The organism is Lysinibacillus sp. FJAT-14222 (assembly GCF_001278875.1).
In the GTDB taxonomy this organism is placed as follows: Bacteria; Bacillota; Bacilli; order Bacillales_A; family Planococcaceae; genus Lysinibacillus; species Lysinibacillus agricola.
The window spans coordinates 1-57671 of record NZ_LIYL01000061.1 but is presented as its reverse complement, the minus strand read 5'-3'; the positions used below and the strand labels follow the sequence as shown (position 1 = coordinate 57671).

The 57671-nt window shown below is 37.7% G+C and carries 54 protein-coding genes and 1 riboswitch; of the genes, 36 read left to right on the top strand and 18 right to left on the bottom strand.

Annotation, left to right across the window (positions count from 1 at the left end):
* The first annotated feature begins 93 nt into the window (after positions 1 to 93).
* The 8 genes from AN161_RS25550 (at position 94) to AN161_RS25515 (ending at position 11376) form a co-directional block, all read left to right on the top strand.
* Complete coding sequence (locus AN161_RS25550; RefSeq protein ID WP_241774652.1) at positions 94 to 972, top strand: C39 family peptidase; 879 nt, start codon at positions 94 to 96, stop codon at positions 970 to 972.
* 226 nt (positions 973 to 1198) lie between these two features.
* Positions 1199 to 2428 (top strand): hypothetical protein, encoded by a 1230-nt coding sequence (locus AN161_RS25545; RefSeq protein WP_053597131.1) that lies wholly within the window; start codon positions 1199 to 1201, stop codon positions 2426 to 2428.
* On the top strand, positions 2428 to 3129 hold the full coding sequence (locus AN161_RS25540) for an amino acid racemase (protein WP_053597130.1): 702 nt from the start codon (positions 2428 to 2430) through the stop codon (positions 3127 to 3129). Before AN161_RS25545 ends, AN161_RS25540 begins: the two co-directional genes overlap by 1 nt.
* A 346-nt stretch (positions 3130 to 3475) precedes the next feature.
* A complete protein-coding gene (locus AN161_RS25535; protein ID WP_053597129.1) occupies positions 3476 to 4624 on the top strand; it encodes a DEAD/DEAH box helicase in 1149 nt (382 codons plus the stop codon).
* A gap of 1 nt (position 4625) precedes the next feature.
* On the top strand, positions 4626 to 5855 hold the full coding sequence (locus AN161_RS25530; RefSeq protein WP_053597128.1) for an aminopeptidase: 1230 nt from the start codon (positions 4626 to 4628) through the stop codon (positions 5853 to 5855).
* A 22-nt stretch (positions 5856 to 5877) separates the two neighbouring features.
* A complete protein-coding gene (locus tag AN161_RS25525; RefSeq protein WP_053597127.1) occupies positions 5878 to 6789 on the top strand; it encodes an SGNH/GDSL hydrolase family protein in 912 nt (303 codons plus the stop codon).
* A gap of 352 nt (positions 6790 to 7141) precedes the next feature.
* The gene (locus AN161_RS25520) at positions 7142 to 8299 is read left to right on the top strand and encodes an exonuclease SbcCD subunit D (RefSeq protein ID WP_053597126.1); all 1158 of its coding nucleotides are present in this window, start codon (positions 7142 to 7144) and stop codon (positions 8297 to 8299) included.
* Entirely contained in the window at positions 8296 to 11376 is a 3081-nt protein-coding gene (locus AN161_RS25515; protein WP_053597125.1) for an SMC family ATPase, read from the top strand. The genes AN161_RS25520 and AN161_RS25515 overlap by 4 nt, the downstream gene beginning before the upstream one ends.
* A 213-nt stretch (positions 11377 to 11589) precedes the next feature.
* On the opposite strand, the gene AN161_RS25510 is transcribed toward AN161_RS25515, so the two are convergent.
* Positions 11590 to 11922, bottom strand: coding sequence for a DUF4870 domain-containing protein (locus AN161_RS25510; RefSeq protein WP_053597124.1), 333 nt, complete (start codon positions 11920 to 11922; stop codon positions 11590 to 11592).
* A gap of 124 nt (positions 11923 to 12046) precedes the next feature.
* Positions 12047 to 12154, top strand: a riboswitch (TPP riboswitch).
* Positions 12155 to 12323: 169 nt separating this feature from the next.
* On the opposite strand from AN161_RS25510, the gene thiT reads away from it, so the two are divergent.
* Both thiT and map read left to right on the top strand, forming a co-directional pair.
* Complete coding sequence (thiT, locus tag AN161_RS25505) at positions 12324 to 12884, top strand: energy-coupled thiamine transporter ThiT (RefSeq protein ID WP_053597123.1); 561 nt, start codon at positions 12324 to 12326, stop codon at positions 12882 to 12884.
* 506 nt (positions 12885 to 13390) lie between these two features.
* A complete protein-coding gene (map, locus tag AN161_RS25500; RefSeq protein ID WP_053597122.1) occupies positions 13391 to 14146 on the top strand; it encodes a type I methionyl aminopeptidase in 756 nt (251 codons plus the stop codon).
* 22 nt (positions 14147 to 14168) lie between these two features.
* Here map and AN161_RS25495 read toward each other — a convergent pair whose 3' ends face one another.
* Complete coding sequence (locus AN161_RS25495) at positions 14169 to 14882, bottom strand: hypothetical protein (RefSeq protein ID WP_053597121.1); 714 nt, start codon at positions 14880 to 14882, stop codon at positions 14169 to 14171.
* Between the two features lie 205 nt (positions 14883 to 15087).
* Here AN161_RS25495 and AN161_RS25490 point away from each other — a divergent pair, with 205 nt between their 5' ends.
* Entirely contained in the window at positions 15088 to 15918 is an 831-nt protein-coding gene (locus tag AN161_RS25490; RefSeq protein WP_053597120.1) for a polyphosphate kinase, read from the top strand.
* 329 nt (positions 15919 to 16247) lie between these two features.
* Positions 16248 to 16835 (top strand): GNAT family protein, encoded by a 588-nt coding sequence (locus AN161_RS25485; RefSeq protein ID WP_053597119.1) that lies wholly within the window; start codon positions 16248 to 16250, stop codon positions 16833 to 16835.
* A 49-nt stretch (positions 16836 to 16884) separates the two neighbouring features.
* Here the strand turns inward: AN161_RS25485 and AN161_RS25480 are convergent, their stop codons facing one another.
* The 3 genes from AN161_RS25480 to AN161_RS25475 form a co-directional block, all read right to left on the bottom strand.
* Positions 16885 to 17448: a carbonic anhydrase gene (locus AN161_RS25480; protein WP_053597118.1), complete on the bottom strand. Its 564-nt coding sequence runs from the start codon at positions 17446 to 17448 to the stop codon at positions 16885 to 16887.
* A gap of 180 nt (positions 17449 to 17628) precedes the next feature.
* Complete coding sequence (locus AN161_RS31195; RefSeq protein ID WP_277815985.1) at positions 17629 to 17763, bottom strand: hypothetical protein; 135 nt, start codon at positions 17761 to 17763, stop codon at positions 17629 to 17631.
* Between the two features lie 139 nt (positions 17764 to 17902).
* Positions 17903 to 19144: an aminopeptidase gene (locus AN161_RS25475; RefSeq protein WP_053597117.1), complete on the bottom strand. Its 1242-nt coding sequence runs from the start codon at positions 19142 to 19144 to the stop codon at positions 17903 to 17905.
* A 189-nt stretch (positions 19145 to 19333) separates the two neighbouring features.
* Here AN161_RS25475 and motA point away from each other — a divergent pair, with 189 nt between their 5' ends.
* Entirely contained in the window at positions 19334 to 20137 is an 804-nt protein-coding gene (motA, locus tag AN161_RS25470) for a flagellar motor stator protein MotA (protein ID WP_053597116.1), read from the top strand.
* Positions 20121 to 20891 (top strand): flagellar motor protein MotB, encoded by a 771-nt coding sequence (gene motB / locus AN161_RS25465; protein WP_053597115.1) that lies wholly within the window; start codon positions 20121 to 20123, stop codon positions 20889 to 20891. Before motA ends, motB begins: the two co-directional genes overlap by 17 nt.
* A 108-nt stretch (positions 20892 to 20999) precedes the next feature.
* On the opposite strand, the gene AN161_RS25460 is transcribed toward motB, so the two are convergent.
* Positions 21000 to 21221 (bottom strand): DUF1128 domain-containing protein, encoded by a 222-nt coding sequence (locus AN161_RS25460; RefSeq protein ID WP_053597114.1) that lies wholly within the window; start codon positions 21219 to 21221, stop codon positions 21000 to 21002.
* A 307-nt stretch (positions 21222 to 21528) separates the two neighbouring features.
* Between AN161_RS25460 and AN161_RS25455 the strand changes: the two genes are divergently transcribed.
* Both AN161_RS25455 and AN161_RS25450 read left to right on the top strand, forming a co-directional pair.
* Entirely contained in the window at positions 21529 to 21855 is a 327-nt protein-coding gene (locus AN161_RS25455; RefSeq protein ID WP_053597113.1) for a hypothetical protein, read from the top strand.
* A gap of 23 nt (positions 21856 to 21878) precedes the next feature.
* Positions 21879 to 22817, top strand: coding sequence for a YihY/virulence factor BrkB family protein (locus AN161_RS25450; protein WP_053597112.1), 939 nt, complete (start codon positions 21879 to 21881; stop codon positions 22815 to 22817).
* 54 nt (positions 22818 to 22871) lie between these two features.
* On the opposite strand, the gene AN161_RS25445 is transcribed toward AN161_RS25450, so the two are convergent.
* Together AN161_RS25445 and AN161_RS25440 are read right to left on the bottom strand one after the other, a co-directional pair.
* Positions 22872 to 24776 carry a heavy metal translocating P-type ATPase gene (locus AN161_RS25445; protein ID WP_053597111.1) on the bottom strand — a complete coding sequence of 635 codons (1905 nt, stop codon included), beginning with the start codon at positions 24774 to 24776 and terminating at the stop codon, positions 22872 to 22874.
* Positions 24777 to 25325: 549 nt separating this feature from the next.
* Positions 25326 to 26864, bottom strand: a complete 1539-nt coding sequence (locus AN161_RS25440; protein ID WP_053597110.1) for a fumarate hydratase — start codon at positions 26862 to 26864, stop codon at positions 25326 to 25328.
* A 363-nt stretch (positions 26865 to 27227) separates the two neighbouring features.
* On the opposite strand from AN161_RS25440, the gene AN161_RS25435 reads away from it, so the two are divergent.
* On the top strand, positions 27228 to 28028 hold the full coding sequence (locus AN161_RS25435) for a YwqG family protein (RefSeq protein WP_053597109.1): 801 nt from the start codon (positions 27228 to 27230) through the stop codon (positions 28026 to 28028).
* Between the two features lie 241 nt (positions 28029 to 28269).
* Here AN161_RS25435 and AN161_RS25430 read toward each other — a convergent pair whose 3' ends face one another.
* Positions 28270 to 28455, bottom strand: a complete 186-nt coding sequence (locus AN161_RS25430; protein WP_053597108.1) for an SE1561 family protein — start codon at positions 28453 to 28455, stop codon at positions 28270 to 28272.
* Positions 28456 to 28825: 370 nt separating this feature from the next.
* On the opposite strand from AN161_RS25430, the gene AN161_RS25425 reads away from it, so the two are divergent.
* Both AN161_RS25425 and AN161_RS25420 read left to right on the top strand, forming a co-directional pair.
* Complete coding sequence (locus AN161_RS25425) at positions 28826 to 30004, top strand: MFS transporter (protein ID WP_053597107.1); 1179 nt, start codon at positions 28826 to 28828, stop codon at positions 30002 to 30004.
* A gap of 401 nt (positions 30005 to 30405) precedes the next feature.
* The gene (locus AN161_RS25420; protein ID WP_053597106.1) at positions 30406 to 31041 is read left to right on the top strand and encodes a hypothetical protein; all 636 of its coding nucleotides are present in this window, start codon (positions 30406 to 30408) and stop codon (positions 31039 to 31041) included.
* A gap of 450 nt (positions 31042 to 31491) precedes the next feature.
* Here the strand turns inward: AN161_RS25420 and rlmD are convergent, their stop codons facing one another.
* The 3 genes from rlmD to AN161_RS25405 form a co-directional block, all read right to left on the bottom strand.
* Complete coding sequence (rlmD, locus tag AN161_RS25415; RefSeq protein WP_053597138.1) at positions 31492 to 32871, bottom strand: 23S rRNA (uracil(1939)-C(5))-methyltransferase RlmD; 1380 nt, start codon at positions 32869 to 32871, stop codon at positions 31492 to 31494.
* A gap of 44 nt (positions 32872 to 32915) precedes the next feature.
* A complete protein-coding gene (locus AN161_RS25410; RefSeq protein WP_053597105.1) occupies positions 32916 to 33734 on the bottom strand; it encodes a polysaccharide deacetylase family protein in 819 nt (272 codons plus the stop codon).
* Between the two features lie 208 nt (positions 33735 to 33942).
* Positions 33943 to 34854 (bottom strand): TIGR01777 family oxidoreductase, encoded by a 912-nt coding sequence (locus tag AN161_RS25405; protein ID WP_053597104.1) that lies wholly within the window; start codon positions 34852 to 34854, stop codon positions 33943 to 33945.
* Between the two features lie 187 nt (positions 34855 to 35041).
* Between AN161_RS25405 and AN161_RS30010 the strand changes: the two genes are divergently transcribed.
* From AN161_RS30010 to AN161_RS25385, 4 genes are read left to right on the top strand one after another with little or no spacing between them, the layout of a single operon-like run.
* Entirely contained in the window at positions 35042 to 35380 is a 339-nt protein-coding gene (locus AN161_RS30010; RefSeq protein WP_158003106.1) for a hypothetical protein, read from the top strand.
* A 23-nt stretch (positions 35381 to 35403) separates the two neighbouring features.
* Positions 35404 to 36207 (top strand): recombination regulator RecX, encoded by an 804-nt coding sequence (gene recX / locus AN161_RS25395; protein WP_053597102.1) that lies wholly within the window; start codon positions 35404 to 35406, stop codon positions 36205 to 36207.
* Positions 36204 to 36533, top strand: a complete 330-nt coding sequence (locus tag AN161_RS25390; RefSeq protein WP_053597101.1) for a YfhH family protein — start codon at positions 36204 to 36206, stop codon at positions 36531 to 36533. The genes recX and AN161_RS25390 overlap by 4 nt, the downstream gene beginning before the upstream one ends.
* On the top strand, positions 36534 to 36803 hold the full coding sequence (locus AN161_RS25385) for a YfhJ family protein (protein WP_053597100.1): 270 nt from the start codon (positions 36534 to 36536) through the stop codon (positions 36801 to 36803).
* A 35-nt stretch (positions 36804 to 36838) separates the two neighbouring features.
* On the opposite strand, the gene AN161_RS25380 is transcribed toward AN161_RS25385, so the two are convergent.
* Positions 36839 to 37825 carry a metal-dependent hydrolase gene (locus tag AN161_RS25380; RefSeq protein ID WP_053597099.1) on the bottom strand — a complete coding sequence of 329 codons (987 nt, stop codon included), beginning with the start codon at positions 37823 to 37825 and terminating at the stop codon, positions 36839 to 36841.
* 417 nt (positions 37826 to 38242) lie between these two features.
* On the opposite strand from AN161_RS25380, the gene mutY reads away from it, so the two are divergent.
* The 4 genes from mutY (at position 38243) to AN161_RS25365 (ending at position 42527) form a co-directional block, all read left to right on the top strand.
* The gene (mutY, locus tag AN161_RS25375; protein WP_053597098.1) at positions 38243 to 39295 is read left to right on the top strand and encodes an A/G-specific adenine glycosylase; all 1053 of its coding nucleotides are present in this window, start codon (positions 38243 to 38245) and stop codon (positions 39293 to 39295) included.
* Between the two features lie 65 nt (positions 39296 to 39360).
* Positions 39361 to 39537 (top strand): gamma-type small acid-soluble spore protein, encoded by a 177-nt coding sequence (locus tag AN161_RS27955; RefSeq protein ID WP_075807365.1) that lies wholly within the window; start codon positions 39361 to 39363, stop codon positions 39535 to 39537.
* Positions 39538 to 39975: 438 nt separating this feature from the next.
* The gene (locus AN161_RS25370; RefSeq protein WP_053597097.1) at positions 39976 to 40524 is read left to right on the top strand and encodes a DUF402 domain-containing protein; all 549 of its coding nucleotides are present in this window, start codon (positions 39976 to 39978) and stop codon (positions 40522 to 40524) included.
* A 257-nt stretch (positions 40525 to 40781) separates the two neighbouring features.
* On the top strand, positions 40782 to 42527 hold the full coding sequence (locus AN161_RS25365) for an ABC transporter ATP-binding protein (protein WP_053597096.1): 1746 nt from the start codon (positions 40782 to 40784) through the stop codon (positions 42525 to 42527).
* Between the two features lie 35 nt (positions 42528 to 42562).
* Here AN161_RS25365 and AN161_RS31190 read toward each other — a convergent pair whose 3' ends face one another.
* Complete coding sequence (locus AN161_RS31190; protein ID WP_277815984.1) at positions 42563 to 42688, bottom strand: hypothetical protein; 126 nt, start codon at positions 42686 to 42688, stop codon at positions 42563 to 42565.
* Positions 42689 to 43063: 375 nt separating this feature from the next.
* Here AN161_RS31190 and AN161_RS25360 point away from each other — a divergent pair, with 375 nt between their 5' ends.
* From AN161_RS25360 to nikC, 5 genes are all read left to right on the top strand, one after another.
* Positions 43064 to 44077 (top strand): ABC transporter ATP-binding protein, encoded by a 1014-nt coding sequence (locus tag AN161_RS25360; protein ID WP_082340430.1) that lies wholly within the window; start codon positions 43064 to 43066, stop codon positions 44075 to 44077.
* Positions 44052 to 45041 (top strand): dipeptide ABC transporter ATP-binding protein, encoded by a 990-nt coding sequence (locus AN161_RS25355; RefSeq protein ID WP_053597095.1) that lies wholly within the window; start codon positions 44052 to 44054, stop codon positions 45039 to 45041. Before AN161_RS25360 ends, AN161_RS25355 begins: the two co-directional genes overlap by 26 nt.
* 21 nt (positions 45042 to 45062) lie before the next feature.
* Complete coding sequence (locus AN161_RS25350; RefSeq protein ID WP_053597094.1) at positions 45063 to 46679, top strand: ABC transporter substrate-binding protein; 1617 nt, start codon at positions 45063 to 45065, stop codon at positions 46677 to 46679.
* Positions 46680 to 46957: 278 nt separating this feature from the next.
* Positions 46958 to 47962 (top strand): ABC transporter permease, encoded by a 1005-nt coding sequence (locus AN161_RS25345; protein ID WP_053597093.1) that lies wholly within the window; start codon positions 46958 to 46960, stop codon positions 47960 to 47962.
* Between the two features lie 15 nt (positions 47963 to 47977).
* Positions 47978 to 48871: a nickel transporter permease gene (gene nikC, locus AN161_RS25340; RefSeq protein ID WP_053597092.1), complete on the top strand. Its 894-nt coding sequence runs from the start codon at positions 47978 to 47980 to the stop codon at positions 48869 to 48871.
* 1094 nt (positions 48872 to 49965) lie between these two features.
* Here nikC and AN161_RS25330 read toward each other — a convergent pair.
* From AN161_RS25330 to AN161_RS25320, 3 genes are all read right to left on the bottom strand, one after another.
* Positions 49966 to 50487 carry a hypothetical protein gene (locus tag AN161_RS25330; RefSeq protein WP_053597090.1) on the bottom strand — a complete coding sequence of 174 codons (522 nt, stop codon included), beginning with the start codon at positions 50485 to 50487 and terminating at the stop codon, positions 49966 to 49968.
* A gap of 583 nt (positions 50488 to 51070) precedes the next feature.
* Positions 51071 to 52159 (bottom strand): aromatic acid exporter family protein, encoded by a 1089-nt coding sequence (locus AN161_RS25325; protein WP_053597136.1) that lies wholly within the window; start codon positions 52157 to 52159, stop codon positions 51071 to 51073.
* Positions 52160 to 52413: 254 nt separating this feature from the next.
* Positions 52414 to 53700 carry a glutamate-1-semialdehyde 2,1-aminomutase gene (locus AN161_RS25320; protein ID WP_053597089.1) on the bottom strand — a complete coding sequence of 429 codons (1287 nt, stop codon included), beginning with the start codon at positions 53698 to 53700 and terminating at the stop codon, positions 52414 to 52416.
* Positions 53701 to 53831: 131 nt separating this feature from the next.
* On the opposite strand from AN161_RS25320, the gene bcp reads away from it, so the two are divergent.
* From bcp to perR, 3 genes are all read left to right on the top strand, one after another.
* Positions 53832 to 54308, top strand: coding sequence for a thioredoxin-dependent thiol peroxidase (bcp, locus tag AN161_RS25315; protein ID WP_053597088.1), 477 nt, complete (start codon positions 53832 to 53834; stop codon positions 54306 to 54308).
* Entirely contained in the window at positions 54305 to 55249 is a 945-nt protein-coding gene (locus AN161_RS25310; protein ID WP_053597087.1) for a D-2-hydroxyacid dehydrogenase, read from the top strand. The genes bcp and AN161_RS25310 overlap by 4 nt, the downstream gene beginning before the upstream one ends.
* Positions 55250 to 55408: 159 nt before the next feature.
* Positions 55409 to 55852, top strand: coding sequence for a peroxide-responsive transcriptional repressor PerR (gene perR, locus AN161_RS25305; RefSeq protein WP_053597086.1), 444 nt, complete (start codon positions 55409 to 55411; stop codon positions 55850 to 55852).
* Positions 55853 to 55876: 24 nt separating this feature from the next.
* On the opposite strand, the gene AN161_RS25300 is transcribed toward perR, so the two are convergent.
* Positions 55877 to 56227, bottom strand: a complete 351-nt coding sequence (locus AN161_RS25300; RefSeq protein WP_053597085.1) for a YgzB family protein — start codon at positions 56225 to 56227, stop codon at positions 55877 to 55879.
* A 207-nt stretch (positions 56228 to 56434) separates the two neighbouring features.
* Here AN161_RS25300 and AN161_RS25295 point away from each other — a divergent pair, with 207 nt between their 5' ends.
* Positions 56435 to 57328 carry a nucleotidyltransferase-like protein gene (locus tag AN161_RS25295; protein ID WP_053597084.1) on the top strand — a complete coding sequence of 298 codons (894 nt, stop codon included), beginning with the start codon at positions 56435 to 56437 and terminating at the stop codon, positions 57326 to 57328.
* Positions 57329 to 57671: the final 343 nt, after the last annotated feature.

Here is a 57671-nt window from a genome sequence, read left to right as displayed (position 1 = left end):
TATAAACGCCTTTTACTAATAGGTATTATGATAATCATGCTACTTTCGAGTTGCAATCAGTTTTCACAGCAAAGGCAAAAGAGTGAATTAACTGTGTTAACGGTAGAGTTTAATAGTGGTGCACCAATTCCTAACCTTTACATAACTGCCACAGATATAAAGTCAGGTGAAGTAGTGGAGGATGCGGTTGGTTCAGAAGAGGGCGAAGCAAAATTTTCGAAACTTATAGAGGGTCGGGAATATGCTATTGCTGCAACTACGCTTGAAAATAGTACGAAAAATGATGGCTATACGACAATCGAACATTTTACGTATGATGCGACGAAGCCATATTATCGATTGCAAACACATTTTTCAAGGGACGAGCAGGAGCTAGATGTACCAGTGGTTATGCAAAATCCTGAACTACCGCATGGCTGTGAAATTACATCGTTGACAGCTGTATTAAATTATTATGGTATGAATGTTACGAAGCTTGAAATGGCTGATAACTATTTACCAAAGCAAGATATACGTACGGTAGACGGACAACGTTTTGGTCCAAATCCAGCACAGGCTTTTGCAGGTAATCCTCGTGATAAAGCACACGGTATGTATGTCTTTGCAGCTCCGATTGTAAAGGCGGCAGAAGCAGTAATAGCCGATAAACAGGCAGATTTACGTGTCACAAATATGAGCAATGCCTCACAGGACGAAATTTTACAGCTTGTCCGAGAGGGAGTACCAGTTGTGACATGGGTGACATTGGATTTATCAGCATCAAAACCAAGTTCGGCTAGGGGCTGGATATATGAAGGTGAAACAGAGCCACGTGCCGCGTATATGAACTTGCATGCTGTTGTCTTAACTGGGCATTTAGGTGATAAAGTAGTTGTCATGGACCCATTAAAAGGCTTTGTTACTTATAATGTGGATCAATTCTTTAAAAGCTATCGAGAGTTAGGTAAACAAGCTGTAGCAGTTCATAAATGACTTCAACGAGAGTTATAAGGAGTACAAGGAAAGTATGTTACACTAAAAAAAAGGCTCATCACCAAAAATTGGGGATGACATTTGTTAAATAGTATGCCATGTATATAAGTTGATTGACGTGAAGGCTGGTTGACTCCTTGGAATCCCCAGGAAAGCGCTCAGTCGGAACAGAAATCAACCCCGCGTTATGGTGAGAGCCTAAAAAAGCTAAAGTGAGTTGAGTAGAATGGCCATTGAGCACGCTTTTTTACCGATTTTATTAGGAGATGAAATGAATGCTTACGGTATGGCAAGAGCATTTTACGAATCCTATGGCGTTAAACCACTTGCATTAAATCATATAAATATGGAAAAAATACAACAGAGTGATTTATTAACATTTCGTGAAGTACCAAGACTCCATATTGAAGAACGTTTTGTCGTTGCTTTAAAGGCAATTGCAGAGGAATTTGCAGATAAAAAGCTACTGTTATTAGCCTGCGATGAATTTTATGTAAAAAAAATTGTGCAACATAAAGAGGAGCTAGCTCAGTATTTTGTCGTTCCTTATGTGGATGCAAACCTTGCTAACGAGCTTTTAACGCGTGAGAGTATGTATGAACTTTGTGCGAAGTTCGGCTTTCACTATCCGGCAACGCATGTTTGCACCGTTAATGATTACGAGGAATTTGACATCCCTTTTGAATACCCAGTTGTCATTAAACCTTTGAATATGACAAAGTATGCTACATGTATTTTTCCAGGCAAGAAAAAAGTGTATATTGCAAAAGATAACGACGAAAAGGATGCTATTTTCCATGCTATTTATAAGGAATCGGCATACCGAGATGACTTAATGGTACAGCAATATATTCCTGGCGAAGATGCTCATATGTGTGTCGTAAATGCTTATGTTGGGCAAGATAGTAAGGTAAAGCTGCTATCTGTAGGTAACCCTATTTTAGAGGAGCATTCTCCAGAGGGGATTGGGCGCTATGTAGCCATAATGACAGCATACGATAAAGACTTAATGGACCGCGTGAAATTGATTTTAGAGGAAATACGATTCCAAGGCTTTGCCACGTTTGATATGAAGTATGATGAACGTGACGGTCAATATAAGCTATTAAGTATTGAATTACATAATGAGCTTTCAAATTATTATGTGACAGCAAGTGGCTATAATTTAATGCAATATGTTGCGGATGATTTTATCCGCGGAAGCAAGCAACAGCTAACTTATGTTCAGAACAAGCATCTTTGGACAATTGTGCCGAATGGTGTCCTCTTTAAATATGTACAAAATGAACAGCTTGTGATTGAAGCGAAAAGTCTTATTCGCCAAGGAATGGCTACGGATTCCATCTTTAATTATAAGGATATGAATGCGAAGCGTTGGTTGAATATAACGCTAGATAATTTAAGCTTTTATCGCCAATATAAGAAATATTTTAACAACAAAGGTCTGTCAAACTAATGAAAAAACAAACTTTAGGTATAATTGGTGGCGTTGGTCCACTTGCAACGATGTTTATCGGAGAAATGATTGTAAGACGTACGAAGGCAACGAAGGATCAGGAGCATCTACATACAATTATCGATAACGATACGAATATCCCTGATCGTACTGCTTTTATTTTAGATAATACAAAGGAAAATCCAGTTCCAGTGATAGTTACAGATGCAAAAAAACTTGCTTCTGTTGGGGCAGATGTGATTGCTATTCCATGTAATACGGCACATACCTTTTATGACGAGATCATTGAAGGCTCTCCCGTTCCCGTATTACATATGATTCGTGAAACTGCAAAGCGTGCCTATGATTTAGGGGCAGAGCGTGTCGGTATTTTAGCGACAACAGGCACATTAACTTCACGCATGTATCAAGATGCTTTAGAGGAATATGGCATTACACCAGTTGTCCCAGACGATATAATGAAAGAAAAAGTCATGTCTATTATTTACGATTATGTAAAGGCTGGAAAGGATGTCTCTCAGGAGGATTGGTTGCCGATAGAAGAGGCAATGCTTGCACTTAATTGTGATCGTATCGTGTTAGGATGTACAGAATTATCTATCGTCAATCGAGATTTAAAGTTAAGTGATAAATATATCGACTCGTTAATTGTTTTAGCAGAACGTGCTATTTTAGCATGTGGCTATGAAATAGTAGATTAACAATTGAATTAACCAAATAAAAATCTGCTCGCATTTTTGTGGGTAAGCCGTAAACCTTCAAAGCAGCTCAAATGTCTGTGAGGGCTTGAAGGCTTACAAATCCCGTGCATAAATCGAGCAGATTTTTTTATTGTTAGGATCACCAAAGACATAGTTTTCGTCTAGGCTAAAGCGCAACATCCCTAAGGTCGCTTTGATCCCTCGAGCCGGTTGTAAACGAGTACTTTAGCGCATTGTACTTAGGGTAGATTATTGAAACGATTATACAATGGTTTACGTACATATGAAGTAGGAAAATGATTAGTGTGTTAAACTAATGTCAAGCAGATAGAAGGTGGGAAATTACATGTCAGTAATAAATTTATTAAATGAAGATTTACAAGCAAAATGGAAATTTGAAGAGCCGATGAAAATTCAAGACGAAATGATTCCAGCAATGCTTGAGGGCAATGATATTGTAGCCGAATCACCAACAGGGTCGGGGAAGACTTTAGCGTATGTACTTCCTTTACTAAATAAAGTAAACGGCTCAAAAAAACAAACACAAGGACTTATCGTAGCCCCATCACAGGAACTAGCAATGCAAATTGTAGAGGTTATCCGTGAATGGACAGCAGGTTCTGATATTACGGTTCAACAACTAATTGGTGGCGCAAACTCTGCACGTCAAATCGAAAAGTTAAAGAAAAAACCGACGATTGTTGTAGGAACACCAGGCCGATTAAACGAATTAGCACGCGCTGGGAAATTAAAGCTAAAAGAAATTGAAACAGTTATTTTAGATGAGTGCGATCAGTTACTAAGTCGTGAATATCGTGTTGTCGTAAAATCCTTTATCGAAAATTCAGCATTTGGGCGACAAGTAGTTGTTGTTTCAGCAACAATTACGGAAGAAATTGAATTAGTGGCTAGTCGTATGATGTTCGAGCCAGTACGCTTCAAGATTAAACCTGAAGATATGTTAAAGGTTGGTAAAGTTGTGCACTCTTTCGTGAAAGTTGAGGAGCGAGATAAAACCGATTTCCTACGCCGACTATCGCATACAGAAGGATTACGTGCATTAGCTTTCGTCAACAATATCGATCAATTGCTGATGAAAGAAACGAAATTACAATACCGTTCGGCACCGATAGTAACATTACACTCTGACATGAAAAAAGAAGAACGTAAAAAGGCGTTAGATGCATTCCGTAAAGGAGATGCGCGTATTTTAATTGCTACAGATATTGCTGCACGTGGTTTAGATATTGCAGGTTTAACACATGTTATTCATGTCGATGTCCCAAGAACAATTGAGCAATATTTGCATCGTTCTGGCCGTACAGGTCGTGCCGGAGCAGATGGTGAAGTATTGACGTTATTATCTTATCGTGATGAAAAAACGTATAAAAAATGGACAAGGGAAATTCCTGGCAAGCCTGTCCAAAAAATATGGCATGATGGCGAGCTAGTGGAAGGAAATTCAAAAACAATTGGACAAAAGCGAGGTAAATAATATGACTTTTGAAGAAAAATTACAAGCATATGCAGAACTTGCGGTAAAAGTCGGTGTCAATATTCAACCAGGGCAATACTTATTAGTCAATACATCAGTGGATGCACTAGATTTCGCCCGTTTAGTTGTGAAAGAGGCTTATAAAGCTGGGGCAGGACGTGTTCATGTTAATTTTTCAGATGATGAAATGGATCGTGCTTATTTTGAGCATGCCTCAGATGAAGAGTTTAATCGTTTCCCAGAATGGGTAGTCAAAATGCGAGATGAGCTGATCGAACGTAAAGGGGCACTATTATGGATAGACGCCGCAGATCCAGATAAATTGACTGGTATTCCAGCGGACCGTCTAGCAACACATCAAAAGGTGTCAGGAGCTGCACTGAAAAACTATCGCAACGCCGTGATGAAGGATTTGATAGCTTGGTCTATCGTTGCCGTCCCTTCACCAAAGTGGGCATCGAAAGTATTCCCGAACTTAGCAGCTGGGGAACAAGTACCAGCATTATGGGAGGCCATTTTTAAAACTGTTCGTATCGGTGAAGGCAATGCTGTTGAAAACTGGCGTGAACACGTAGTAAATTTAGAATCTCGTGCGGCCCTACTGAACAATAAAAAATATGCAAAGCTTCACTATACAGCGCCAGGTACTGATTTAACAATTGCCTTAGCGCCACAGCATAAATGGCTTACTGGAGGTAGTAAAACGCCAGATGATACTATCTTTATTGCTAATATGCCGACAGAAGAGGTTTATACGTTACCGATGAAACAAGGTGTAAATGGCTATGTAAGCAATACAAAACCATTAGTTTATCAAGGGAATATTATCGATGGCTTTAAACTGACATTTGAAGAAGGAAAAATTGTTAAGGCTGAAGCACAGGTAGGCCATGATTTATTACAGGAGCTTATTAATGTAGATGAAGGCTCTTGCTATTTAGGTGAGGTCGCACTTGTACCGCATGAATCACCAATTTCTGCATCGGAGATTTTATATTTCAATACATTATTTGATGAAAATGCATCGAACCATTTAGCGATTGGTGAAGCTTATCCAACTTGCTTAGAGGGCGGAAGAGATTTAGAAAACGGACAGCTTGAAGCGTTAGGTGCAAATATTTCAGTAACACATGAGGACTTTATGATTGGCAGCGGTGAGATGGACATTGACGGGATTTTACCAGATGGAACTGTAGAGCCAATTTTCCGCAAAGGTAGCTGGGCTTTTTAAGTAAAGAAAAGGAGCTGGGCAGATGAAACGATTACTAATCATAATTGGTGCAGCAATATTTATGATGGCATTAGGTGTTTCATCTGCTTTTGCTCAGACTGAAAACTACTTGTCCATTGGAGATTCCTTAGCAGCTGGTCAAACACCTTATCAACAGATTGATACAGGCTATAGTGATTTAATCGCCATGAGATTGGGAATGACTGGGCAATTGAGTGTCTACACGAAGGAGCTAGCTTTCCCAGGCTTTACAACAGATGATGTCTTGAAACGAGTAAAATCAGAGGAAGCAAGTGACTTATTAGCTGATGCAACACTGATTACAATTTCGGCAGGTGCTAATGATTTACTGCGACTAGTGCAGGTCAATCCAAGTGCTGGTACATTAGCCTTTTCACAGCTACAAACTGATTATGCATTAAACGTTGCCAGAAAAAATATGGTAGAGATTTTAGAGGAATTGAAAGTGCGAGCACCTAAATCAAAGGTCTATGTTATGGGCTATTATTTTGCTTACCCAAATGTTCACGCTACGCAAAAAGAAGGAACAAATGCACAGCTTATAAAGTTAAATACGATTTTACAGCAACAGGCAGAGCATGCTGGAGCAACCTATGTAGATGTGTATAATGCTTTTGGGTTAAACGCTACGAACCTTTTACCGAATATTTCTGATGTACATCCAAATTTTGAAGGCTACCGCCAAATGGCCAATGCATTTTTAAATGGGTATAGTGGAAGTAAAGCTCTAGCCATTTCTTCAAACGAATTGCCAAAGCCTAAACCTATATCATTTGAACAGATTTTAGAACAACAAGAGAAGGCTGAGAAGAAACAAGAAGAAAAAGAAAAGCCAACTCCTACTGCACGCACCATCCAAGGTTTTAAAGGATATGCTGCTTTTATGGAAAAGGTTAGAGCAATTCGGTCATAATGAACATTTCAATATTAAATATTTACAACAGGGCATCGGCAATGATGCTCTTTTTTATGTAAATCGATAAAGTGACGGATAGAACAGTCAGAACGACGGAAAGAATCCTTGAAGCGACGGATAGAACAGTCGAAGAAACGGAAAGAATCCTCGGAGCGAAGGATAGAACCGGAGTGACGGATAGAATTCCCAGAACGAAGGATAGAATCGACGCCCTCAGGAAAACGCCCAGTCGAAACGGAAATCAACCCCTATTATGGTTAGGAGCCTCATTATAATTTTCAAACTAATAAAAGGAAAAACAATCAATCCATCAGCCGTGATAAAATAAAATAGACAGGAGGCGCAAAGAATGAAAATATTTCATACAGCAGATTGGCATTTAGGGAAACTTGTACAAGGTGTCTACATGACGGAAGATCAACACTATATTTTACAGCAATTTATGCTAGCCATTGATGAGGAAAAACCGGATGTAATCATTATAGCAGGTGATTTATATGACCGTTCGATGCCCCCTATAGAGGCAGTTAATTTACTAAATGATATTTTTGCAGAAATTGTACTTGAGAAGAAAATTCCTGTGTTAGCAGTTGCTGGGAACCACGATAGTGCAGGTCGATTGAATTTTGGAAGTAGTTTAATGAGCGATAGTGGCTTACATATTAAAGGTCAATTTACGAAAGACCATGCACCGATAGTTTTACATGATGAGGATGGGGAAGTGCATTTTCATCTCGTACCATATGCAGAGCCAGCTTCAGTGCGCACTATATTAGAGGATGATTCTATTCGCTCTCATCAAGATGCAATGGAAAAAATTATCGACCATATTGCACAATGTATGGATACGACAAAACGTAATGTTTTTGTTGGACATGCCTTTGTGACGAAGTATGGCGAAGAGGAAGTAAATACTAGTGATTCAGAGCGACCTCTATCCATAGGAGGCTCGGATTGTATAAATGCAACGTTATTTAAGCCTTTTAACTACACGGCACTTGGGCATTTACATAAAGCCCATTTTGTGTTGAATGAAACGATTCGATATGCTGGTTCTCCATTGAAGTATTCTTTATCTGAGCATTTACATGAGAAGGGCTTTTTAATAGTTGAGCTAGATACACAGGGAGAAATCACTGTCACAAAACGAAAGCTTATAGCGAGACGAGATTTACGTGTTGTAGAGGGCTTGATGGATGATTTATTGCAATTACCACCAAGTGATGATTATGTATTTGTACGCTTAACAGATACGACGTCAGTAGCTTCGCCGATGGAACGTATTCGTACAGTGTTTCCTCATGCCATGCATGTGGAGCGTAAAGTAATACGCCAAGAAATACCACATGAAATTCAAGCGATTGAAACGGAGAAGGTAGAAGACATCGATTTATTCCGATCATTTTTTACAGAAATAATTGGCATACAGCCTGATCAAGATACAGAGCGTCTATTTACAGAGATGCTACAAGAATTATTAGATGAGGAGCGGGAGACAGTAAAATGAAGCCTTTAAAGTTAACGATTACTGCATTCGGTCCATATAAAAATACAGAAGTTATTGATTTTCAACAGCTTGGTGAGCATCGCCTATTTGCGATTTCCGGGAAAACAGGTGCAGGGAAAACGACGATTTTTGATGCTATATGCTATGCACTTTACGGAGCAGGTAGCGGTGAAGATCGTCAGGATACTGCTATGCTTCGAAGCGGGTTTGCAGATGATGATGCGTATACTGCTGTGGAACTCGTTTTTGAAATGCATGATAGAGTCTATCAAATTTTACGTCAGCCAGGTCATATTAAAGCAAAAAACAAAAGTGTTACTGGCAAGAAAATTGAACTAGCTGAAATCAAAGGAGACACACTTGATTATAGTATTGTAGAAAAGCAGCAAACGCTTGAGGTAGATAAAAAGCTACAGGATATAATAGGCCTCACAAAGGATCAGTTTAGTCAAATTGTTATGCTGCCACAAGGTGAATTTCGCAAGCTGTTAACCTCAGATTCTACGAATAAAGAAGTAATTTTGCGCAAAATTTTTAAAACAGATCGCTTTGGTGCGATGACAAAAAGACTTGATGCGAAACGGAAAGAAGCTGAAAGTGATTTACTGCGTGCTCAACAATTAAAGGAACATCTTCTTGGTCAAATTGCAGGCGCTTTACCACAGCGTTCGTCATCTTTATTTACTTGCATTACTAATAATACCGAAAATATGCATCAGCTGAAGAAGGCTCTGGATGAGGAGCAGGTCTACTATACTGAATGTATACAAGTAGAACAGCAGCGCTATAAAGAAGCTTATTCACATCATCAAAAAGAACAAGAATATTATAGTATGGCGAAAACGCTAAATGAACAATTTGATGAGCAAACCAATCGTCAGAACCGTCTGCAGGCATTGCTACAAGAACAAGAGATATATAGTGCAAAAGAACGTGAAATTACATTGGCAGAGCAAGCAGAGCGACTTGTCATACTTGAGCAACAATGCATCGACTTACGTGCTGAACAAAATCATAAAGAACAATCCTATCAGCAAGCAATTATGGAGCAGCAAAACGCAGAAGCTCAGTTAAAAATAGCACAAGAGAAGTTTAACGTGGAAGAGGCGAAAGAGCCTGAACGTCAGCACGTTTTACAGCAAGAATTACAGCTGCAAGCATTATTGCCGAAATTTGAGGCGTATGAGAAAAACGTTCAGCAAATGCAAATAGCTGAGCAATATGTTGTAACAGCAAAGCGAGCCGTAGAAGATAATAGTACAATCGTAAAAAAAGAACAAATGCAATTTCAGCAAGTAACAACAACAATGGAACAATATGAAAAACAACTGGAGCCCTATGAGGGGTATTTAGAACAGCTGCCAAAGCTAAAAGAGCAAGTATCATTACTCGCGCAAGTTGAAAAATACACTAGAACAGTTGAGACTACGGAGCAGGATGTCTTCACTACTAATGTCCACTATCAAGAAAGTAAGCAGGCTCTTCAAGAGCTGGAGCAACAATGGATTACAAGCCAGGCAAGTATTTTAGCACAACAGCTGAAGGACGGGGAGCCTTGCCCAGTGTGCGGTAGTACAACACATCTTGAAACACATCGTGAGCAATTAGAGGTTATCGAATTAGCACAAGTAGAAGTTTTACGAGTAAAGGCAGCTACTGATGAGCGCAAGTTTTTAGAGAAAGAAGCTTTATTGAATTCTACAAAGCAACTTTTACATGAGGCGCTAGAGCAGTTAGAAACTAATGAGATTGATCAAGCAAATCAAGCGCAAATTGTAGCTTCCTTACAAAATGTAGAGCAACAAATTACAATCTTAAAAATAGTGAGCAATCAATTAGCTGATGTACGCATGCAACAAAAGGATCATCGTGCACGAATGGAGCAGCTACAAGAAAAGCAAATAAAGCTAGAGCAATATTTAGCTGAACAGACGAAGGAATTTACCAAACAACAAGCTATTGTGGAAGAACAACAAAAGCATATTCCAGAAAATCTTAAGACGTTACAAGCATTAAAGCAGGCGATTGCTGATATAGGTTCACACAAGGTTGCATTACAAACTGCATGGCATGCTAGCCAACAAAACCTACAATCAGCCAAGGAAGCAGCGAATAATGCCAAAATGGCAGTGGAAATAGCTAAACAGGCTTATGAGGAATTAAAGTTGAAAATGGACGAAAAGCGCGAGCAATTTTCAGTAAGCATGAAGGAAGCAGGCTTTGATAGCTATGAAGAATTTGCGGCTGCTAAGCGTAGCGTGTTGCAAATAGAGGCTTTACGGAAAGTTTGTAGTGATTATACTCTGCAAATACACACATTGCAGGTACAAATTACTGAGGGGACGAAGCATCTTAAAGGACAAGAGAAACAAGATTTAACGGTAATGGAAGAAAAGTTAGAGATGCTTCGTGTAACATATGAGGAAGCTTTTAAAGTATTGCAACAGATGGAAAGATTTGCGAAAGCTTGCGCAGACTTTATAGAAAAAGTTGAGGAAACGGAACAGGAGATACGCTCACTAGAAAAAGAAGCGGGACGAGTTAAGGAACTCTATGCAATGCTAAATGGTCAGAATACGAAAAAGCTGTCCTTTGAGCGTTATATTCAAATCAATTATTTAGATAAAATTACAGAGGCAGCGAATGTTCGTCTATATCATTTATCGAATGGTCAATTTGAGCTACGACGTTCGGATCGATTAGAAAAGCATGCAAAGCAAAGTGGGCTTGGGTTAGATGTATATGATGCCTATACGGATCAATTACGAGATGTGAAAACATTATCAGGTGGAGAAAAGTTTAATGCATCATTAAGTCTTGCCCTTGGTATGGCAGATGTGATTCAAAGCTTTCAAGGTAACATCCGCATTGAAACGATGTTTATTGATGAGGGCTTTGGTTCTCTCGATGAAGAAGCATTAAATAAGGCGATTGACACTCTCATTGATTTACAAGATTCTGGACGCATGATTGGTGTCATATCACACGTTGCAGAGCTAAAAGCTACAATGCCCGCAGTTCTGCATGTCGAAAAAACAATGAATGGTCATAGTCAAACATATTTTGAAGTGAAATAAAGTGAAAAGGCGTATCTCCGTTATATGGAAATACGCCCTTTTGTTATTTTTTAGTTACGTTAGGAGTCGTTCCTTTCTTTGTAGCGATTACTTTTTTTACAATTGGGATAACGATAGGTGCTAATTTTACGGCGGTTTTGACAACTTTAGATACTTTCATAAAATAACAGCTCCTTTAACTATTGGTACTATTTGTTTAGTTCGAATATAACATTATCGGATAACGCGAACAGCTTGAACAATATTCCAAATAAGAATTCCTATTGAAACGAGTAAGTAAATTGCGAATGAAGCAAACCAAATAATAAGAAAAGTACTGCTACTTGAATCTGGGTCAAAAGTGTTAAATGAAAAGGTTGAGATGACAAAGACTGCAAATAAGATAATTCCGAATCCGACTGGAATTAAATGTGATATTAGTGCTCGAATAGAGTGACTCTTTACGTAGCTATCTTTTGAAATAAAGTAAACAACTAATGGCACAATAAAAGGGGCGAAAAAAATACTGAGATAACTAAACGCAGATAAAATTTTTTGGTTCTCCATAGTTGTACCTCCTTTTTTAATATTTACGCATGAAAAACAGCAAAGTTTCAAAAAATAATGTGGAAGAGGTTGTAATCATAACAGTGTTTGCGTACAATGAGATTGTTCAAATAAATTAAGATGTAACGACCACAAGGGGAGCTGATGATGTCAGCTGAGACTGGGCACGTAATGCCTTGACTCTTTGAACCTGTAAGTTAACACTTGCGTAGGGATGTGGATAGAAACCGACACTTTTACGATGTGAGGCTCTGTCCTGGCATCGTTTTTTATCTTTATTCAGCTACTAAAAACATGATGAATGGAGATTAAGCCTTTTTGATGCCAGATAGGGACATATTTGCCAACAGTTTTCTATTCCTGCTCTTGTATCCTACATCGGAACAAAGGAGAGAATAATTATGGACAAAAAAAGACTTTTAATGCTTGTGGAAATTGCGATATTCGCAGCGATTGGCCTTGTGCTCGATCAGGTTTCCTTCCAAGTATGGGCACAAGGAGGCTCTGTTAGTCTAGTGATGGTGCCAATAATGTTAATGGCATTTCGTTGGGGTCTTATGCCAGGTCTGACAACAGGCTTACTTATTGGTGTTATGCAAACAATGTTTGGTGCCTTTATTATACATTGGCTTCAAGGATTACTCGATTATGGTGTTGCCTTCACAGTAGTTGGTTTAGCGGCCGTTGTTCGCCGACCAGTACTCGAGGCTGCTAAAAATTTAAACAAAAAGAAAATGGCACTTTATATTATTCTAGGAACTGTATTAGCAGGATTTTTACGATATGCAGCACATACCATTGCGGGCGCTGTATTTTTCTCAGAGTATGCTGGAGATCAAAATGCGTGGATTTATTCCATCATTTATAATGGAACATATATGCTACCAGCAACAATTTTAACAGCAATTGTGGGTGTTCTGTTATTCACAGCAGCTCCTCAATTAATGCAACGAAAATCATAACTATTATGCCCTTCACATGAGTGGAGGGTTTTTATTTTTATTAAATTGAATGTAGGATTGTTGCTTTTTTAGCTAGGTTAGGGATTGCGTATATTTATGTCATGCAAATAAGTTGATCTTCGTTACGACTGGGCGACTCCTTGGGGATCAGCGATAGAGGAACGAAGGCTAAAACCATCACATCCTGTGATAACGCCTTCGTGACCAACATCGGTGCCGCTGCCGCTTCGCTTTCGCGCAAAAAACATCTGTTGACCCGAGACCCTGGAGCGCAGCGGATGTTTTCTGTGCGAAAGCGTAGCGACAGCAACAACAAAAGCGGCTCATCGGACGCCCCCAGGAAAGCGCCCAGTCGGAACGGAAATCACCCCTACGTTACGGTAATGAGCCTATTTTCAGCACTTTACAATGTAAGATGGCATATAATATTTAAAGCGTTTAGCGTTTTATGCATAGAAAGTTATGTTATATTAAATAGTAGATATTAGATGAAAGGGACGTTAAAAATGATTGTAAAAACGCAAGAAGAGATTGAAGCCTTTAAAAAAATCGGCCGTATTTGTGCTGAAATTCGTGAAGCAATGCAGGCAGCTACAAAACCAGGTGTAACAACACTTGAGCTAGATGAAATTGCAGGCCGTATGTTTGCTGAAGCAGGAGCAGTTTCTGGACCTAAAGGGGAGTATGATTTCCCAGGATATACATGTATTAGTGTTAATGAGGAAGTGGCGCATGGTATTCCAGGTAAACGTGTGATTAAAGATGGAGATATCGTAAACATAGATGTATCTGGTTCATTAAATGGCTACTTTGCAGATACTGGCATTTCATTTGTAGTTGGTGAAGGCTACGAAGATAAAGAAAAGCTGTGTCGCGTAGCTAAAAGTGCTTTCGATCGAGCGATGACAAAAGTAAAAGCTGGATCAAAATTAAACCAAATCGGAAAAGCTGTTGAGCGTGAAGCATATGCCAACGATTTAACAGTGATTATGAACCTAACTGGTCACGGTTTAGGTCGTTCCTTACATGATGAGCCAAATCATATTTTAAATTATTATGATGCATGGGATTCTACAATTATGAAGGAAGGCATGGTGCTTGCCGTCGAGCCCTTCATCTCAGCGAAAGCGGAGCATATTGTGGAAGCTGGTGATGGCTGGACATTCATTACGCCAGACAAATCATTAGTTGCCCAAATTGAGCATTCAATTATCGTTACAAAAGATAAACCAATCATCTTAACGGCATTAGATGAAGAATAAAACTAAAATCCTGCTAACCAATTTATTTTTGGTAGGCAGGATTTTTTTTAATAAATAATATACCGACAAGTAGCACACCACATAAAAACAAGGCTGCCGTTGTCACAAGTAGCTCATCAAAACCATTATGTAACGCTACCCCAATATAGGACCAGATAAAAACACTTGGGTACATAATATCAAAATGATGGAATCGAATATGTAATGCGATTGCTACCCCAATTGTCAGTAAAATAACTGCCCAAAGTGGATTGCTAAGGCCAAAACCGTTCCATTCAAAAGATGTTAGCGTAAAGCTTACGTTTGTCATCAGTATAAATGTAACCCATGCGAAGTAAATCGAGAAGGGTAAACGACCTGAGGGTGAATTATCGCTGAGAGGGTACGTATTGTACAACAAAAATATATACACTACTAAAATAAACGTACTGCCAATTGACACGATAAATAATTCATGGTGCCAAACAACAATCGTTAGCGCCTGCATGATACATATGCTACTAAAGAGAACAGTCTGTTTAATAGATGTCTTTTTTATATTCATAACTAACCAATAACCAAGTAACATGTAAACCCCAATCCAAATCACATAACTAACATTAAAAGGTGCAAAAATTACAGGAAAACGATTTGAGATTTCTAGCGAAGATTGACCGTTTATTTTCATGAAAAAGGATGAAAAGGTTAGGATAAGTGAGACAATAAAAGATACTGTCATCAAAATAAACCGAGGCATGTTTTCCTCTCCCTTCGTGTTAAATTGTATAGGGAAAAGACAAATAAGTATAGGACTGTGACATTATTTATTTTCATTATAACGGAAATTTTCAACAATGTATCGTGTTGTTTCGCTAAAATTATCTACAATTTACCATTTGAATAGTTATTCATATATTTCTTTAGTACAATAAGGATATTCAAATGTAAGGAGTGAAGTTTTAATGGCTCAAAATTTAAACAATCTAGATGTATCAGTTGAACTAGATAAGAAGATGTATAAAAAGAAATTAAAAGAACTCCAATATGAAATGTTAAATGCTCAGCAGTTTTTATTAAACAATAAAATTGGGCTAATTCTAGTGTTTGAAGGTATGGATGCTGCTGGTAAGGGTGGCGCTATTAAACGTCTAATTGAGCGTGCTGATCCACGTGGCTATGTCGTACACCCAATTTCAGCACCTCAGCCTCATGAACTACGCTACAATTATTTACAACGTTTTTGGAGAAAGCTACCACAACATGGGCAAATCGCTATTTTCGATCGTTCCTGGTATGGCCGTGTATTAGTTGAGCGTATTGAAGGATTTGCAACAAAAGAAGAATGGTCTCGTGCATACGAAGAAATTAATAATTTTGAAAAGATTTTAACAGCAGGAGATTATATTGTCATTAAGTTTTGGCTTCAAGTATCTGATGAGGAGCAGCTAAACCGTTTTAAAGAACGTGAGGAGGATCCATATAAGTCTTGGAAGCTAACAGATGAAGACTGGCGTAATCGTGAAAAAACACCTCAGTATAAAGAAGCTGCAAATGATATGTTTGAGAAGACAGATAAGAAAAATGCCCCATGGATTTTAGTACCGGGTAACGATAAAAAATATGCGCGTGTACAAGTGCTTCAAGAAACAATTGCACATATCGAACGTGAGGCGGAAAAACGTGGCCTTCATTTAACGAATGTATTCGACAAAGCGCATTTAGAAGATGCTGAATCGTCTAGCCTTGAATTGCTAGAAGAGAAACCTAAAAAACAAAAACAAAAAATTAAATAATGATGCTGATGCTGTAACAACAAGACGAAATGTTTTAGTTGTAGCAGCATCTTTTTTTACATACAATAAAATAAAACTTATTGGGCTCATTACTAAAAGTTGTGGATGATATTTGTTGAAATTTATACCATATATAAGTTGATTGGAGTGGAGACTGGGCGACTCCTTGGGGATCAGCGGCTCATCGGACGCCCCCAGGAAAGCGCCCAGTCGGAACGGAAATCAACCCCACGTTATGGTGAAGATTCACAAATTGTTTGTTAACCATTGATAGAATGAACGCAGGCATTAAAATGTATTGATAATTATCGGAAGGCTAGTGTGGAGAAATGGTGCTTAAAATTTGGAAACTATTAAGGAAAAAGGGTGGAAATGTGGTATCAATTCAGGGGAGAAAATGCTACATTCGCACATTTCAAGAAAAAGATGCACAAAGTTTAACTGGTCTCGTAAGTCGCAATAAATACTTTTGGTCTACATACGAACCATTGCAACGATCTGAATATTATACAGTTGATGCTCAATATAAAAAAATTCAAGAAAGCTTATACCTAATGGACTCAAAGAGAGAATTTACTTTCGGTATTTTTGAGCCGGGTACAAATAATCTAATAGGACATATTGCTCTTTATGCCGTAAAACGTTTACCGTACTCTAGTGCATTTGTTGGTTATGCGATGGATGAGATTTACGTAGGGAAAGGGATCGTGACAGAAGCAGTTAACATGGTCGTGAAATTTGCATTCGAGCAAGTAGGATTACATCGTGTAGAGGCTTATGTTTCAACACAAAATAATGCTTCTATCCGTGTCTTAGAAAAGTCTGGATTTCAGCGTGAAGGTCTTTTAAGAAAGCTTCTGTACATTAATGGTCAATGGGTGGACCATTATATGTATGCACGTTTAGAGGACCAATAAAAAGAAGTGTCTATCTCTCAAACAATGACGGATAGACACTTCTTTATTATTATTGTTTGCTACCGTCTTCGATTAAATCAAGGCGACCTGTATTTGGGTCAATTACTAAGCCATGAACAGGCACGTCTTTAACCATTAACGGGTGATTGCGAATTGTATCGACACTTTTCTTTACACTTGTTGCTACGTCACCAAAGCCACGTAAAAACTCTTTTAAATCAAGACCCGAATATTCCATCATTTTGATGGTTTCAGGGTTAATCCCTCTAGCAACCATTTTACTTAGCATCGCTTCTGGATCAACTGCACTCATACCGCAGTCATAATGTCCAACAACATACACCTCATCTGCTTGTAGTTCATAAACTGCTACAAGTAAACTACGCATAATTGCACCAAAAGGGTGACTAACTAATGCCCCAGCACTTTTAACGATTTTTACATCGCCATTACGTAAATTCATAGCTTTAGGTAACAGCTCTACTAGGCGAGTATCCATACAAGATAACACAACGATGCGTTTATCAGGATACTTTGTTGTAATAAAAGGCTCATATTTTTTTTCTTGAACGAAATCTTCATTAAATCTAAGAATATCTTGTAACATTGTCATGAAAGATTGCTCCCTTCCTTACAGAAATATTTTAGAGCAAAACTTTAAATATGCAAATAATAATGACAATATTCACGCAATTTCTACGAAAAAAAAGAAGTTTAGTAATTTATTTAGCGAATCGAAATGATTGAAAATAAATAAAAAACAGCTACGTTCTAGTAGCTGTTTTCAATGAGATTAAAATTCTTCTTTTGGTTTTGGATCTACAGTTACTGAAGATTTAGAATCTAAACCAACTTGTAGGTAGTGGATGAAGAATGCTAGAGAAATTAGTAAAACGGCTGAAAAGCCTAGTACAGTCGTAATGAACATGATAAAAGCTCCTCTCAACTAAAATAATCTACAATATTGTCTATAGCAATTATACAATAGGTTACTAGGAAAATCTAAGGATAATTTATGACATCCATAACATACCTAGACTAATATAATATTAGTAGGAACAAATTGCTTAAATTGCCCAGTTGCCATTACGGAAAATTGGGTCTATTTGTTCATCTGTAGTAATGCCGTCTATATTCATTTGCTCAGAACCAATCATAAAGTCTACATGTGTCAAGCTGTGATTAAGTCCATTCTTCAGTAGCTCTTCAGAAGACATTTCCTTCCCACCCTCAATACAAAAAGCATAGGCATTTCCTATCGCTAAATGATTAGAGGCGTTTTCATCAAATAATGTATTGTAAAATAATAAACCTGACTGTGAAATAGGTGATTGGTGTGGCACTAATGCTATTTCACCAAGATAATGTGCACCTTCATCTGCTGCAATAAGCGATGTTAAAATTTCTTGTCCTTGCTCAGCTTCTACGTCAACAATTCGACCATCTTTAAATGTAAGTTTAAAATTGTCAATAATGTTTCCACTATAACTTAAAGGCTTTGTGCTCGAAACATAGCCATTTACACCTGTTTTTAAAGGTGCTGTAAAGATTTCCTCAGTCGGCATATTAGCCATAAATGTTTGCCCTTTTGTATTGACGCTACCACCGCCCGTCCATACATGCTTTGTAGGTAATTCGATCGTTAAGTCCGTGCCTGGCGCTGTGTAGTGAAGCGCTTTATATTGCTTAATATTTAAATAATCAGCTTTGCTATGAAGCTCCTTATCATGCTCTTGCCAAGCTTCTACTGGATTTTCGAGGTCTGTACGTGTAGCGACAAATATCGCTTCCCACAATGCATCCATTTGTTGATTCTCTGGCAAATTAGGGAATACCTTCGCTGCCCATGCCTTGGAAGGCGCAGCAATCACTGTCCAGCTAAATTTATCTGATTGCAACCATCCATAATATTTAGCTAGTGCCTTTCCTGATGCTTTTTGGGAAGTCATAATCTTCTCATGCTCAATCCCTCTTAATAAATCAGGGTTCTGAGAAGTGATACTTAAAAATGCAGCCCCTTGCTCAGCTAGCCATTCGCGTTCTTGAACTTTCCATGGTGGGAAGAAATCAAATGAGTCTTTTGGAGCGTTTTCATAGCGAGTACGAACAAGCACATCGTCAGATAAATCGACAAAAACCTGTTTTGCACCATTTTGATACGCTATTTTAGTAATTATTTGCGCTAGTTTTAAATTATCGGTCGAACAGCTTATATAGAGATACTGATTATTTTGGATATTTACTCCTACTTTTACAGCTAGTTCGGCATATTTTAGTAATTTTGTGTCGAAGGATAATAACAAATTCATAACTCCTTTCAAATAAAGACAATTTAGTGTAATATTCTTAATTCAATATAATCAAATATGGTCGAAAAGTGAATAAAAAGTATTTATTACATCGAAAAATTTATGAAATACATTTATACTATAATATATATTTAAAAATATGGAAAAATGGACGAAATAAAGTTTAATAGGAAATTTGGAGGTTCTAGAATGGATATATCGTCGATTGTAGGGTTAATACTTGCGTTTATAGCGCTATTAACAGGAATGGTGCTAAAGGGTGTAAGCTTAAGTGCATTTTATAACCCAGCTGCCATTCTAATTATCATCTTTGGTACTATTTCCGCAGTAACAATTGCCTTCCCAATGAAGGAGTTAAAGCGTGTACCAAAACTATTTAAAATTCTTTTTAAAGAAACAAAGTTAGCAGATGATATTGAGATTATTAAGATGTTTTCACAATGGGCTGATTTAGCTCGCCGTGAAGGTCTCTTGGCACTTGAGAGTAAAGCTTCAGAGATAGAAGACCCATTTCTAAAGAATGGACTTACATTAGCAATTGATGGTCAGAATGCAGATTATATTCGTGATGTCTTAACAGAAGAAGTCGAAGCAATGGAAGAACGTCATGCTAGTGGTTCTGCAATCTTTACGCAGGCTGGTACATATGCCCCAACTTTAGGGGTACTTGGTGCGGTAGTAGGGTTAATCGCCGCATTAGCAGATATGAATGACATAGAAAAGCTAGGGCACGCTATTTCAGCTGCCTTCATGGCTACGTTATTAGGTATTTTTACAGGTTATGTTTTATGGCATCCATTTGCAAATAAATTAAAACGTAAATCAGCTGTCGAAGTTAAGCAAAAAAGAATGATGATTGAAGGCATCCTTTCTGTCTTAGAAGGGGAGGCGCCACGTGTTATCGAACAAAAACTTTCTTCTTACTTAACAATGGAAGAGCGTCGTCAAATTTCGGATGAAAGCGGGGCGGGCGGCCTTGGCAAAGAAAGCTAAGAAAAAAAAGCATGATGAGCATATCGATGAGTCTTGGCTAGTTCCGTATGCAGATATTTTAACATTGCTATTAGCTGTGTTTATCATATTATTTGCATCCAGTTCAGTAGACCAAGAAAAGCTAGAGAGAATGTCAGCAGTGTTTAATCAAGTATTTGATGGTGGAACAAGCTTTTTAGAGCAGCCTTCGCCGGTCCAAAGTCCGAATGCAGAAAGTGACCAAACACCACAACAGGCACAGCAAAACTCTGCGTATTTAAAGGATCAGCAAGAGTTGGCTGAAATTAAAGATAGTGTGGATAATTTTATCGCTGTTAATGAGATGGAAGGTCAGTTTGCAACAGCAATGACTGATGAGGGTTTACTTGTAACAATTCGTGATAGTATTCTGTTTGATCCAGGGAAGGTAAATGTTAAACCAGAATATACTCCAGTTGTGAAGGAGCTTGCGGATGTATTAGTATCTAATCCACCGCGTAACATTGTTATCACAGGGCATACAGATAATGTCCCAGCAGGACCCGATTTCTCGTCAAATCTGGAGTTATCATTATTGCGTGCTTCAAATTTCTATATGGTTCTATTGAATAGTAATTCTCAATTAAAGTCTGAGAACTTTAGTGCTAAAGGGTATGGCGAAAACCGAGCTATTGCTCCGAATGACACTCCTGAGGGTCGTGCTAAAAATCGTCGTGTAGAAGTGTTAATTCAACCTCTTGTTACGGAGGACGGCTCATCTGCAAAAAAAAGCTGAATAAGTTAAAATATTAAGTAATGAGGCCTTTCAAACCAAAAAGCTATTAGCAATGCTTATGCTAATAGCTTTTTATCTTTTCAACTTAACTTGGATAGGGATGTTTTCTTATTTACGTAATGAGCCTAATTCAGCAACGATGGCTTGCATCTCACTTGGACTGAATGTGTCGCGTTTCATGACCATTTTGTATAAATAAACTAAGTCTTCGTAATTAGCTTCATCGAAATTTTCCGATTTCATTGCATCAACATTAACCATACGAAGCTTGTCTTTCATTTGATCAACCATATAAATAACGTTCTCTTTTGACGGTACTGATAAATCCATTTATTTAAGCCTACCTTTCGTAATCCTCGCACATATCATTTCATTGAATAAAAAAAATGTCAACACTGTATTTGGGCATTGCTTTAAAAATAGACTGTTATTGGGTAGAATAAGGGCAGTAAGTAGTTTAATTATGGTTCATCACCATAACGTGTAGTTGATTTCCATTCCGACTGGGCGCGTCCAGTCGGAACGTAAATCAACTTATATATATGGCATGCGTTTTAACAAAATCATCCCTAATTTTTGGCGATGAATCTTAATTATCTTAAAGGAATATACATTTACCAAGCAGGGGGTATTTAATATGGGACAAAGTAAATTATTAGCATCCATCGTAGTTGGTGCCACAGTTGGTGCTGCACTAAGCATGTTTGACCGTACAACGCGTGAAAAAACAATAGCTACAACGAAAAAGATGAAAGAAGCAATCTCGTTTTATGCATCCAATCGAGAGGAATTACAAGTACTAGTTGAGGAAAAAGTATTGGCCACTAAAGTGCTGTGTGAAAGTGTAACAGAAAATGTCAACACAATCGTTGAAAAAGTTGATGAATTTAAAGAATTACCTTCCACAATCGAAGGCATGATTAATGACACAAAATCAGCCTTTTCTTTACCTAATAAAGAATAGTTGTTGTACAGGAGGGAATTTGTATGGAAAAGAAAAAAGCATCGATACAGACAGCAGTCGGTGTGGTGAAATCATTTGTCTCACCAGAAGAAGACGCTGTAGATTTGATGACATCAAAGGGCTTTATGCAAGATTTAATACTACGCATACAGCGAGTAGATATATCAGCTCTTGCCGCACAGTTAGCTTATTTCTTTTTACTATCTTTTTTCCCACTACTAATTTTCCTAGTCACATTACTACCATATCTGAATTTAGAGACGACGCAAGTGTATTCATTTCTAGTAAATATTATGCCGGATGAGGTATATAGGCTTATTGAAAATACACTAAATGAAATTTTAACAATCCGTAATAGTAGTTTATTATCTATCGGGGTGCTTGGAACAATATGGTCTGCTTCCAAAGGAATTAATGCGTTGATTAGAGCCCTAAATAAGGCCTATGATACAGAGACTAGGGGAAGTATATTAGATCGAGGGTTGTCCCTTGTTTTCACCATAGCATTTGTTATTGTTATTGCTGTCGCTCTACTTTTACCGGTTTTTGGGCAACAAGTCGGACATTTTTTATTTTCGATTGTTGGCATTGAAGAGCAGTTTGAAATAATCTGGCATAGAATGCGTTGGTCGATGCCACCACTACTTATTTTTATAGTTTTAATGGGGATATATAGATTTGTTCCAAATACAAATCCTCGTTTGAAGTTAATGAGAGTTTGGCCAGGGGCATTGTTTTCAACTCTAGCCTGGCTGGCTGCAACATATGTTTTTTCTTTTTATATTAGTAATTTCGCAAATTATTCAGCTACATATGGCAGTATCGGTGGGGTTATTATTTTAATGCTTTGGCTATATTTCACGGGGATTATATTAATTTTTGGTGGCGTTTTAAATGCAACAATGCAGAAGAAGGCTTTGCAAAAAGAACGTATTAAGCAAAATACACTAGCAAATAGTTAGCAATATTGAAACAAACAGCCTCGCCATCACGATTTGTGATGCGAGGCTGTTTGTTTATACGTTTTTATTAAGCATACGTAAGCCGTTTAAAATAACTAAAATGGTGCTTCCCTCATGTCCAATTACACCTAGAGGTAAATCGACAATCTGTAAGAAGTTTGAAGCGATTAATAAAACGATAATGCTGATAGAGAAGAAGACGTTTTGTTTGACGATGCGTTGCATTTTACGTGATAAACGTACTGCATAGGCAATTTTTGATAAGTCATTTTTCATTAAAACGACATCTGCTGTTTCCAGAGCCACATCTGTTCCTTCTCCCATAGCAATTCCAGTAGTGGCAGTTGCTAATGCAGGTGCATCATTAATACCGTCTCCGACCATCCCTACATATTTATGTTGAGTAAGAAGTCGTTTCATCTCAGTCACTTTTGTTTCAGGGAGACATTCAGCAACGTATTCTGTCACGCCTGCTTCCTTGGCAATTACCTTCGCTGTCTTCTCGTTATCACCCGTTAGCATGACGACATCGATGCCTAGCTCTTTTAGTAATGATACTGCTTTTTTTGCTTCATTGCGAACGGTATCCTTTAAGGCTGCTAATGCGACAATGCCGTCCTTGTCACGAATGAAAATAACTGTTTTGCCTTCTGCTGCTAGCTTTGTCGCTACACCATCTGCAAAATTATCAGCTTCCTCTGCACCTACAAAATCGGGTTTCCCTACTTGATACTCCATATCATCTACATAACCTTTTATGCCCCAGCCAGGGATATCTTGAATGGATGCATGTGGGAACTTTGTTAGACCTTCAGCCTTAGCATATGAAGTAATTGCTTGTGCAAGCGGATGATTCGATTGTGATTCAATACCAGCTAGGATTGCCAACGCCATTTCTCGATCTTTTTCCTCATGAACAATAAAATCAGTCACGACGGGTTTTCCTTGTGTTAAAGTACCTGTTTTATCGACTGCTAGTGCACGTAAAGCACCTAAATGCTCTAAATGTAAGCCTCCTTTAAATAGCACACCGTTTTTTGCACCATTTGAAATTGCTGCAAGAGTTGCTGGCATAATGGATGCAACAAGTGCGCATGGAGAAGCAACTACTAGGAGCACCATTGCTCGATAGAAAGTTGTTGTCCAGTCCCAACCGAGTACAAAATGAGGTAGGAACATCATTAGAGCAACAGTAAGTAGCACAAATTTCACATACGTACCTTCGAATTTTTCTATGAACTGTTGAGAAGGTGATTTTTCACTTTGTGCATTTTGGACAAGTGTAATAATTTTTTGGAATAGTGTTTCAGAGTTCGGCTTAGTCATTTCCATCGTAATGGCACCATTTAAGTTCACTGTACCTGCAAATACCTCGTCGCCTTCACGTTTTGCCACTGGAAGCGGCTCACCGCTAATTGCAGATTCATCGATAGAAGACTGTCCTTTAAAGATTACACCGTCTGCTGGTACACGTTCACCGGGTTTTATAAACAGATGATCTCCGATTTGTAATGTAGAGACAGAAACTTTCATTGGTTCAAAGCCACCACGAACAAGCCAAGCCTCTTCAGGTTGTAAATTCATGAGCGCAGAAATTTCACGATGACTTTTATTCATTGCGTATGTTTCAAGAGCACCACTTACAGCAAAAATGAAAATAAGAATAGCACCCTCCGTCCAATAACCGATTGCAGCGGAACCAATTGCAGCTAATACCATCAATAGTTCAACATTAAGCTCTTTATTTTCAATGGTTTCTTCAATACCTTCTTTTGCTTTAGCAAATCCACCAACGCAAAATGCCACAATATATAAAAGAACGGATGCTGTTGTTTGCCCGCTAGTATCTAAACGCCATGCGAGTAAAATGAACAAACCTGCTAAAAGGGCAGCGATTAATTCAGCGTGTTCTTTTGTTTTCTCAATTAAATTAATATTTTCTCGATTAGAGCGTTCCATCTTTATCCCCCTTGATAATGAAAATCAATATCAAAACCCTTATAATACAATATATATAAACAATGTCTAATTGAAAATAGCTTTCAACTAACTCCTTTCTAGTTTAGAATCATTATAACAAAGGTGTTTTAAAAAAGAAAGTAAGAAATTTGAAGGAATTTTTAAGGAAGGGGATAAAAGTAGTCCTAGATTGAGATTGAGGTGATTATGAGGTTTTTTGAAATAATTTTGAACATAAGAAAAAGCACAGATATCCATAGGAATATTCTGTGCTTTTCAAATTTGTGCAGTGCAAATGCCCTTAACTTTAGGAATTACTGCATAAATATTTAGGCTCATCACAATACGTGGGTCGATTTCTGTTCCGCCCAGCCTTCACTCAACATGGCATACATTTTATAAAATGTCATCTCCAACTTTTGGTGATGAGCCATAAATTATTAAGTTATAAATTCGTTTTTGCAGTGTGGCTACCGCTATGCTTTCGCCACAGATTAAAAAACAATTACTACTCATCAAAGTAACGTTTTATAAAAGAAATTTTTCCTATTAGAAAACACGCTCTGCATGTAGCGCAAGTTTTTCTAGGGATGATTTATCTACGTCTGCGTGTAGAGAATTACCGTGAGAATCCATTGTTACAACAGCTGTGAACTTCTCAACGTTTAAGTGCCACATTGCTTCTGGAACACCGAATTCCATTAGGTCAACACCATCTACACCTTTAATGCAGTCAGCGTAGTATTGTGCAGCACCACCGATTGCATTTAAGTAAACGCCACCGTGCTCTTCTAATGCAGCAAGAGTTTTTGGTCCCATACCGCCTTTACCAATTACAGCACGGATACCGAATTTTTTCATGATGTCACCTTGATATGGCTCCTCACGAATAGAAGTAGTTGGACCAGCTGCTTTTACTGTCCAGTTGCCTTCTGCATCTTTTGCCATTACAGGGCCACAGTGATAAATAACTTGTCCATTAAGATCAACTGGAGCATCGTGGCTCATTAAATGATGGTGAATTGCGTCACGACCAGTATACATACGACCAGTAATCGAAACAACGTCACCAACTTTTAGAGCACGAATTTGTTCTTCAGTAATTGGTGCAGTAAGTTCCACTACATCTGTAGTAGTATCTTCTGTTGTTGCTGCAACTTCATCTTCTTTAAATGTAATTTTTTCGCCTTCTTGATAATGCCAGTTAATAATTTCGCCAGTTTGAGGATTGATGTCCACAGCCATACGACGGTATGCCCAGCAGTTATAAGCTACTGATACGTAGAATGATGCAGGGATACGGTGCATAACACCAATTTTACAGCCAAGTAATGTTGCTTCACCACCGAAGCCCATTGTACCAATACCAAATGTGTTTGCAGTTTTCACTACATATTCTTCTAATTTAGCAAGATCAGAATTTGGATTTGTATCTTCCACATGACGGAATAACTGTTCTTTCGCCAAGTCGTAGCCAGAAGAGCGATCGCCACCGATACCTACACCGATGAAACCAGCTGAACAGCCTTGTCCTTGTGCTTGGTATACTGAGTGAAGGATACATTTACGGATACCATCTAAATCACGACCAGCGCGACCAAGACCATCAATTTCACATGGTAGGCTATACTGGATGTTTTTGTTTTCACAGCCGCCACCTTTAAGGATTAATTTAATTGTAATGTAGTCGTTTTCCCATTGTTCGAATTTCATAACAGGTAGACCGTCACCTAGGTTATTACCGCTGTTTGCGCCTGTTAATGAATCAACCGCATTTGGACGCAATTTTGCATCTGCAGAAGTTTCGACAATAGCTTTTTTAATAGCTTCTTTAATTTCTAATTGGTTTACACCAACAGGAGTATAAATTTTGAATGTTGGTAGACCAGTATCTTGACAGATTGGTGACACATTATCTTCTGCCATAATGATATTATTTGAGATTGTGTCTAAGCTCATTGCAGCTCGAGTACCAGCGTTTTCAGCTTCTTTCGCCTTTTTAATAGCACGACGTACATCTTTAGGTAAGTTTGTAGATGTTTCTGTAATTAAATTGTAAAGACTTTTCTCCAAAGTTTGTATATTCATTTGGTATTGCCCCCCATAGAAAATTTGATTATTTCCACGTTACATTATACTCTTTTCAACTAATGAAAAAAAGAGTTCAACTCATTGTGGTCGGAATTAACGATCTATTCTCAAAAAGAGGTAATTTAAATGTGAAATTATGTAATTTTAGTTTGATTGATCATGTAGCTGATCGTATTTTGAGCCAACCCGATCAGATCTCCTGTGAACCTAATCGATATATAAATACTTACCTAATCATATATATATTGAACGAGTTGGTACTAGCCTTATTTAGAAACTAAAATTTCGTTGAAATAAAGATTGTTAATAAGGAACGTTTGTTCTATAATGAACTTGAATATTTACTTTAGGAGGTAAAATATGTCTGATAAAAAGTTACTTAATTTACCTGAAGCATTTGAACAATATAGGACAGTAATAGAAGAAACGATACAGCCTACTGTATTTGTTGAAACGGAAGAACGAAAAACATCTTTATTTGAAAGTAAATTTGCAGGCGATCCATATTTTCCGTTGTCAATGGAGTACCCGAAAAGTCCTGAAGGGCAACCATTAAAATTACTAGCACAAATTAATTTTGCAGATGTACCTAAGCATTTACCAAATTTCCCTGAAGAGGGGATTTTACAGTTTTATATTAATGGCTATGACGATGTATTAGGGATGGACTTTGATAATGGTCAAAATCAGGAGGGCTTCCGCGTTATTTTCCACGAACATATTGTTAGTGACGAGTCACAATTAGTACGAGACTTTTCATTTGTTGAAGCGAAAGAAGAAGAATTATACTTTCCAGTGGAAAAAGAAATGGCGTTGTTCTTTGAGGCAGGCTATGAACCATTATCGGCGAGTGATTTTAGAAGTGAAAAACCCTATTCGAAGATACTTGCTACTATAGAAGAAAGTGATAATTTAGTAGACTCATTTTATGAGACATTGAATAGTACAGGTCATAAAATCGGAGGATCTCCATTTTTTACTCAGGACGATCCACGAGCATATGGTAATTATACAGATTCAACAATCTTGTTGCTTCAAATTGACAGTGTGGGTGATCATATTCTGTGGGGGGATGTCGGGGTCGGCAACTTTTTCATCGCTGAGGATGAGCTGAAACATAAGGATTTTAGTAAAGTTCTATATAATTGGGATTGCTATTAATTTAAATAACAGAAGATAAAAAAGCAAGTGGATATAGAGCCTTCCACTTGCTTTTATCTTCATTCAACAAATTTTTTCTGTGCGAAAGCGAAGCGTCAGTTACAAAAGATTTCTACCTCAGAAGTTGGTGATGAATGAAGATAAAGCCTCCGGCGGATGTAACGGATTTTGATAGGAATAAATTGTGCAAGCACAATTCAAAATCCGGACGCAATTACGCCAAGGCGAAATTGATTAGTAATTATTGTTCACGAGCGTTAAATTGCTCCATTTTATCTTCTAAATCATCCATCATTTGAATTAAACGATCAATATCCTCTAATTCAGTTGTTTCAGGGTCAATCGCATCTAAAACTTCTAAAAATATTTCAAGACGCTCTTTTAAGTAATTTACTTGCTGCTTTTTATCAGTGATTGGATTTGACATACATACACCTCATTTCGTCCCCTCCATCGTAGCTGATTTGGGACTAAATTTCAATGCTTAGGTAAACACCTAGGACTTAGCGATTATTTTGTAAAAATCAATAGACGGAATATTTACAATATTGAGTGTGTGTGTTAAATTAATATTAAGAAAAGTTAAAGGAGTTGATTTAAAAAATCCAAAAAAACTCTAACTCGAAAAGGAGGGAGTTTAAACAAGTACTCGGCCAATGTAAAAGCCGAAATTCGTGTTTATACAATTAAATGGAGATAAGTGTTAGTTAGGCCTTAGCGTAAAATCACATGTGGTGAGCGCTAAGGCTTTTTGGTATGCTGTTATTTGGAAGAATGACTTGATGTTGGAGGAAAAGATGACATACTTCTCAGATTACAGCAAAAAAAGATTTGCCATTCTAGTGTTAATTGTGTCTATTTCAGGCTTTTCACAAGGGATGCTTTTACCGCTAATTTCAATTATTTTCGAACGTGATGGGGTATCTTCCGCGTTGAACGGATTGAATGCAACAGGTCTATACATAGGAACTTTATTAATCTCCCCATTTATCGAGCAGCCATTACGAAAATGGGGCTATAAACCGATTATTTTAATTGGCGGTGCACTTGTGTTTGCTTCACTGCTAATATTTCCTTTATGGAAAAGTGTGACTTTCTGGTTTGTCCTTCGCTTACTCATTGGAGTAGGAGATCATGCATTACACTTTGCAACACAAACGTGGATTACAAGCACCACAGATCATAAAAGCTTAGGAAAGGGTATGGCCATTTACGGCTTGTCCTTTAGTACAGGCTTTGCAGTCGGACCTTTAATGGTGAAACTTATACAAGTTACAGAAGCATTACCGTTTATTGTGTCATCAGCTATGTGTTTATTTGCATGGGCTTTTGTATTCTTTTTACAAAATGAAAAACCAGAACGTTTAACGAGAGACTTACATGCAAGAGGCTGGCATCGTTATAAAATAGCCATTGCATTTGGATGGATCGCATTTTTAGGCCCGTTTGCTTATGGATTTTTAGAATCTGCTTTAAATGCTTTGTTCCCAGTTTATGCTTTACGTAAAGATTTTGACGTGAATATGATTCCGATTATGTTATCAGTCTTTACATTTGGTGGGATTTTAACGCAGGTGCCGCTTGGTGCAATAGCAGATAAAATAGGACGACGTTATGTCTTGATGATCGGCTCGTTTGGAGGGGCTATTATTTTGGGGATTGCCAGTTTTTTAGAGCATTCTCAAATGGCAGTAGCCGTAGCATTTTTCTTTACAGGTGCATTAGTCGGTTCGATGTTTTCATTAGGTATTACCTATATGGCAGATTTAACACCAAAAGAGCTACTGCCAACAGGAAATCTGCTTTGCGGCATTGCCCTTAGTATCGGTAGCTTAACAGGGCCATTTTTAGGTGGCGTTTATTTAGAATATGTAAAGTACAGCTTCCTTTTATTAGTAGCGATGCTTTTGCTAGCTGTAGCTATTGTTTTGTTAGTATTTGGACGAAATAAAAATAAGCGACTAGTGTCGATGTAAGAGGCTTTGTCTTTTGGAAATCATCCTTGAAGCGGACGGAAGAGCGTCAATCGTTTGGGTATAGAGAAGATTGAATCAGGTAGGGGAAGTTATTGCTCGAGTGAATTGCTCAGCTTTTACATAATGTGAAATTTTAGGCAAAATAAAAGAGCGGGGCTCATCTTCCCGCTCATAAAACAAAAAAACGCCCAGCAAATCCGTGCTGTTATGGCGTTCTTTGCGTGACAAGGATGTTCCGTCCAAGTCACATAGGTTTGGCACCTAGAATTATATTATACAGACAAGCATTCATAAAATCAAATGATATTAGAGGATAGGTAATATTTGGACTTTGAATTTCTATCAATATATAATAGAAGAACACTTGCTTAGATGACTAATTATTATGAGGAGATTAAATCATGACTGAATATAAAAAATTATCGATTCACCGTGCATTAACAGAACTAAAGATGCTAAATCATCGCATTGAAGCAGCAACGAATGAAGTTAGTTCAGTGTTAGCTAATCGTAAAAGCAATAGCAAAATTAATGGTGTAGAGATTCAAGAATATGAAAAGCAAATGCAAGCCTCATACGATAAAGTAGTTAGCTTAATTGACTATCGCAACCGAATTAAGGCGCTAGTTGTGGAGTCCAATGCTATAACAAAAGTGATAGTGGGAAAAGAAGAGATGACTGTAGCTGAGGCGATTGAACGTAAACAGTCCATTCAATATGAAAAGAAGCTGTTAGAAGTTATGCAACAGCAAAATCGTTCAGCTGTAAATACGGTTGCAAAAGAAAATGATGCGTTGCCAGCAAAGCTAGAAACGTATTTAGTTAATATATTAGGAAATAAAGATAAACAATCTCCAGAAGAAGTAAAATTACATACGGACACATTTATGAAAAGAAACGAGTACGAGTTAATTGATCCAATGAATGTTAAAAAGAAAATTGAAGCGTTAAGTAATCGAATTGAAGAATTCGAATCTGAGGTTGACGCTGTATTATCCGAATCAAACGCAACAACATTTATTGAAGTGCAAGCATAACTAAATATGCATGGCCTAGCGAAAACGGAAAACGAAAGGTCGCTCGCGCTTCAAGGCATGTGTGCGAGTTAAAACCTTAAACATGCCTTACTACAATGGATACTTTAAAACAAACTGAGTTGAAAGCTCAAAGGTTAAAGGTAAAAGTCCAAAGTTTACGTGTCAAAGTTCTTTCGTATTAAAGCTAAAAACTTAAAGTATAAAAATCTTTTAAATCCTGGGCAACTGGTTAAGGTGTTGATTTTTCTGGACCGTCCGTCATCCACCAGGCAGCTGGAGCTGTGCATTACATAGAAAAATAATATACAAACAGGCGTCTCTTAATTTTAGGAGACGCCTGTTTTACTTCTGTAAAAACTCATTGGTTTACGTATGAAATGAATGAGGAAATAAAAACGATTGTAAAAGGAAAGGACACCTCGAGAATTCTCAAGGCGTCCTTCTTCATCATTATTTATTCTTCAACACAAGCTTCGCAACGCACTCCACTTGCGCCGTCTGTGCAAACATATCCAAGGGCTGAATATACTCTACATCATAAAACTTCGATAATTCATTTAAATCCTTCGCTAATGTTGAAGGATTACAAGACGTATAGACAAAGCGCTTCGGTTTTAGCTTCAACACAGTGCGGATAAACTCTGGTGCTAGACCTGTGCGTGGTGGATCTACCGTAATAACATCTGGTGTAAATCCTTCCTTGCGCCATTTTGCTAAGACACTTTCTGCTGTGCCGACTGCGTATTTTGTATGTTTGAAGCCATGGTTACGTGCATTTTTACGTGCATCTTGAATGCTTTCTGGAATAACATCCATTCCCCGAACTTCTTTCGCTTTGTCAGCTAGCCATAAACCGATTGTCCCAACACCGCAGTAAGCATCAACAACTGTTTCCTTGCCTGTTAATGCTGCGGCTTTTTTGATTTCATCATAGAGATGAACGGTTTGTGTTGGATTCAGTTGGAAAAAGGCACGAGCTGATAAATCAAAGGCTAATTCGCCAAGCTCTTCGTGAATCGTTTCTTTGCCGTCGAGGACAATTGTTTCGTCACCAAAGATTAATGATGTTTTCTCACGGTTAATATTTTGAGCGATCGATACGATGCTTGGGTCGATTTTTTTAATACGTGCAACGAGCTCAGCTAGATGAGGAATTTCTTTACGTGTTGTTACGAGCACAACTTGTGTTTCACCAGTACGAATCCCTGTACGTACAACAATCGTACGTACTAAGCCATCAAGCGTACGACCATCGTAAATAGTAATATTTAGTTTTTGTAAAATTTTACGTGTTGCCACTGTAATTTTTGATGTAATCGGATGTTGGACAAGGCAATCATTGATGTTCAGTAACTTGTTACTACCTTCTGCAAATAGCCCTGCATAGACCCGCTTACCTTCTTTGCGTACTTGAAACTGGCTTTTGTTACGATAATTCCATGGATTATCCATTCCTAGAGTTTTGCGAACTTCAACTCCGTTAGCTAAAGGCTTGGCATAACGTTCTAATGCTTGAATAACGATATCACGCTTTTCAATTAGCTGTTTTTCATAGGTCATATGCTGAAGCTGACAGCCGCCACATTCGTTGTAAACTGGGCAAGGGGCTTCCTGACGATGTTGTGAAGCTTTGCGAATGTTTAATATTTCCGCTTCGGCAAAGTTTCGCTGTGTTTTAGTCACTTGTGCTGTAATTTCTTCACCAGGAATGGCGCCCTTTACGAATACGACATTACGCTTATAAAAGCCTACACCTTCACCATTAATACCAAGTCTTTTTATTGTTAGAGGAAATTTTTGTCCTACTTCCATTGTTGTTTGCTGTGTCAAGCGTTCCACGTCCCTGTTCTTTTAATATCATCTCCCCATTATAACTAAGGAGTAGATGATTGCAAAGCGACAGGAAAATCTTCATATTCTAAAACTAAATCGTCAAGGGATAAAAATGTATAGCCTTGTTTTTTCGCTTCAGCAATAAACATAGGGAGTGCTTCTGCATTATCTTGTGCAACTGTATGCATTAAAATAACAGCGCCAGGGTGAAGCTGTTCCATCAGCGCATTATACGCATAATCTGCGCCACGACGTTGATCCCTTACCCAATCCTTAAAGGCAACAGACCAAAAAATATGACGATAGCCTTCAGCATTTCCTACCTCTAATAATTTCGCATTAAATGTCCCTTCAGGTGGGCGAGCATATGTTGTATGTTCAATACCTGTCAATTCACGTAACTTATCATCTAGTTTTTTCCATTCTGCACGCATACCATCTGGCGTTAGTCTCGCCATATTTGGGTGCCCATATGAATGATTGCCAATCGTATGGCCATCTTTAACCATGCGTTTTACTAAATCAGGGGCACTCTCTAAATAATGACCAGTTAAAAAGAAGGTAGCTGGTGCATTTTCCTTCTTCAAAGTATCCAAAATACTTTCCGTAAACCCATTTTCATATCCGTTATCAAAGGTTAAATAAGCAACTTTTTTATCAGGCTTTCCTTTATAAATTGCACCATATTTCTCAACTACTTGATCAAGCTGTGCCCCAGCTTCTGCTTGTTCACCGTTTTTCGCTCGTTTAAAGCCCCAGTTATATTCATCAGAGCCAGAAGCCGAATATGGATTAAAGCTAATTGCCGCGGCAATAATAAAAGTAGCGATGACCGCTCCTACTATATGCTGTTTCCACATAAAAACGCATCCTTTCTTTTTCATTAGGATGCGTTATTTTTCAAAAAATTATCCTATTAGATTTTCTACAAACTTTAATCAGTGGGGTTTTCTTTATCCTCACTGATTATTAGTCTTCACCAATCGGATTTTTACGGGCAGTTAATCTTTTCGCTGAATTTTTAGTTGGGAGTCTTGTACCTGATGCTTCACTTTCGGTACAGATAAATTACTGCCCGTTAATGTGGGATAAATCTTTAAGTGCTTCTTTTAAATGAGGAAACTTAAATGTAAAATGATGTTTTTCTAAAACAGTAGGTAGTACATGCTGACCTTCTAATACAAGCATGCTTTGTTCACCTAGTGCTAAACGCATTGCAACACTTGGTACAGGCATCCAATGACGTCTTCCCATTACATTTGCAATTGCTTTTCCGAAATCCTTCATGCGTGTTGCGTTAGGAGCAGTAACATTAAAAGGGCCTTTCATATCATCATTCGTCATTGCGAAATATATAGCTCGTGCTACGTCCTCCACATGGACCCATGAAAGCCATTGTTCACCTGAACCTATTGTGCCTCCGATATGCAATTTATATGGTAGTAACATTGAAGGAAGTGCGCCACTATTACGACCTAAAATAACACCAAAACGAGCAAGGGCAACTCGAACCCCTAATTTCTCAGCACGTTTTGCATGGCGTTCCCAATCCTGAACTGTCGTGCCTAAAAAATCAGTTGCATAGTCTGTGGAATCTTCGGTATAAATATCCGTTGTAGAAGTGGGATAAATCCCGACTGCACTTGCATTGACAAGTACTTTTGGCTTTGAGGTAAGGTGCTCCATAATACGTATTATTTCAAGTGTTGCATCCATGCGACTTGTATAAATGGCTTTCTTTTGTTTTTGTGTCCAACGTCCATTATTTAAAGAAATCCCTGCTAAATTAACAAATGCATCGACTGCATCTAACAACTGTTCAGGTCGTGCTCCGTGTTGTAGCCATTGTACATATTGAATATCGTTTACTCGACCTGATTTGTTCCGTGTTAAAATGATGATCTCATGTCTTTTTTCCTGCAACAGCTTTGTTAGAGCTTTCCCTACAAAACCAGTACCACCTGCAATAACGATTTTCATAAGAACCCCTCCTCTTTTCAAAGCAAATTAAACAATTCTCTATGAGCAAGTTTACCACCTATTCATTTACAAATGTAGGCTCCCTGAAGTAATACCTGCGCGGGACGAGAGAATACTCGCGAACGGGAAAATACCCGCGCGAAACGAGAGAATACCCGCGGAAGAGAGGCAAATACCCGCGCGAAAGGTGAAAATACCCGCGGAAGAGAGGCGAATACCCGCGAAAGGTGAAAATACCCGCGGAGGAGAAGCAAATACCCGCGCGAAACGAGAAAATACCCGCGGAAGAGAGGCAAATACTCGCGCGAAAGGTGAAAATACCCGCGGAAGAGAAGCAAATACTCGCGCGAAAGGTGAAAATACCCGCGGAAGAGAAGCAAATACCCGCGCGAAACGAGAAAATACCCGCGGAAGAGAGGCAAATACCCGCGCGAAAGGTGAAAATACCCGCGGAAGAGAAGCAAATACCCGCGCGAAACGACAGAATACCCACGGGAAAAAGCAATACAAACGAAAAATGTTATAATGGTAATTAGTGAGGTGTTACGAATGCGTATTATTACGAAAATTGCACGTCAAAAAAACAATCCAGAACGTTATAATATATATTTGAACGAAGAGTATGCTTTTCCGGTGGATGAGGCAATTCTCATTCAATTTGGATTAACGAAGGGAAAAGTGCTTGAGGAATTTGATATTCAGGAAATTGCCTATGAGGATGAGATTCGAAAAGCTTTTAATAAAGGGTTAAATTTTTTGTCCTATCAAATGCGGAGTGAGCATGAGGTAAAGAAAAAGCTACTTACATTAGAATTTGGGGAAGCAGTTATTTTAGAGGCTATACAAAAGCTGAAATCATATGGCTTTTTAAATGATGAAACTTATTCCAAGGCATTACTCAATACGAAAAAAGCAACGATGAAAAAGGGACCCAAAGCGATTAGACAAGATCTCATGAAAAAAGGAATTGATAAAAGCTTACAGGATGAGGTGCTTGCTACCTATAGTCATGAGGAGCAGGTAAAACTTGCGGTACAGCTGGCTGAAAAGGTTGTTCGATCAGAGAAAAAGAAAACACCAACACAAATAAAAACTAAAATTCAAGATTTTCTAATGCGAAAGGGTTACTCTTTTAGTGTTGTAGACGATGTACTGGGCCAAGTAGAGATTGAGCAAGATGAAGATGAATGGCAACAGTTACTGGATGTACAAGGCGAAAAAGTTTGGAAAAAGTACTCATCGAAGTATACTGGTTATGAATTGAAAATGAAAATAAAACAGGCGCTCTATCAAAAGGGTTTTCCTATAGAGGTTATAGATCGTTTTATAGAAGAGAAGGAGAATGAGGAATGAACGAAAAAAATTATGCTGTAATGTCAGAGCATGAATTACGTGAAGAAATAGCTATGCTAAAGGAGAAGGCGCGTAAGGCGGAGCAGCTAGGAATCATCAATGAATTCGCAGTGTATGAGCGGAAGGCTTTAATGGCAGCCGCCTATTTAGTGGATTTAGATACAATAACTCCTGGAGAAATGTATCGTATAGATGGCTCTGAAAATGAATTTTTCCAAGTGGATTATTTAAAAGGACGCTTTGCTTGGGGACATCGCTTAGGGGGCGAAAAATACCAAGAAGCTCTTCCTGTTTCGATACTATCTCCTGTAAAGGTTGGCAAATAAATGGATGAAAAAATTGAAAAACTAACAGCCGAGTTACTTGCAAAAAACCCACAGATGTCAACTGGACGTGCACGAGTTTGGATTGAGCTTTTGTGGAGTGATTTTGAATCAACTTCTGCAAAGGCTGGCTATGACTATCGTGGGGCTGATTACACAGAAAATTTGGTGCGTCAATTGATTACCAGTTATGGCGATAAACTGCATACATTTGCAGGACGCAATCCAAAATACTCACATTTACTTGATGCTAGTGATGATATGTTGCAATAACAAAACCCTGACCCATGTTGGTCAGGGTTTGCTGTTTAATTACTTGCACCAATCTGTAATTTTTTCTGGAGTTTATCTTCTGTAAAAATCCAGCCTGTGTATGAAGTGATGATCTCATTGTCATCGTTTAAATGAGCGACAGCAACGAAAGGATAGCGATTATCACTACGGTAACGCAGATCAATTAATCTCACCTCTGTTAAGCCATTTTCTAGTTCTGAAATTTCCCAACGATACAATGGCGAGAACGACACGAATGCAGCGAGATTGGGGTCTTTCAATGCTATTTCAATAAGAGGTGTTTTCGGTAAAGGTTCTATTTCGAATTTATCGTAAATATTAACAGTTCGCCCATAAGCACGACCAACATAATAATGCGTTTTTGATTTTGCCGCAATTCGCCAGTGGAAGAACCGCATTGTAGGGGCTACAATAACATATTCTTCATCTTGAATGGTATTATGCACAGCCTTTTTTACAGCCTTTTGGACAGCAAATCGTAAAACGTAATAAACGAAGATAATGAGATACATGATGCTAAATGTCCAAACTGGATTTGCACCAAATGCCCAAAGTAAAATGCCGAGGCAATGTAGTGAAAAAATAATAGGATCAAATGTATTTATTACACCAAGTGCAACCCATTTTCTAGAAAATGGTCGAATTGCTTGTGTACCATAAGCATTGAAGATATCAACAAAGACATGAATAGCTACAGCTAAAAATGTCCAAAGCCATAAATGAAACACATTTGCGTCTTGAATAATAAATGATAAAACTGCTGTAATTAAGATGGGCCAAATCGCTACTGCTGGTAGTGAATGTGTTATTCCGCGATGATGTCGAATATAAATTGCGTTGTTGCGTAGTTTTAAAACTGTATCGACATCAGGTGCCTGTGAGCCAATAATCGTACCTGCAATTACTGCGGTAAAAGTCATTGAATGACTTGCTACAACGGGATCAGCTAATGCAAGACCACCGAGGGCTATACCCATAACGAAATGTGTACCTGAATCCAAAAATATCCACTCCTAGTATGCATAAAAATAGAGTACAATTTGCATACATGTATATTTCAATAAATCGTAATACCTGATATTTACTTATTAAGATATTTGTGCTGAATTTAACTACTTTCAGCAGAAGTCTCCCACCTCTATAGGTGGTGAGATGAATGCGATTTTAAGTCACTTTTCAGCGTGTGTCCAAACATCCGCTGAAAGAAGTTAAAGCCTCCGGCGGATGTCACGGAATTCGGAAAGGAGTTCTTTGTGCAAGCACAAAGCCGAATCCGGACGCAATTATGCCGAGGCATAATTGATAGGTGAAAATTGTCAGTTAAATATGACGATTATTGTCGTTATACACAAATGATCTTTTCTTAATTGTATACCCTTTTTACCATAAATTAAATCGTAAAGACACTGGAGGTCACCGTGAATTATCCATATGTAACAGAATTTCGACAATCTTTAGTCGAATGGTTTAATGTTGAGAAACGTGATTTACCTTGGAGGCATACTACGGACCCTTATCAAATTTGGGTATCGGAAGTGATGCTACAGCAAACACGTGTCGACACAGTTATTCCTTATTACAATCGTTTTATGGAAAGTTTTCCAACATTAGAATTACTTGCGGAAGCACCACAAGAATACTTATTGAAGCATTGGGAAGGCCTCGGCTATTATTCCCGCGCACGTAACTTACAAGCGGGTGTTCGCGAGGTATTAGAAAACTACGGTGGGGTAGTACCCAATAATCGCCATGAGATTTCCAAATTAAAAGGTGTAGGTCCGTATACTGCTGGAGCTATTTTAAGTATTGCCTATAATAAGCCCGAACATGCAGTTGATGGTAATGTTATGCGTGTTTTAAGTCGTGTGCTTAATATTCATGATGATATTGCAGTTCCAAAGACAAAAAAGATTTTTGAAGCGGCTGTTGAAGAACTGATAGACCCTGAAAATGCATCATCCTTCAATCAAGGCTTAATGGAGCTTGGTGCACTTATTTGTACACCTACTTCACCAAAATGTTTATTATGTCCAGTTCGGGAATACTGTACTGCATTTAATAAAGGTGAGCCAGAAAAACTGCCTATCAAATCTAAAAAAGTAAAGATGAAGCATATTACATATGATGTTCTTGTATGTGAAGATGACAAAGGTCGTATTTTAATGGAGAAGCGTCCTGCAGAGGGTTTACTAGCTAATCTATGGCAATTTCCAATGCTTGAGCATGGTAAAGATTCAATAGATACTTTTAGTAATGACTATGCTATAAAAGTTCAATCACAGCAGGCTTTGCTAACATTTAAACATGTTTTTTCACATTTAACATGGCATATAAATAGCTATTTTATGAAATGTGATTCAACAGTAAAGGGCGAATGGCTGACTCCCGAGCAGATAGAATTATTACCAATGCCAGTTCCAATGCTAAAAATATGGCAAGAAATAAAGACGAAATCATATTGTCTAAAATAAAAAAATTTATGAGCATAAAAGCATTCATCTCGGTACACAATAATTAGCGTGGAGGTGAATGAATAATGAAAAAGCAAAACAACCAAAATTTACAACCAAACAAAAACATGCAACGTCAAAGTCAAGAATTTGGTTATGAAACTGACGTTAATGAAGTGCAAAAGCAAAACGCTAAAGCAGAGCAAAAGAAAGCTCAATCTTCAGGTAACTTCAATAAAACTAACCAAGACCTTGGTGAATAACACTTTGTAATTGCATAATTGCATTTACCTCTAAGGAGCTGTCTAAAAATCGATAAGATTAAAAAGGCAGCTCCTTTTTAAATTTAAGACGAGAGAAATGCACGGGTTTGAAGAAGGATTGCTCAGGTACACGTGAAAACTGCTCTGGTGCTTGGAACCGCTCAGGTAGATAAGAAAATTGCTCAGGTCAGTGGAAAAACTGTCAGGTAGATCGAGGAACAGCTTAAGTCACCCGGCTCAAATAAAGAAATAAACAAAAAATTCCATTTGGGTTATTGTTATGATTAAATTCGCTTCAAATATACGAAATTTTGTACAAATTCAAAAGGACGCAGGGAAATTTGTGGTTTTCTAACTACACCTTTCGCGTACACATTGCTATAATATACTAGAGACTGCTAGATTTAGGTAGCATAGACGAAAAGGTGGGCTTCAAAGATGGCAATACCGGTAGAAGGAGAAACGATACAAATACATAGTTATAAGCACAATGGCCGTATCCACCGTGTTTGGCAAGAAACAATGGTTTTAAAAGGAACGAAAAATATCATTATCGGTGCGAATGAACGGACACTTGTGACAGAATCCGATGGTCGTACGTGGCTAACGAGAGAGCCTTCTATTTGTTATTTCCATGCGGAGCACTGGTTTAACATCATTTGCATGCTACGTGAGGACGGTGTGTATTATTATTGTAATCTAAGCTCACCATTTGTTTTCGATAATAATGCCATTAAATATATTGACTACGATTTAGACATTAAAGTTTTCCCTGACATGTCTTATTCACTCTTGGATGAGGATGAATATGAGCTCCATAGTAAGGAAATGTCTTATCCAGATGTCATAGATAAAATTTTAAAGCGCAATGTCGATAAATTAATTAGCTGGATACAACAAAAAAGAGGACCCTTTGCACCTGATTTCATCGATGCCTGGACAAATCGTTATAAGTTTCAGCTCGATATGCAAGCAGATGATTGTTAGTAGCACCTATTAGTTTTACTAATGGGTGTTTTTTTATGTCTTCAATAATTGGATCGCAAAATAGTTAGTGATAAAGCCGTATTAACTGTACTTCAGGAGAAATATTGCTATAATACGTTTGGGCATTCAGTTTGTGGATGTCTGTTTCTTTTTATGTGCGAGGTGATGTGAGGTGTTCCATGTTGGACGAAATGAAGTGCCTTTCATTTGCTTAATTTACATAAGGATAAGGCTTTTTAATAAGGATGTGATATAAATTGGGTAGCATTAAGCGTTATATGAGGTTTGTAAAACCATATACATGGGAAATTATTTTAACGATTTTAATTGGTATAGTGAAATTTGCGATTCCGCTATTTATCCCATTACTGATTAAAATTGTGTTAGATGATATTGTCGTTGCAGATAATTTAACGGATGCAGAGAAAACAAAAGAGCTGTTTTACTGGTTAGGTGGTACCATTATTGTATTCTTTATCGTTCGACCACCGATTGAGTATTACCGTCAATATTTTGCTCAACATGTTAGTAACAAAGTGCTTTTTGATATTCGACAACAAATATATGCGCATTTACAGCGACTAAGTTTAAGATACTATGCAAATACAAGAGCTGGCGATGTTATTTCAAGAGTGATTAATGATGTGGAACAAACAAAAACTTTTGTTATGACAGGCTTGATGAATATTTGGCTCGACCTTGCGACAATTGTTATTGCTGTCGGTATTATGCTCGCAATGGATGTTAAGCTTACGCTAGTAGCATTAGTTGCATTCCCGTTCTATGCATTTAGTGTGAGGTACTTCTTTGGTAAACTTCGGGATTTAACACGTAAACGTTCGCAAGCACTTGCAGGTGTGCAAAGTTATTTACATGAACGTGTAGCTGGAATGAGCATTATTAAAAGCTTCACGCTAGAAAAGCATGAACAAAAATTATTTGATGAAGCCAATGGTGAATTTTTAGAGAAGGCACTGGATCAGACAAAGTGGAATGCTAAATCCTTTGCAGTGGTGAATACAATCACGGATGTAGCACCTCTCTTAGTAATTGCTTATGCAGGTTATCAGGTTATTAATGGTCAGCTTTCAGTCGGAACGATGGTTGCCTTTATTGCTTATATTGAACGACTTTATGGTCCACTTCGTCGTCTCGTAAGTTCATCAACGACGTTAACACAGTCAATTGCTTCAATGGATCGAATGTTTGAATTAATAGACGAGCCTTATGAAGTAAAAAACAAGGCTAATGCGTTAGAGCTACCTCGGGCAAAGGGTGAGGTCCGCTTTGACAATGTGAACTTTCAATATGAAGCAGATGGCTCACAAATTTTAAACAATATCAATTTCACTATTAATCCTGGAGAGACAGTTGCATTTGTAGGAATGAGTGGTGGAGGAAAATCAACCATTATTAGTTTGATTCCTCGCTTTTATGACACAACAAGTGGAGCCGTGTGTATTGATGGTTATGATGTTCGTGACGTAACATTACATTCTTTACGCTCACAAATTGGAATCGTTCTACAGGATAATATTTTGTTCAGTGATTCAGTAAAAGAAAATATCTTAATGGGTAAGCCAGATGCTTCTGATGAAGAGGTCATTGCTGCTGCCAAGGCGGCAAATGCGCATGATTTTATTATGGGCTTGCCAAATGGCTATGACACAAAGGTCGGGGAGCGCGGTGTGAAGTTATCAGGTGGTCAAAAGCAGCGAGTAGCAATCGCTCGTGTATTTTTAAAAAATCCGCCTATCTTAATATTGGATGAAGCAACTTCTGCATTGGATTTAGAAAGCGAGGCACTTATTCAAGAATCATTAGATGTGCTTGCGCATGAACGTACAACAATTATTATTGCTCACCGACTTTCTACGATTACACATGCTGATAAAATTTTAGTTATAGATCATGGACAATTAATTGAAAGTGGTACACATAATCAATTAATGCAAAACGAGGGAACATACTATAATTTATTCCAAGTGCAACATTTAGATTGATATACCACGCCAAATAGAAAAAATCTGACTCACCATCATAGCGTGGGGGAGATTTCCGTTCCGGCGGGGCGCTTTGTTGTTGCTGTCGCTTCGCTTTCGCACAGAGCAGAGCTTTCTGGGGGCGTCCGATGAGCCGCTTGGGCCAAAAGGATGTTGGTCACGAAGGCGTTATCACAGGACGTGGTGCTTTTAGCCTTCGTACCTCTACTGGCTCGCTCCAGGGTCTCATTTGTGACGCTGATCCCCATACGTTTTAACAAATGTCATCCAAAAACTTTTGGTAATGAGCTAATAATTTAGAAAAAGTCTTCCATTAAACATAAATGGAAGGCTATTTTTTTGTTATATATATAAAATATTATTATTTAATAAGAAATTATTAATACGAAACTCGAATGATGTAGAAAATTTATGTTTATTGCAGAATAATTATGATTGAAAGAGCAATGATTTTTGGTTAGAATTATCTGAAAATAGGGAATTGAGTGATAGTTAATGTAATTAAGTAAAATATAGGTAGGATGGAGCGATTGATCATGAGGAAAAAGCTGCTAGAAGTAAAAGGTTTAAAGACAACCTTTTTTACAGATGATGGACAAATTCCTGCCGTAGATGATATCGATTTTTCTGTTCATGAGGGAGAAATATTAGGCATTGTAGGAGAATCGGGAAGTGGAAAAAGTGTCACATCACTGTCCATTATGGGATTAATACCGTCACCACCTGGAAAAATAACGGATGGGGAAATACTATTAGATGGCAAAAATCTCGTAACATTATCTGATAAACAAATGCGGAAAATTCGTGGGAAAGATGTGGCGATGATTTTCCAAGAGCCTATGACATCCTTAAATCCTTTATTTACAATTGGGGATCAGCTAAAAGAAGCGATATTAATTCATAATCCAAAATGGTCGAAAAAAGAAGCCTTTGCAAGGGCAATTGAAATTATGAAGCTTGTAGGATTACCGCGTGCTGAGGAATTATTAAAAGATTATCCACATCAACTATCGGGAGGAATGCGACAGCGGGTCATGATTGCGATGGCGCTTGTCTGTGATCCGAAGGTATTGATTGCTGATGAGCCGACGACTGCACTAGATGTTACGATTCAAGCTCAAATCTTGCAGCTTATGAAAGATTTAAATAAACGTTTAAATACAGCTGTTTTATTAATTACTCATGATTTAGGTGTTGTAGCAGAGACATGTGAGCGGGTTATTGTAATGTATGCAGGTCAGATTGTAGAGGAGGCGCTTATTCAGGAGATTTTCACTAATCCGAAGCATCCATATACACAAGGACTTATTAAATCGATACCAGATATGCGTTTTAAAAAGGACAATCTTTACTCTATACCAGGCAGTGTACCAAAGCCAGGAAGTATTGAGGTAGGCTGTCGTTTTGCAGCACGTTGCGAATTTGCGATGGATCGCTGTGTGCAAGAAACACCACCTTTATATGATGCAGCAGAGCAGCATAAATCAAGATGTTTTTTACTAGAGAAGCCGGAGGTGGAGCATCATGTCGAAAGTTTTATTGAAAGTTGATGGTTTGAAAAAATATTTCCCCATCCGGAAGGGTGTCTTTAATACACAGGTTGGAGATGTCAGGGCAGTGGATGATGTTTCCTTTGAAGTGTTTGAAGGAGAAACATTAGGCATTGTAGGTGAGTCTGGCTGTGGTAAATCAACGACTGGTCGACTTTTAATGCGATTGCTTGAGCCAACAGAGGGTAAAATTGAATTCGCAGGTAAAATGATTTCAGAATTATCGAACAATGAAATGCGCAAAGCCCGTAGAGATATTCAAATGATTTTCCAAGATCCTTATGCCTCTCTTAATCCTAGACATAATATTGGGAAAATATTGGAGGAACCTCTTATTGTTCATGGAATGGGCAATGCAAAGGAACGGAAACAGAAGGTAGTAGAGCTTCTCGAAATTGTTGGGTTACATGAATATCATGTGAAACGGTATCCACATCAATTTAGTGGTGGTCAAAGACAGCGTATCGGAATTGCTCGTGCTCTTATGACGAACCCTCGTTTGCTTATTGCGGACGAGCCTGTTTCTGCACTCGATGTATCAATACAGGCCCAAGTATTGAATTTATTGCAAAGCTTACAAAAGGAATTAAAGCTAACTTATATTTTTATCTCCCATGATTTAGGAGTCGTACGCCATATTAGTAATCGTGTAGGTGTTATGTATTTAGGGAAATTAGTGGAGCTGACAGCAAGCGAAAATTTATATGCTGAGCCACTTCACCCATATACACAAGCGCTGCTATCCTCAGTGCCTGTTCCAGATCCTACGTTTGAACGTGAACAGCTCATTATTTCTGGAGATATTCCAAGTGCTTCAAATCCGCCAAGCGGGTGCACTTTCCATACGAGATGTCCTTTTAAAAAAGAAGAATGTTCTCAAGTAGTTCCGAAAATGCAAGAAGTAAAGCCGGGTCATTATGTTGCTTGCCATCTTTATGATGCAATCCAACATTCAATGATATAAAAAAACTTAGGGGGAAATTCAATGAAGAAAAAGAAGTTTTGGACTTTGGGTGTAATGCTTATCCTTGTTCTCTCGACAATCTTAGCTGCTTGTGGTGGCTCAGATACTAAGGATACGGGTAGTAAAGATACTTCAAGTGGTGGCGATACAGCTAGCAGTGGTGAACCAAAAATATTAGTCTATGGTCGTGGAGGAGATTCTGTAGCATTAGATCCTGCTGTTGTTACAGACGGAGAATCCTTTACAGTTACAGCTAACATTTATGAAACGCTAGTAAACTTCGGTGAGAAAGATGTAACAATTCAGCCAGGTTTAGCAAAATCATGGGAACCGTCAGAAGATGGTCTGACTTATACATTCCAGCTACAAGAAGGAGTGAAATTCCATGATGGTACTGATTTCAATGCAGAGGCAGTTGTCAAAAATTTTGAGCGCTGGAAATCAAATACTGATAAACATCCATATTTTAGCTCTCAATTTGTCGTTGGTGACACGCAAGTTATAGAATCGGTTACTGCTGAAGGTAACAATACTGTTGTCTTCAAGCTTAGCCAACCACAGGCACCTTTCCTGAAAAATTTAGCAATGTCTCCATTTGCGATAGCTTCTCCAACAGCATTTGAGGCAGATGAAGAAGGTTTATCAACAAATCCTGTAGGAACAGGTCCATTCAAGTTTGTGAGCTGGGTACGTAATGATGCGATCACAATCGAGAAAAACCCAGATTACTATATTGATGGCTATCCAAAATTAGATAAAGTTATTTATCGTTCCATTCCGGAAAATTCTGCACGTTTAACTGATTTAATCGCAGGTAATATTGATGTGGCTGATGGCTTAAGTCCATCTGATAAAGGGACAATTGAAGGGGATGCCAATTTACAGTTAATTGAACGTCCATCTATGAACGTTGGTTATCTAGGTTTAACAGTCACTCGACCTCCATTTGATAATGTAAAAGTTCGTCAGGCAGTAAACTATGCTATTGACAAGCAAGCATTAGTTGATGCGTTTTATGAAGGGCTAGCAGAGCCAGCGAAAAATCCTATGCCTCCAGTAATTTCAGGTTACAACGATGAGGTTAAAGGCTATGAATATGATCCAGAAAAAGCAAAATCATTACTAGCTGAGGCTGGCTATGATGGTAAAGAAATTGAGCTATGGGCAATGCCAGTTCCACGTCCATACATGCCAGACGGACAAAAAGTAGCAGAAGCTATTCAAAAGAACTTGGAGGATGTTGGTATTAAATCTAAAATTGTATCTTTTGAATGGGCTACGTATTTAGAAAAGGCAGAAAATGGGGAGGCGGATGCATTCTTACTTGGTTGGACAGGTGATAATGGAGATGCGGATAACTTCCTTTATACTTTATTAGATGGTGATAACATCCATTCTAACAACTATACATTCTATGATAATCAAGAGTTACACAAACTATTAGTAGCTGCACAAACTGAAATTGATGAGGACAAGCGTAATGAACTTTACAAGCAAGCGCAAGAGATTATCTCGGAGGATGCTCCATGGGTTCCACTTGCTCACTCTACGCCAATTTTAGCTGCAAACACTAAAGTTACAAATTATGTTGCGCATCCAACAGGTTCTGACCGTTTAGATGCAGTGGATATGAAGTAGGCATAAAAGCTAACAAGTATTAATTTAAAAGGGAGTTTTGAAGAATCTGCTTGCTTTTCTGCGGGGAAGCCGTAGAAATCTTGCAGGTTCTTTTTACAAAAGAATTATATAAAAATGCTCTTTTTCTGATAGGCTAAAGTTATTTTTTCTGTATGAAAGACCAATCATCTAAACGTTAAAACCGTTTGGTGAAAGCTGACCCTTTCTACAGTATGTGTAAAAACTTCAATGCTTTTCATGCAAAAGTATATTATGAAAATAACAGAGAGGTGAAGAAGATGCTTCACTATATGGGAAGACGTTTGTTTCAATTAATCCCAGTTTTGCTTGGAATGACTTTTATCGTCTTCATGTTAATTCGTGCAATCCCAGGTAATCCAGCGCAAGTAATCTTGGGACAACAAGCAACGAAAGAGGCTGTCGAAGCATTAAACGCAAATTTAGGATTAAATAAGCCATGGTATACGCAATACTTTAGTTATTTAGGTGGCATTTTTCAGGGAGATTTAGGGGTATCATTACGAACTAGATTACCTGTATCAGAGGAAATATTCCCGTATTTAGCGGCAACGGCCGAGCTAGCACTATTTGCAATGATTATCGCTGTGGTAGTTGGAGTAAATGCTGGAATTATTTCTGCATGGTTCCAAAATTCATGGTTTGATTATGTGGCAATGGTCGTTGCCTTAGTTGGAGTGTCTGTACCAGTTTTCTGGCTTGGTTTAATGGAGCAATGGGCATTTAGTAATCAGCTTGGCTGGTTCCCAACGTCTGGACGAGAAGATGTTCGAAATCCAATAACCTCCATGACTCATTTTTATTTACTGGATACGCTAATACAAGGACGCTTTGATCAATTTACGGAGGTATTAAAGCGATTAGTATTGCCGGGCGTGGCGCTTGCAACAATTCCAATGGCGATTATCGCAAGGATAACTAGGTCCTCAATGCTTGAAGTAATGCGCTCTGACTATGTACGCACTGCACGAGCTAAGGGGCAAAAAATGTTTATAGTAGTGTATAAGCATGCATTGAAAAATGCAGTTATTCCAGTGTTAACAGTAATCGGCTTGCAAACAGGATTACTGCTTGGTGGTGCCATTTTAACAGAGACAATTTTCAGTTGGCCTGGAATTGGTCGTTATATTTATGATGCCATTGGTTTCCGAGATTATCCTGTTATTCAATCAGGTATTTTAATAATTGCTTTTATTTTTATCATGATTAACTTGATTGTGGATTTATTGTATACAGTGATTGATCCACGGATTAAATACAAGTAGAGGGGAGATACGATAATGACTGGAGCGATAGATATAAAAACAGAGGCAGCACCAAGTCGTGAACGTGCGGCAGGTCCTTGGAGAGAAGGCTGGCGTAGCTTTAAAAAGAGCAAAATCTCCCTAGTAGGTGCAGGCATTGTACTATTTTTCATTATACTTGCTTTATGTGGTCCGATGATTGCTCCTGAAGGTATTAATGAACAAAATTTAACGAAGCGTTTATTAGCACCGTCGAGTGAGCATTGGTTTGGAACAGATGACTTTGGTCGGGATATTTTCTCAAGAGTCATACATGGAGCTCGTATTTCCTTATGGGTAGGCTTTTTTTCGGTTATTCTGTCCGTTATTATAGGGAGTTTACTTGGCATTATTGCGGGTTATTATGGTAGATGGATTGATACGATTATCTCGCGTATTTTCGATATTATGTTAGCGTTCCCTAGTATTTTACTAGCTATTGCAGTAGTGGCAGTGCTTGGGCCGTCATTACAAAATGCATTGATTGCTATTGCCATTATTAACGTACCGAACTTTGGGCGCTTAATTCGTTCGAAAGTATTGAGTGTTAAAGAAGAGGAATATATCGTAGCAGCAAAGGCAATTGGAATGCGTGATTCAAGAATTTTGTTCTCGCATATTTTACCAAACTCAATGACGCCAATCATCGTACAAGGGACACTAGCAATAGCGACAGCGATTATTGAAGCGGCAGCACTAGGCTTCCTTGGATTAGGCGCTCAAGCACCAGCACCCGAGTGGGGGAAAATGCTAGCGGATGCCCGCACATTTTTATTAAAGGCACCGTGGACGATGATATTCCCAGGCTTAGCTATTATGTTAACGGTTCTTGGTTTTAATCTAATGGGTGACGGTCTGCGTGATGCACTTGATCCGAAAATGAAAAGCTAATAAAAAAGGGCGAAGGGATGGATATAATGCTAACTCTTCGCCCTTTTGATGTGCTTAAATTTTACTTTTAAGCTTTTTGGTAACAATAAAAATTGTACATATAAAAATTAAGTACACAGCTAAGTAATATAAGGAAAACATATTTATCTCTCCATCTATATTACTTCGTAGCTAAAACATAGAGAAACAAGCCAAAATTATAATTGGAAAAAAATATTTAGTAAATTGCATAAAAATTGAGAACTTAATCCTGTTCCAACCTTAGAAGGTGCTCGTCAAAAATTTGAAGACATTTGTTATGATGTTTATGCTAGTGAATTTCCTAATGCAGATGTTCACCAAGTTGAGGTAGTTCTAGGAGATGGCGGAGTAAATATTGATATCATTGAGGAAAATGGAGATTCGACAATTGTACAATGTAAGTTTTTTTGAATCGCTTAGATGATAGTAGAAAAAATCAAATTAGAGAATCTTTTAAAACAGCGGTAGAAAATAATGAAATGGATAATTGGATACTATGCGTCCCAATGGATTTTTCACATGATGAACTTAAATGGTGGAAATCGTGGAAAGAAAATCAGAAGGGTAAAGTTATAACTATCAAGCTTCATGATTAATGAATTATGTAAAATGAAGAGCTAATTAAGCAAGTCTAATAAGATTAGTTCAAGGTTTTAATTAATCTTTTTTATAAAAGTAGAAATACATAAAAAATTCAACCTTCACATTTTGATCAAACTTTGTTCAAAGTGCGTGGGTTTCTTCTATTATAAAATCAGCGTTTGCAGCCCGTATTTGATTGAACTTTATTCCAACCCTACAGCAATACTCTTTTGAGTACACAGAATATCGCCTATCAAGATAGACACCCATTGTAGCTGAACTACCAACAAAAATTATAGATTTTGCATCAAGAATAAAACTAGAAGAGCAAGCACAAAATTACGGCCATTTCACTCTACTCCAACATCTTTTTTTCATTATAAACAAAAGTACCCTATAGGATAGACTTTTTTCAAAGTGTCTATCTTATAGGTACAGTTTAAAACGGAATACGCCCTTTAAAACAATAAAGTAATTTAAGAATTGTTTAATTAATAAGTAACTAATTCAATGGTTTTGAAAATTCGAGTATAAATATCTTGAATATTATCTTTGTTTTCTTTATTATCTTTCAGTTGATATCTCCATGTTTGTTCCTTAAACTGCCCTTCTTCTTTAGTACATAAATATCCTGTTGCATAGCTCTCCTGCACATCTGGAATACTATCATAAGTAACTCCTTTATTTGTAAATGGAATATGCGCCTTAGTAGATTGCATAAAGAATATCGGAATAGATAATGCACGATAATCTTCAACATATTGATCGTCATCAGCTTCCTTCAGATATTCTTTCATAATAATAATTCCATCTAAATTTTTAGTAATTATGTCACTTTTTAAATTATTAAAAGTTATTTCTTTGAATTTAATTTTTTCGTCATTTATTTCTGGTGATGAACCAATGACACCAACTGTTAATTCTTTACCATTATATATAAGAGGATCTTTTACTTCATTACAACTAACTAGCAAAACTATAATTCCAATTAATAGGGAGAATTTCTTTACCACTAATTATACCTCCTTCTAAGATGCTAAGATAAACTTTAAAACATGATAAATAACTAGATAAAATCTAATAAAACAAAATCTCCAAAACTAAAAACAAAACACCATTAACGGTGCCAAAACGGGTTCTATAAATTTAATGTAAAATATGGGCTTGCATGGTGTTTTTGAGCGGTCTTTATTTCAAAGCTACAGAAGGGAGTAATGTTATAGCGACGGCTAGCATTAATCCCCCATTAATATACCCCTTGAATATCGGAGCGGCAAGAAAGCTTGTTCCAGCAAGAAACAGAGTACAAATATAATAAAAGATGGAGAAATGTTTATTCTCTTTAATAGCCATACATTTGAATCGTATTAATTCACGTTAAAACACCATTTATTGTTCAGACTTTTCTCAATGTTATTTTAATTGATTGTGTCATATATATCAACGAGAGTCGAAATCATTTGTTAACTAACAAAAATAAGAATCAAGAAAAAAGCATTCGTTGCTATAACGCATCGAATGCTTCGAATCATTTACTCCATGTTGTTGAACAAGGAGCCATATAAAATTAAAAGATTTTTGTCAAAGTGTGGGTTTTTAAATAATTTCCTCTTCAAATTCCACATTGATTTCATGACCGTGATGAGTCTGATACGACACAATGAGCGTATCCAAATGCTCTAGGTTTTCTTCGTAATCTAAAATGCGAGATAAAATATAAAGCAAGTGATAGCTCGAAAATTCAGTATCGCCTTCATCGTGAGCATAACTTATCTGTTTGATGAATATTTCCATTAAGTCGTTACGTTGAACATAATCGATGTTTTTATTCCACGCAGAATGTTCGGGCTTTAATTTTCCTGTATATTTTAACAGTAGCTGCTCATGGTAAGTTAGCAGAAAATCAAGTCGCTCTTGAATCATTAAATGAAATTGTGTCGGTAGCTGTGCTAATTCGTTTTCATGATTATGAAGACGATGAAGCAGCTCTAAACTTTTCTTTGACGTTGTGATCATTTGACGATAAACAACTAATTTACGTGCTTTTACATACTTTTTATTTTTTAAGTAATTACGCTCTTCCTTATAAAAATCATACAGTGTATCAACTCGTTGCATACGACTCTTAAACTTGCTTAATGCTCCTTTTGTAGATGTATGCTCAGATGCCTGACGAACAGCAAGTCGCGTCCATCGAATAATATCATCTTGTAAAAAGTAAATCTTACGGAATAGCTTTACTTCATATTTTGGCGGTAGGAAGAACAGATTGACAACAAATGCTGCTAACACCCCAACTAATATGGTACTAAAGCGAATAAGACCAAATGTAAGAAAGTCATCTCCTTGAAACTCCATAATAGCTACGACTGTAACGAGTGCTAGGGACAACGATTTCTCAAGTTTAAATTTCAACATTAAACCGATAGCAGTAATGACTGCAATGCCAATTGCTACTACATGGTGACCAAAAAGTAAGCCAAAAATAACCGCGATGGTAGCTCCTATAATATTGGCCTGTACTTGCTCAACTATCGTTTGATAGGAGCGATAAATAGATGGTTGAATCGCAAAAATTGCTGCAATCCCAGCAAAAACAGGTGAAGGTAGCTCTAGCAACTCAGCAATAAATAGTGCAAACACGATGGCGACACCAGTTTTAAATACACGGGCACCTAATTTCATAGAAAATGGATGTCCTTTCTGTCTAAAATTTTTAAGCTTCTTTACATTATAGAAGGAAGTGTTCATAAAATACATAGATTTGTATGTCATTTACATGAAAAAGACGACTCATAGGGAGCCGCCTTATAATTTATAGTTATAGTTAATTTAAGACACGGTTCTAAATTGCTCTTCTCACAAGGTGTTTAGCAGATAAAGTAATCCCATTAGCTCGAAAGCAATTGTCGATTTTGTGCCTTTGTGCATTCACATAATTACAATTGTGAAAATGCGTAATCTACTGCTTTAATTGTTTCAAGAATATCTGCTTCTGTATGCTCTGTTGTTAAGAACCATGCCTCATATTTAGATGGAGCTAAATTGATCCCTTGTTCAAGCATTAATTTAAAGAAGCGGCCAAAGATTTCACCGTCTGAGTTTTCAGCCTGCTCATAGTTTTCTACTTTCACATCTGTAAAGTAAATTGTAAGAGCCCCTTTAAGGCGATTAACAGTAATTGTTACATCATGTTTTTTCGCGGCAGCCAAGATACCTTCTTCTAAAATGCCTCCAAGACGGTCCATCTCATCATAAATACCCGGAGTTTGTAATACTTCTAGGCAGGCAATACCAGCTTGCATAGATGCAGGGTTTCCTGCCATTGTGCCTGCTTGATAGGCAGGGCCAAGTGGAGCAACTGTATCCATAATCTCTTTGCGGCCACCATATGCACCGATTGGTAAACCACCACCGATTACTTTACCGAGAGCAGTTAGGTCAGGCGTTAAACCTAATAAGTTTTGAGCGCCACCATAGTGGAAGCGGAATGCAGTAATAACTTCATCGTAAATAGTTAATGCTCCTTTTTCCTTTGCAATGGCATGAACTAATTCTAGGAAGCCATGGTTAGGCTCTACAATACCGAAGTTTCCAACAATAGGCTCTATTAAAATAGCAGCGATTTGATCGCCCCATTTATCCATAGCCTCTGTAAATGCTTCAGGGTTGTTAAATGGTATAGTAATTACTTCCTCGGCAGTTGAAGTTGTCACACCTGCTGAGTCTGGTGTACCTAATGTTGCGGGACCAGAACCAGCAGCTACTAATACTAAGTCAAAGTGACCATGGTAGCAGCCAGCGAATTTCATAACTTTTGTACGGCCTGTATAAGCACGTGCAACACGAATCGTTGTCATGACAGCTTCTGTACCAGAGTTATTAAAGCGTACTTTATCCATAGAAGGGATTGCTTCTTTTAGCATTTTAGCAAAAGTAACCTCGTATTCAGTTGGAGTACCAAACAAAGTGCCATTTTCAGCTGCGTGTGTAATAGCCTTTGCGATATGCGAGTGACCGTGACCAGTAACGATTGGACCGTAAGCTGCTAGATAGTCGATATAACGGTTGCCATCAACATCCCAAAAATATGCACCTTTCCCACGAGCCATTGCAACAGGTGAGCCTCCGCCAACTGCTTTATAAGAACGAGAAGGGCTATTTACACCACCAACGATATGCTGTAGCGCTTCTGCGTGTACTGCTTCAGATTTTGTGTGATTCATATATATTGCCTCCTAAATCTTTATACTCCATCTATTGTAGACCTATCAGTGCAAGAAATCCAAAGAAATTAAGAGATATGACTTGTTTTATCACTTAGAGTAAAATAGAGCATACAGAGGGGGAGATTCATATGACTTTAATAGAAGGAAAAAAAGCACCAGATTTTTCCCTTATGAATGAAGAAGGAGAAATAGTAAAGTTAGCGGATTTCAAAGGACAAAATGTTATTTTATATTTTTATCCTAAAGATATGACGCCAGGCTGTACTACGGAGGCTTGTGACTTCCGTGATAAGCATGAGGATTTTAGTAAATTAAATGCAGTTGTCCTCGGTATTAGCCCTGACGATGCAAAAAAACATACCAAATTTATAGATAAGCATGGATTACCATTCTCATTATTAGTAGATGAGGATCATGCCGTAGCAGAGACGTATGGAGTATGGGTGCTGAAGAAAATGTATGGGCGTGAATATATGGGGATAGAACGTTCGACGTTTTTAATTGATACAGAAGGAAATTTGATAAAGTCTTGGCGTAAAGTACGTGTGAAAAATCATATTGAAGAAGTATATACATATTTAGCAGAAAGGGAGGCGACGCAATGAGGATTTATTTTACGTTTGAACCAAGACCAAATTTACGTGAGCCACTTGTAAAAGAATTTCCACAAGTAGATTTTATTTTTGAAAATGGCTTATCAAATGATGAACTACAAAAAGCAGATGTGCTTGTAACATATGGTGAAGATTTAACTGATGAAAATATTCAGTTTGCGAAAAAGCTTAAGTGGATTTTTGTAGCTTCAGCAGGGATAGAGAAAATGCCAGCTCAAGCCATTATTGAACGAGGGTTTTTAGTTTCAAATGTACGTGGCATTCATAAAACACCAATGGCAGAATCAATGCTTGCCCATATTTTAGCGATTAAGCGCGCACTGCCTTGGGTGTATGATCAGCAGAAGAAAAGTGAATGGTCGAAAAAAGCGAAGCAAACCGAGTTGCGTGATAGTACAGCACTTATTTTAGGACCGGGAGCTATTGGCTCGGAAGTAGGCCGCTTATTGCAAGCTTTTGGTGTTGTGACAATTGGCTGTAATCGTTCGGGGAATGAAGCGGCTAACATGAATGACATGGTGAGCTTTGATCAATTAATCGAAGCTTTACCTAAGGCTGATATTGTCATTTCTGTATTACCTAAAACAGAAGAGACTACACATTTATTGAAAGAAGAACATTTTACAGCGATGAAAAATGATGCTATTTTCATGAATTTTGGTCGTGGAAACTTAGTAGAGGAAAGTGTTCTGATTCATGCCATTCAATCAGGTGAAATTGGTTATGCTGTACTAGACGTATTTGAACAAGAGCCTGTAGCTGCAGATCATCCTTTCTGGACTTTACCGAATGTTATAGTATCTCCGCATATATCAAGTCACTCATCTCGATATGTTGAGCGTAGCTTAGAGATTTTTAAGCCAAGTTTAGAGAAGTGGTTACGTGGTGAAACAGATTTAGAAAATGTCATGGATTTATCAAGAGGCTATTGAGAAAGAAAAGAAGAGATGATCATTTAGCTGTTCGCAAATTAAGTTGAGGGCAGTTAATTAATCTGAAACATGTGTGATTGTTGACAGAAGTAAGTTGAATTCGATACACTAATTATAACTATTATAAATTAATAATCTTTATGGAAGAGGTGCATGACGATGTCTGCAACGCATTTACAGGATGCACTTGACACGTTAAAAACTACTGGTGTACGTATTACTCCTCAGCGTCATGCTATTTTGGAATATTTAATTCAATCAATGGCACATCCAACGGCCGATGAAATTTATAAAGCACTTGAAGGGAAATTCCCAAATATGAGTGTAGCCACTGTCTATAATAACCTTCGCGTTTTTCGTGAAGTTGGTCTAGTGAAAGAACTAACTTTTGGTGATGCTTCAAGTCGCTTCGATTTCATTACTAATGATCATTATCATATGATTTGTGAATGCTGTGGGAAAATAGTCGATTTCCATTATCCTGGTCTCGACGAAATTGAACAATTTGCATCACAAGTAACAGGCTTTGATGTGCATTCGCATCGTTTGGAGATTTACGGCACTTGTCCATCGTGTAAAGATGCATCTGCAAAAGTGCAATAAAAAATCCTAGCTCTTCTATGAGGGCTAGGATTTTTTTGTCTTATTATAAGATTGGTCGAACTCTTTTCCTTCTAGAGTTGGATCTAGCGTTAATGGTTCATTGCAGTACATACACATATCTACACGGCCTAATACTTTTGTGTACTTATGGCAATTAGGGCATTCCACTTGAATAGCTTTTGTTGAGAGTAGCCCAATCCATGCATATACGACTGTACTACCAATAATACAAAGTACACCAAGTGTCATGAAAATTAATACTAGAATAGGATTGTTTTTAAAGAAGATTCCCCCATACATAACTACAAAGCCGATAAAAATAAGTGCTAATGCGAATGAACGAATTTTATTAATTTTACTTTTGTAAGGTTTCATTTATCATCTTGCCTCCCAATCTAAAATCTACTATAACATATAAGAACAAAGTATTTTAGCTTTGAGAACGTGGAAAGAAGGAATACTTTTAGAGTATGTCGAAATTTTAACGAAATCAATTCGCCTTGGCGTAATTGAGTCCGGTGAAAATCCGTGACACCAACTGAATGAAGAAAAAGGTCACAAGCAAATAGAGGGGGATTGAACATGGAACAAGTTTTGCGTCCAATATATCAGGAACGTGCAAGTCAGTCGAATACATTAGGCGTTATTTTAGTGGGAAAACGCGAGGAAAAAAGTAATGTTACAGATACATTTGATACAGTCTTGCTTATTATTGTAAAGGAAGCAGAAAAGCCTGTCTTTACGAAACATTACTTATATGAAGGAAATAAAGTAGCTTTACATACTGTTACTGAGAAAATAATACGAAAATGGCTACTAATTGGCTCAAATAAAAAAGTGGTCGATTGGATTTTCTTTGGTAGGGTATTATTTGATCGTAATGAATTTCTTCATAAATTAAAAATTGAATTACAGGAGTTTCCGTTTAGTGGTCGTAAAATCAAAACTGGCATTCAATTTTCAAAGTTAATTCGACGTTACTTAGAAGGAAAAGAATACTTTGATAAGGGTAGCTATCTGGATGCTTATAATCATGTAGTAGATTCGTTACATCATTTGGGCCGTTTATCCATCATTGATAGTGGGCTTTATCCAGAAGTAACTGTTTGGGCACAGGTAAAAAAAATAGAACCAGCGATTTATAAATTATACGAGGAGCTCGTTACAAGTAATGAACCGATAGAAAAACGGTTAGAGTTATTGTTTTTAGCAAGTGAGTTTTTAATACACTCACGTACTCGAGACGGTGCTCAACATATTTTAGAAGTAATGCAAACAAAAGAGACTTGGACGATTCAGGAATTACACGATCATGATGAGCTCATGAACTATTCAGTAGATTTAGAGGTGTTCGTAGAATATCTAGTGGACAAAGGCTATATTCAAATTGAACCTATCGTTGCGAAAAGTGAAATGATATTCCACCGTCATTATAAGGTAAATAAAGAAGCTCTAGAAATGGAGCAAGGACTGTAGTATGCTAGTAATCGAGGTATCGAAAAATACCTCGATATTTTTTTATAAAAAGTATTGACGATTAATATGTTGATATTGTAGTATATTAATTGTCGCTAAGACATAACAAAAAACTCAACGAAATGAAAAAAGCTTTTTTGAAAAAGTTATTGACACGGATTGAGTTGAATGTTATTATAAAGAAGTCGCTGAAAAACGACTGAACAATGAACCTTGAAAACTGAACAAGCAAAACGTAATCAATAAAGTTTTTAGTAGCTAACCTTGAGTTAGTGAATGAAACAAAATTTTGGACATCAAACATGATGCCAGCAAAACAATTTGAGCTAATCAAATTTCTTTT

Excerpts from the sequence above, each read along its gene's own strand:
- AN161_RS25515 (WP_053597125.1), top strand. The coding sequence starts at position 8,296 with ATGAAGCCTTTAAAGTTAACGATTACTGCATTCGGTCCATATAAAAAT.
- AN161_RS25370 (WP_053597097.1), top strand. The coding sequence starts at position 39,976 with ATGGCAATACCGGTAGAAGGAGAAACGATACAAATACATAGTTATAAG.
- AN161_RS25510 (WP_053597124.1), bottom strand. The coding sequence starts at position 11,922 with ATGGAGAACCAAAAAATTTTATCTGCGTTTAGTTATCTCAGTATTTTT.
- AN161_RS25325 (WP_053597136.1), bottom strand. The coding sequence starts at position 52,159 with ATGAAATTAGGTGCCCGTGTATTTAAAACTGGTGTCGCCATCGTGTTT.
- AN161_RS25350 (WP_053597094.1), top strand. The coding sequence starts at position 45,063 with ATGAAGAAAAAGAAGTTTTGGACTTTGGGTGTAATGCTTATCCTTGTT.
- AN161_RS25420 (WP_053597106.1), top strand. The coding sequence starts at position 30,406 with ATGACTGAATATAAAAAATTATCGATTCACCGTGCATTAACAGAACTA.
- perR (WP_053597086.1), top strand. The coding sequence starts at position 55,409 with ATGTCTGCAACGCATTTACAGGATGCACTTGACACGTTAAAAACTACT.
- AN161_RS25460 (WP_053597114.1), bottom strand. The coding sequence starts at position 21,221 with ATGGATTTATCAGTACCGTCAAAAGAGAACGTTATTTATATGGTTGAT.
- AN161_RS25480 (WP_053597118.1), bottom strand. The coding sequence starts at position 17,448 with ATGACAATGTTACAAGATATTCTTAGATTTAATGAAGATTTCGTTCAA.
- AN161_RS25430 (WP_053597108.1), bottom strand. The coding sequence starts at position 28,455 with ATGTCAAATCCAATCACTGATAAAAAGCAGCAAGTAAATTACTTAAAA.
- AN161_RS27955 (WP_075807365.1), top strand. The coding sequence starts at position 39,361 with ATGAAAAAGCAAAACAACCAAAATTTACAACCAAACAAAAACATGCAA.
- AN161_RS25485 (WP_053597119.1), top strand. The coding sequence starts at position 16,248 with ATGGTGCTTAAAATTTGGAAACTATTAAGGAAAAAGGGTGGAAATGTG.
- AN161_RS31195 (WP_277815985.1), bottom strand. The coding sequence starts at position 17,763 with ATGTTCATTACGACTGTACTAGGCTTTTCAGCCGTTTTACTAATTTCT.
- AN161_RS25390 (WP_053597101.1), top strand. The coding sequence starts at position 36,204 with ATGAACGAAAAAAATTATGCTGTAATGTCAGAGCATGAATTACGTGAA.
- AN161_RS25490 (WP_053597120.1), top strand. The coding sequence starts at position 15,088 with ATGGCTCAAAATTTAAACAATCTAGATGTATCAGTTGAACTAGATAAG.
- thiT (WP_053597123.1), top strand. The coding sequence starts at position 12,324 with ATGGACAAAAAAAGACTTTTAATGCTTGTGGAAATTGCGATATTCGCA.
- AN161_RS25310 (WP_053597087.1), top strand. The coding sequence starts at position 54,305 with ATGAGGATTTATTTTACGTTTGAACCAAGACCAAATTTACGTGAGCCA.
- AN161_RS25295 (WP_053597084.1), top strand. The coding sequence starts at position 56,435 with ATGGAACAAGTTTTGCGTCCAATATATCAGGAACGTGCAAGTCAGTCG.
- AN161_RS25320 (WP_053597089.1), bottom strand. The coding sequence starts at position 53,700 with ATGAATCACACAAAATCTGAAGCAGTACACGCAGAAGCGCTACAGCAT.
- AN161_RS25425 (WP_053597107.1), top strand. The coding sequence starts at position 28,826 with ATGACATACTTCTCAGATTACAGCAAAAAAAGATTTGCCATTCTAGTG.
- AN161_RS25535 (WP_053597129.1), top strand. The coding sequence starts at position 3,476 with ATGTCAGTAATAAATTTATTAAATGAAGATTTACAAGCAAAATGGAAA.
- AN161_RS25355 (WP_053597095.1), top strand. The coding sequence starts at position 44,052 with ATGTCGAAAGTTTTATTGAAAGTTGATGGTTTGAAAAAATATTTCCCC.
- AN161_RS25530 (WP_053597128.1), top strand. The coding sequence starts at position 4,626 with ATGACTTTTGAAGAAAAATTACAAGCATATGCAGAACTTGCGGTAAAA.
- motA (WP_053597116.1), top strand. The coding sequence starts at position 19,334 with ATGGATATATCGTCGATTGTAGGGTTAATACTTGCGTTTATAGCGCTA.
- AN161_RS25525 (WP_053597127.1), top strand. The coding sequence starts at position 5,878 with ATGAAACGATTACTAATCATAATTGGTGCAGCAATATTTATGATGGCA.
- AN161_RS25445 (WP_053597111.1), bottom strand. The coding sequence starts at position 24,776 with ATGGAACGCTCTAATCGAGAAAATATTAATTTAATTGAGAAAACAAAA.
- AN161_RS25520 (WP_053597126.1), top strand. The coding sequence starts at position 7,142 with ATGAAAATATTTCATACAGCAGATTGGCATTTAGGGAAACTTGTACAA.
- AN161_RS25495 (WP_053597121.1), bottom strand. The coding sequence starts at position 14,882 with ATGCCTCGGTTTATTTTGATGACAGTATCTTTTATTGTCTCACTTATC.
- bcp (WP_053597088.1), top strand. The coding sequence starts at position 53,832 with ATGACTTTAATAGAAGGAAAAAAAGCACCAGATTTTTCCCTTATGAAT.
- AN161_RS25345 (WP_053597093.1), top strand. The coding sequence starts at position 46,958 with ATGCTTCACTATATGGGAAGACGTTTGTTTCAATTAATCCCAGTTTTG.
- AN161_RS25455 (WP_053597113.1), top strand. The coding sequence starts at position 21,529 with ATGGGACAAAGTAAATTATTAGCATCCATCGTAGTTGGTGCCACAGTT.
- AN161_RS25360 (WP_082340430.1), top strand. The coding sequence starts at position 43,064 with ATGAGGAAAAAGCTGCTAGAAGTAAAAGGTTTAAAGACAACCTTTTTT.
- AN161_RS25435 (WP_053597109.1), top strand. The coding sequence starts at position 27,228 with ATGTCTGATAAAAAGTTACTTAATTTACCTGAAGCATTTGAACAATAT.
- AN161_RS25440 (WP_053597110.1), bottom strand. The coding sequence starts at position 26,864 with ATGAATATACAAACTTTGGAGAAAAGTCTTTACAATTTAATTACAGAA.
- AN161_RS25300 (WP_053597085.1), bottom strand. The coding sequence starts at position 56,227 with ATGAAACCTTACAAAAGTAAAATTAATAAAATTCGTTCATTCGCATTA.
- AN161_RS25540 (WP_053597130.1), top strand. The coding sequence starts at position 2,428 with ATGAAAAAACAAACTTTAGGTATAATTGGTGGCGTTGGTCCACTTGCA.
- map (WP_053597122.1), top strand. The coding sequence starts at position 13,391 with ATGATTGTAAAAACGCAAGAAGAGATTGAAGCCTTTAAAAAAATCGGC.
- AN161_RS25475 (WP_053597117.1), bottom strand. The coding sequence starts at position 19,144 with ATGAATTTGTTATTATCCTTCGACACAAAATTACTAAAATATGCCGAA.
- AN161_RS25410 (WP_053597105.1), bottom strand. The coding sequence starts at position 33,734 with ATGTGGAAACAGCATATAGTAGGAGCGGTCATCGCTACTTTTATTATT.
- nikC (WP_053597092.1), top strand. The coding sequence starts at position 47,978 with ATGACTGGAGCGATAGATATAAAAACAGAGGCAGCACCAAGTCGTGAA.
- AN161_RS25405 (WP_053597104.1), bottom strand. The coding sequence starts at position 34,854 with ATGAAAATCGTTATTGCAGGTGGTACTGGTTTTGTAGGGAAAGCTCTA.
- AN161_RS25450 (WP_053597112.1), top strand. The coding sequence starts at position 21,879 with ATGGAAAAGAAAAAAGCATCGATACAGACAGCAGTCGGTGTGGTGAAA.
- AN161_RS25385 (WP_053597100.1), top strand. The coding sequence starts at position 36,534 with ATGGATGAAAAAATTGAAAAACTAACAGCCGAGTTACTTGCAAAAAAC.
- recX (WP_053597102.1), top strand. The coding sequence starts at position 35,404 with ATGCGTATTATTACGAAAATTGCACGTCAAAAAAACAATCCAGAACGT.
- AN161_RS25545 (WP_053597131.1), top strand. The coding sequence starts at position 1,199 with ATGGCCATTGAGCACGCTTTTTTACCGATTTTATTAGGAGATGAAATG.